Consider the following 57,307-nt stretch of genomic DNA (forward strand, 5'->3'; position numbering starts at 1 on the left):
TGATAGGTCAGGTGTGGAAGCGCAGTAATGCGTTAAGCTAACTGATACTAATTGCCCGTAAGGCTTGATCCTATAACAGGTGTGTCTTGTGGTTCAGATGAACCCCGCACACGGTTGAGTGATCACGTGTTGTGCCGGAAACAACACAACCCCAACCGCTTCACCCTCTGGTGGCATCACCAGAAACTACTTCTTCCCGATTGGCTGTACTGCTCCATGAGCAGTGCGGCAACAAGTCATGCCTGATGACCATAGCGTGTCGGTACCACCCCTTCCCATCCCGAACAGGACCGTGAAACGACTCCACGCCGATGATAGTGCGGATTACCCGTGTGAAAGTAGGTAATCGTCAGGCTCCCCAGCAGCAAGCACAAACCCCACCCCGCAAAGGTGGGGTTTGTGCGTTTACGGGAAACGCCATCAACGCGACTGTCCAACATCTGGGTTCCGGAAACCCGAGCGATATGCGTCGGCAAGCGCCGAGATTGAAGGATAGATGGGGTGAATTTATTTGTAAGCTTCAAGAGTATCGATCGACATTAGCTTTCTATTCGTAATAAAAATCCGCCTTACGCCACGCCAGCTTTCAACTCTGTTAATCCATTCGAACTGCCTCCGCTGTGCACCAAAACAGGTCGTTTTCCCAGTGAAAACGGCCAAATTTTGTGCAACTGCACATCTCACCCCATGCGCGCAACACCTAAGTCTGCAATAGAGTTCATCGACTACTGCACTAATCGCTTAACAGTTGTTTGCGGCGCTGCAAAAATCTTAATTTCGGGTTATCCTCGTTAACCCTTGACGTGTATGCGACATTGGGACGCGTTGACCTGGCCCCCGAATCAAGCGTTGCGCCTGTTTGGCGTAATAAGACCGTAATGTGTATTTCAATGCTTTCAGTTTGACGGCCTTGATCCGGACGTTTTCCTGCTTCAGCCCTTTAAAGAACAAATGCAATCCGCACCGCTTTTAAGCCTCTTGATCTGGGTCCCCATCGTGGCGGGCATCATCGTTCTGCGAGCGGGTTCCGGTTCTCCCGGCCGCGCCCGTTGGCTCGCACTCATCGGTGCACTTGCCGGCCTCCTGCCGGTGATCCCGCTGGTCGCTGGCTTCCAGAACGGCGTGCCGGCCATGCAGTTCGTCGAGAACGTCAAGTGGTTGCCGTCGTTCGACATTGCGTGGCACCTGGGCGTGGACGGGATCTCGTTGTGGCTGATCGTCCTGACCGCACTGACTACGCTCGTCATCGTCATCGCGGGTTGGGAGTCCATTACGGTGCGCAGCGCACAGTATTTCGGCTCGTTCCTGATGTTGTCGGGCTTCATGCAAGGCGTGTTCAGCTCGCTCGACGGCATGCTGTTCTTCGTCTTCTTCGAAGCGACGCTGATCCCGCTCTATCTGTTGATCGGAACATGGGGCAACAAGAATCGCACTTACGCGGCGGTCAAGTTCTTCTTCTTCTCGCTGGTCGGCTCGCTGATGATGCTGATCTCGATGCTCTACCTGTACGCGCAGACCCACAGCTTCGACCTCGAAATCTGGCGTTCGGCGCAACTGGGTTTCGTGCCGCAGATGCTGGTTTTCCTGGGCTTCCTCGCGGCCTTCTCCGTGAAGGTGCCGATGTGGCCGGTGCATACCTGGCTGCCGGACGTCCACCTCGACGGACCGACCGGCGCAGCCGTGATGCTCGGCATGCTGAAGATCGGCGGCTACGGCCTGCTGCGTTTTGCGCTGCCTATCACGCCGCAAGCGGCGCACTTCTTTGCCCCGGCGATGATCACGCTGTCGCTCGTGGCCGTCATCTACTCGAGTCTGCTCGCACTGGTGCAGACCGACATCCGCAAGCTGCTCGCCTACTCGTCCGTGTCGCACATGGGCCTCGTCACGCTGGGCCTGTTCATCTTCAATCCGCTGGGTCAGGAAGGCGCGATCATGCAGATGATCTCGTACGGCCTCGTCTCCGGCGCGCTGCTGTTGTGCACCGGCATGCTGCACGATCGCACCCAGACCGGTTCGATCGCCGCCTTCGGCGGCGTGGCCAACACGATGCCCAAGTTCGCGGTCTTCGTGATGCTGTTCTCGATGGCGAACGTCGGCCTGCCGGGTACCGCTGGCTTCGTCGGCGAGTTCATGGTCCTGATGGGCGCAGTCGGCTTCAACTTCTGGATCGGCGCACTCGCGGCACTGACGCTGATTCTGAGCGCGTGCTACACGCTGTGGATGTACAAGCGCGTCATCTTCGGCGCGATCGCCAATGCGCGCGTCGCCAAGCTGAGCGACGTGAGCAAGCGCGAGTTCCTGCTGCTGGGCGCGATGGCGGTGCTGGTCCTTGCGATCGGCATCTATCCGAAGCCCTTTACCGATGCGATCAATCCGTCGTCGACCAGCCTGCTCGCGCAGACCAATCGCACGGCACAACCGGTCGAGGCCGCCTCGGTCGAAAACGGCGAACGTTTGCAAGCCCGTGCTGCGGTAAACGCAACACACGCGCCGGGCTGATTGCACGGCTTGTCCAGCGGCGTCGTGTCTGCGAAAGCGGATACGACGCGCTCGTTTTTGTTGTACCCAAGGGCGCGTAGCCGCCTGGATGTGCGGTCGTTACTGGCCTGCGGTTCGTAGCGTTAGCAGTCGTATCATCTTTTGATATAAGGCAAGCACCGGTCGTGTGCGCAGCGCTGTGCGGCAACGTGTCGCACAATGTTGACACGCAAGAGATCGTTGCAAAAATAGTTCTTTATATCAGGATGACGAGGCTTTACCATGCGACCGCTTACTTATGGAGAGCGGTCGGATGATGTTCATTGAAGACGTAAAGAGCAGGCAATCGATATGAAAGAAAAGACTCTACGGGGGGCGATGAGTTCCGTCGCCATCGGGCTGGTAACGCTGCTCTCGGGTTGTAGCAACCTGGATCTGCTGAACCCTAAAGGCAGTGTGGGCGTTGCCGAACGCGACCTCATCGCTACGTCGACATGGGCCATGCTCATCGTCGTGATTCCGGTCATCGCGCTGACGCTGCTGTTCGCGTGGCGCTATCGCGCATCCAACAAGAGCGCCGAGTACCGTCCCAACTGGTCGCATTCCACGGGTATTGAGATCGCGGTGTGGACCATCCCCACGCTGATCATTCTGTTCCTGGGTGTGCTGACCTGGAAGAGCACGCATGAGCTCGATCCGTACCGTCCGCTCGAATCGGCCGTAAAGCCGATCAACGTCGAAGTGGTCGCACTCGACTGGAAGTGGCTGTTCATCTACCCGGATCTCGGCATCGCTTCGGTCAACCAGCTCGCGATTCCCGTCGGCACGCCGGTGAACTTCAATATCACGTCCGACTCGGTGATGAACTCGTTCTTCATCCCGCAGCTTGGCGGCCAGATCTACGCGATGGCAGGCATGCAGACGAAGCTGCACCTGATCGCTGACGAAGCCGGCGACTACGCAGGCGAATCGGCCAACTTCAGCGGCAAGGGCTTCTCGGACATGAAGTTCCGTGCAATCGCCGCCTCGCCCGCAGATTTCAACGCATGGGTCGCGAAAGTGCGCGCCTCGTCGGACAGCCTCGACATGAACCGCTACAACGTCGTGTCGCAGCCGGGCGAGAAAGCGCCGGTCACCTACTTCTCGTCGGTGGATCCGAAGCTCTTTCACAACATCATCGCCCGCTATAACAACGGCAACGTCATGGATCTGAAAGACGACAGCAACTGTAAGGCCAAGGGGTAACGCATGTTCGGTAAATTAACCCTCGACTCGATTCCGTACCACGAGCCGATTATTATGATGGCCGCTGCCATGATGGGCATCGCGGCAGTGGCGGTGCTCGGCACCGTGACGTATCTCGGCAAGTGGCGCTACCTGTGGAGCGAGTGGCTGACGTCGGTCGACCACAAGCGCCTCGGTGTCATGTACATCGTCGTGGCCATGATCATGCTGCTGCGCGGCTTCGCCGACGCCATCATGATGCGTACGCAACTGGCGCTGGCCTATCACGCGCCCGGCTATCTGCCGCCGCATCACTACGATCAGATCTTCTCCGCGCACGGCGTCATCATGATTTTCTTCATGGCGATGGTGTTCATGGTGGGCCTGATGAACCTGATCGTGCCGCTGCAGATCGGCGCGCGCGACGTGGCATACCCGTTCCTGAACTCGCTGTCGTTCTGGATGACGGCAGTCAGCGTGATCCTGATCAACGTCTCGCTCGTGATCGGTGAATTTGCGCAGACCGGCTGGCTGGCGTATCCGCCTCTGTCGGAGCTGAAATTCAGTCCAGGCGTGGGGGTCGACTATTACATCTGGAGCTTGCAGCTCTCGGGTATCGGCACCTTGCTTACGGGTATTAACTTCTTCGTCACGATCGTCAAGATGCGCGCGCCTGGCATGACGTTCATGAAGATGCCGGTGTTCACGTGGACGGCGCTGTGCACGAACGTGCTGATCATGGCTGCGTTCCCGATTCTGACGGTCACGTTGGCGCTGCTCGGCCTCGACCGTTACCTCGGCATGCACTTCTTCACGAATGAAGGCGGCGGCAACGCCATGCTGTACCTGAACCTGATCTGGGCGTGGGGCCATCCGGAGGTGTACATCCTGATCCTGCCGGCGTTCGGTATCTTCTCGGAAGTCATCGCGACGTATGCGAAGAAGCCGCTGTTCGGCTACAAGACCATGGTCTATGCGACCTGCGCGATCATGGTGCTGTCGTTCCTCGTGTGGCTGCACCACTTCTTTACCATGGGTTCGGGCGCGGACGTGAATGCCTTCTTCGGCATCGCGACCATGATCATTGCAATTCCGACCGGCGTGAAGATCTTCAACTGGCTGTTCACGATCTACAAGGGCCGTCTCGAGTTCTCGACGCCGGTGCTGTGGACGCTCGGCTTCATGGTCACCTTCACGATCGGCGGCATGACCGGCGTGATGATGGCGATCCCGGGTGCGGACTTCGTGCTGCACAACAGCCTGTTCCTGATCGCTCACTTCCACAATGTGATCATCGGCGGCGTGCTGTTCGGTTATCTGGCGGGTTTCAACTACTGGTTCCCGAAGGCGTTTGGTTTCAAGCTGCACGAAAAGCTCGGCAAGGCCGCGTTCTGGTTCTGGCAGGTCGGCTTCTGGGTGGCGTTCTCGCCGCTTTATGTGCTCGGTTTCATGGGCATGACGCGTCGTCTGAACCACTACGACAACCCGCAATGGCACCCGTGGCTGCTGCTGGCTGAAGTGGGCGCCATCCTGGTTGCGATCGGTATTGCATGCCAACTGCTGCAGCTCTTCGTGAGCATTCGCGACCGCAATCTGCCGGAAAACCGCGATGTTTCGGGCGATCCGTGGGATGGCCGTACGCTGGAATGGTCGACCACGTCGCCGCCGCCGGTCTACAACTTCGCGATCGTGCCGACGGTGCATGAGCTCGATGAATTCACCGGCATCAAGCAACGCGCGAAGACCGAAACGGCCAAGCCGGTGTACCGCGACATTCACATGCCGTCGAACACGAGCGCGGGCCTCATCATCGCCATGTTCAGCCTGGTGCTCGGCTTCGCAGCAATCTGGCACATCTGGTGGCTCGCGATCATCGGTATCGTCGGGGCGATCGGTACGGTTATCGTCCATAGCTTCAGCGACGACCACGGCTACTACATTCCTGCCGATACGGTTCGACAGATCGAAGAAGGACGCAGCGCAGGTAAGGCGCTTGAATTGGCAGAGGTGGATTAATGTCACAGACGACTACTTTAGGGCACGGACACGACGTCCATCACGACGCGGATCACGTACCGTCGCAATCGGTGTTCGGTTTCTGGCTGTACCTGATGACCGACTGCATCATCTTTGCCTCGCTGTTTGCGGTGTTCGCAGTGATGAGCCACCAGTTCGCCGGCGGCCCGACCGCCAAGGACCTGTTTGAGATTCCGGGTGTCGCGCTGGAAACGGCCGCGCTGCTGCTGAGCTCGATCACCTACGGCTTCGCCATGATCGGCGCGCACAAGGGCAAGAAGGGCATGGTGCTCGGCTGGCTCGCTGTGACGTTCCTGCTCGGCGCGTCGTTCCTCGTGCTCGAACTGCGCGAGTTCTCGCACCTGATCGCCGTAGGCGCAGGTCCGGACCGCAGCGCGTTCTGGTCGTCGTTCTTCACGCTGGTTGGTACGCACGGTTTGCACGTGACGTTCGGCCTGCTGTGGATGATCGTGCTGAGCGTGCAGGTGATCCGCAGTCCTGAACTGAGCGAGCGCGAACTGACGCGTCTGACGTGCCTGAGCCTCTTCTGGCACTTTCTGGACATCGTCTGGATCGGTGTCTTTACCTTTGTCTATCTTACGAGTGTGATCTAAATGGACCACGGCCATACTGCTCACTCGGGTGAAAGCCACGGCAGCTTCGGCAGCTACACGGCCGGCTTCATCCTGTCCGTCCTGCTGACTGCTGCAGCATTCGGCATCATCATGACCGGCTCGTTGACCGGCCAAAGCGCGATTCTGGCAATTGCCGGGCTGGCGTTCGTGCAGATCATCGTGCACCTCGTGTTCTTCCTGCATATGAACACGTCGTCGGCGCAACGCTGGAACGTCATGGCGTTCGGCTTTACCGTGCTGACCGCGGTCATTCTGATTGTCGGCTCGTTGTGGATCATGCATAACGTCGCCATGAACATGATGTCGCGCTAAGCCGCATCAAGTTTGGATGTGTAGGCAAACGGCTCCTCGACAACGAGGGGCCGTTTTTTATTGTGCGCCGGTTCGTCGCGCTACTTGCGGCGCGATGCCTTTGGCGCCGGCGCCGTCGTATCGCGAATCACCAGTTCCGCTAGCGGCACCTTATACGCATCGCGTTTGGGTTTGATGCCTTCGATACGGTCGATGGTCAGCGCGACCGCGATCGATGCGATCGCGGCGGTCGGAAAGCCGACCGTGGTGAGCGCAGGGCGGAACTGATGCGCGAGGTGGATATTGGTGAGGCCGATCACCGACAGATCCTGCGGCACGCGCTTGCCGATATCCGCAGCGGCCTGGATCGCACCGATGGCCATCAGGTCGTTGGTCGCGAATAGCGCCGTCAGCTTGGGTTGCTCGCTGAGCAGCGCGCGGGCCGCGTCGTAGCCCGCCTCGATCGAATCGCGGCACGCATGAACCTTCACGGCGTCTGCAGCGACACCTCGCGCCGCCAATGCCTCGACGAAGCCTCGAAGACGCACCGATTGCGGTCCACCGGACCCTTCCCCCAGCAGCGCGCCGATCCTCCGATGACCGAGTTCATACAGATGCGCAGCGGCGAGACCGCCCGCGTGCGTGTAGTCGACGGTGACGCATGGCAGCGCCCGCGTCGCCTGCGCGCGCTCCCACATGCACAGCACGAGCGCCGAGCCGCGCTGCGCGATGTCGGCGAGTTCGCCTGCGCTGACGTCGGTGTTCATCACGATCACACCGGCGGCCAGCGTGCCGGCGATCTTGTCGAGGTAAGCACGCGCAATCGCCGGGTTGTCGTCCGTGTTGCATACCAGCAGGAAATAGCCGCGCCGCCGCGCCGCGGTTTCAGCCTCCAGCACGAACTCCGGATAGAACGGGTTCGAGATATTCGACAGCATCAACGCGAGCGTGGAAGTGCGTCCTTCGGCCAGTGCCCGTGCCGTGAGGTTAGGGCGGTAGCCGAGTTCGCGCACCGCTGCCATGACGCGTTCCACGGTGGTCGGTTTAACCTTCTGAGGATTGCGTAACACGTTGGATACCGTGGCCGCAGTGACCTGGGCGCGTTGCGCGACTTCAGCGAGCGTCACCATGAATGGCGCACCGCAGCGAGGGTAAACGAGCGGCGAGCTGTGGCGTATGGCCGCTTGAGGAGCGTTTCGCCCATATGTTGAGACGTTGTCGTAAGGGTTGCGTGTCCGGAACAGCTCGGCTACTTTCACGTTCAGACACAGGAGGAACACATGTTAATTCAAAGAGCGATTTTTACGCCGAAAAATTTAAGCGCTTAAATTCTGCGAGCCGCGGCCCGGAAACAGCCACCATAAATTGAATATTGGAGACAACCATGAAATTCAAAGCTGGGAAGTTTTTGCTGGCGGGTATCGCGTGTCTTGCGATGACCGCTGCAAGCTATGCGGACGCCGCGACGCTGAGGGTTACGGTATCCGCACGCGGCAATCAGCGCGCGGTGTGGCAAAGCGCTTTCGATCAGTTCGAGAAGGCCAATCCCGACGTCGACCTGAAAGTGACCTACGTCGGTGAGGAGGCCTACAAGGTGCAGATGTCCGGCTGGCTCGCGACGGATCCGCCTGATGTGCTGAGCTGGCACAACGGCGAGCGCATGGCTTATTTCGCGAGGCGCGGCCTGCTGGATGATCTGAGCGCCGACTGGCAGAAGGACGGCTGGAACCAGACCTACGCCGCGGTCAAACCGCCTTCCACCTACGCCGGCAAGCAATACGCCGCGCCGCTCGGCTACGACTCGTACGGCTTCTTCTATCGCAAGGACCTGTTCGAGAAAGCAGGCATTGCCGGCGAACCCAAGACGTGGGACGAGTTCCTCGCCGACTGCAAGAAGCTGAAGGCGGCGGGCATTGCGCCGATCGCCGTGCCGGCCAAGGATTCGTGGACACTGGCAGCGTGGTTCGACTATCTCGACCTGCGCATCAACGGCTACGCGTTTCACGAGCAACTGATGGCGGGCGAGATCGCCTACACCGACCCGCGCGTGCGCAAGGTCTATGCGACGTGGAAGACGCTGATCGACGACAAGTACTTCGTCGACAACGCGCTCTCGTATGACGTCGATTCGGTGAGCCCGCTGCTCGTCAACGGCCAGGCCGCGATGATGCTGATGGGGACGTTCTTCGCGGCGGGCTTGCCGGAAGCCACGCGCGACAAGATGAGTTACTTCCGCTTCCCGGTGATCGACGCGGCCGTGCCGATGGCCGAAGACGGTCCGGTCAACATCCTGATGATCCCCGCAAAGGCCACCAACAGGAAGGACGCGCACCGCCTGCTCGCGTTCATGGCGCAACCGCAGATCAACGGCGAACTGGCGAAGGGCTGGGGTCAGTTGCCGTCGAACAACCAGGCGCCGGAGCCGCAGGATCCGATCTCGAAGATCGGCTTCCAGATCCTCTCGAGCACCCCTGGCGGTGTCGCGCAGTTCTACGACCGCGACATGACCAAGGAAATGGCCGACGAAGGCATGAAGGGCATGCAGCAGTTCTATAGCGACCCTGGCCAGATCGACCAGATCCTGAACCACCTCGAACAGTTCCGCCAGCGGATCTACAAGAAGTAGGCGAACGTGTCCACCACCCTGTCCGACAAAGCCGTGCCCGTCAGCCGCGAGCGCCGCAAGGCGCCCGCGCCGCTCAGCCGCCGGCGCAATCGCGCGGCCTTGCTGTTCCTGTTGCCGGGCGGCCTGCTGTTTGCGGTCTATGTGATCTACCCGGTGATCAGCAGCATCGTGCTGAGCTTCTATAACTGGGACGGCATGACGCCGCGCGTGTTCGCGGGACTCGACAACTACCGCGAACTGCTGCATTCCGACACGTTCTATACGGCGCTGAAAAACAACGTCATCTGGCTCGTGCTGTTTCTGCTCGCGCCACCCTGCGGTCTCGCGCTCGCGCTGTATCTGAACCAGAGCGTGCGCGGCATCCGGCTGGTGAAATCGCTGTTCTTCGCGCCGTTCGTGTTGCCGGGCGTGGTGGTGGGGCTGGTGTTCGGCTGGTTCTACGATCCGACCTTCGGCTTGCTGAAGCTGATCGTCGGACACGGCGTGCCGGTGCTGGGCGATCCGCGTTACGTGACCTACGGCATCATTTTCGCCGCGCTATGGCCGCAGATTCCGTTCTGCATGATTCTCTACCTGACCGGGCTCACGGGCATCAACAGCGAAGTGATCGAAGCGGCCCGCATGGAGGGCGCCGAGGGCTTGAAGCTGCTATGGCACGTGATCCTGCCGCAACTGCGGCCCGCCACGTTCATGGCCGTGGTGCTGACGGTGATCGGCGCGCTGCGCAGCTTCGATCTGATCTCGGTGATGAGCGGCGGCGGCCCCTTCGACAGCTCCACGGTGCTCGCCTATTTCATGTACGACCAGGCGATCAAGTACTACCGCGAAGGCTACTCAGCAGCGATCGCGGTGGTGCTGTTCATGATCATGCTGATCTTCATCGTGTGGCAATTGCGGCGTCTCGTGCGCAGCGAAACCTGAGGAACCGACATGTATCCGATGCCCGTTTCCCGCTGGCGCCCAGGCAGCCGCCTGCTCTACAAGCTCTCGTTGCCGTGCGCGTTGCTGCTGTGGCTGTTGCCGTTGCTCGCGGTGCTGGTGACGTCGATCCGCTCCAGCGACGAACTCTCGGCAGGCAATTACTGGGGCTGGCCCGAACACTTCGCGCTGGTCGAAAACTACGGCACGGCGCTCACGCAAACGCCGATGCTCCACTACTTCTGGAACAGCGTGCTGATCACGGTGCCGTCGGTGGCGGTGTCGATCTTTCTGGCCTCGATGGCGGGACACGCGCTGGCGAACTACCGTTTTCGCGGCAATTTGCTGCTGCTGGCTATCTTCGTGGCGGGCAACTTCGTGCCGGTGCAGATCCTGATGATTCCGGTCCGGCAACTGACACTGGCGCTCGGCCTGTACAACACGGTGTTAGGACTGGTGCTGTTTCACACGGCTTTTCAGACCGGCTTTTGCACGCTGTTTTTGCGTAACTTCATCCGCGCGTTGCCGTACGAACTGATCGAAGCCGCGCGCGTAGAGGGTGCGAGCGAGTGGGCGATCTACACGCGCATCGTGCTGCCGCTGGTACGGCCCGCACTTGCGGCACTCGGCATCCTCGTCTTCACGTTTGTGTGGAACGACTATTTCTGGGCGCTCTGTCTCACGCAAGGCGATGACGCAGCGCCTATCACTGTGGGCGTCGCGGCGCTCAAGGGCCAGTGGACGACCTCGTGGAATCTCGTGTCCGCAGGCTCGGTGCTGGCCGCGCTGCCGTCGGTCGCGATGTTCTTTGCCATGCAGAAGCACTTTGTGACCGGACTCACGTTCGGCGCCACCAAGGGATAGCCGCGCGGGCCGCGACCGTTGCGAGCGCAACGGTCACTACGATCACAACATCTAGCGGGAGCACCATGCATCTAGGAGTCTGCTATTACCCCGAGCAATGGCCGCAGCATCAATGGGAAAGCGATGCGCGCCGGATGGCGGAACTGGGCATCAGCCGCGTACGGATCGGCGAATTCGCGTGGAGCAGGATGGAGCCCGAAGCGGGGCGCTACGAATGGGCGTGGCTCGATCGCGCCATCGAGGTGCTCGCCACGCACGGTCTGAAGGTCATCCTCGGCACGCCGACGGCGACACCGCCCAGGTGGCTGGTCGACCTGCACCCCGAGATCTTGCCGGTCAACAAGGACGGCATCACGCTCAATTTCGGCTCGCGGCGGCACTACGATATCTCGAGCGAGATCTACCGCGAGCACTGCGCGCGCATCGTGACGCAGATGGTGCGGCGCTACGGCACGCATCCCGCGGTGATCGCATGGCAGACCGATAACGAACTGGCTTGCCATGACACCGCGCCGAGCTACACGGAGGCCGCCCGCCGGCGTTTCGGCGGATGGCTCGCGGCGCGCTACGGCGAAGTGGAGCGCTTGAACGCAGCGTGGGGCAACGTGTTCTGGAGCATGGAGTACCGCAGCTTCGCAGAGATCGGTCTGCCGAACCGCACGCCCACCGACGCGAATCCGAGCCACTGGCTCGACTTCCGGCGTTTCATGTCGAGCGAGGTGGCGAGCTTCCATGGCTTGCAGGGCGAACTGATTCGCGAGCATGCGCCGGGGCGCGACCTGCTGCACAACTTCATGGGCTTTTTCACGAGCTTCGATCACTACGAATTCGCCGAAAGCGGGCTGGATGTCGCCGCGTGGGACAGTTATCCGCTGCCGCGCACGGAGGTGCTGTGGTTCGACGACGCCGACAAGCACCGCTGGGCACGCACGGGGCATCCGGACATTCCGGCCTTCAATCACGATCTGTATCGCGGCGTCGGCAAGGGGCGCATGTGGGTGATGGAACAGCAGGTCGGGCCGGTCAACTGGGCGCCGTACAACCCGGTGCCGAAGGCGGGCATGGCGCGTCTCTGGACGTGGGAGGCGTTCGCGCACGGTGCCGAACTGGTGTCGTATTTCCGCTGGCGCCAGGCGCCTTTCGCGCAGGAGCAGATGCATTCGGGCATCAACGCGCCGGACGACAAGCTCACCGCCGGCGGCCACGAGATCGCCCAGGTGGCGCGTGAACTGGCAAGCTTCGATCCGACCTTCGATCCGACCTTCGACCCGGCCGCCACGGCCCAGGTCACGCAGGCCCGCGTGGCTATGCTGTTCGACTATCCCGCGGACTGGATCGTGCAGATCCAGCGCCACGGCGCCGATTTCGATTATCAACGCCTCGTCTTCGAGTGGTACTCGTGCCTGCGCGAGATGGGCGTGGACGTGGATCTGCTGCCGGCGACCGCCGATCTGAGCGGCTACCGGCTGGTGGTCGCGCCGTCGTTGCCGGTCGTGCCGGACGCGCTGGTTGCGCAGATCCAGGCTGGCCAGGCACATTGGCTATTCGGGCCGAGGACCGGCTCGAAGACCGCGGACTTCACGATCCCCGCCACGCTTCCTCCGGGCCCGCTGCAGGCCGTTCTGAACGTGCGGGTGTCGCAAAGCGAATCGCTGCGCCCGTCACTGCGGCCGGCGGCGACGTTCGACGGCGTACGAGGCGAGGGCCGAAGCTGGCGCGACCACGTTGAGCCGGGGCCCGGTGTCGACGTCACGGCGGTGTTCGACGACGGCGTGCCGGCTGTCGTGCAGGCCGGCCGGGTTCGCATGACGACGGCCTGTTTCGATCCGGCGTTGCAGCGTGCCGTGCTGGAACGCTGCGTACACGACGCCGGCATCGAGGTGCTGACGCTGCCGGAGGGCGGCCGCTTGCGCCGTCTCGGCAACCTGCGTTTCGCCTTTAATTACGGGGACACCGCATGGCGCGTGCCGGCCCCGGAGGGCGCGCGTTTCGTGCTGGGCGGCCGCGAAACCGGGCCGTCCGACGTGGCGGCATGGATCGAAATGCACTGACGTCGACAGCCAACGTGCTAACACGATCCAGCAAGCTTTGGCATACTGCGGGTTCCCCCGTGCGTCGTACCGGCTACTTTTTGGGGCTGTCGGTGCACGCGCATTGCCGTTAGCCAGCTGCGCGCACTGAGCGGATTCGCCGCGATGACGCATGCAGTCAGCATTACTTCGCGTCATCGATGAACTACTCCCGGCTCGTCAGTCTCACGCGCATCCCGTCCTTCATGTCGCTGGCGGGCGCGACCCTGATGCTGGGGGTTGCCATGTCGTTCACCGCGCCGTACCTGTCGCTGTTCGGCGTGGAGCGAGCCGGGATGACGCCGCTCAGGCTCGGCCTGTTCATGACGCTGATTGCGGCGAGCGGGGTGGCGGCGAGCGGCTGGGCCGGCAAATGGTCCGATCGCCACGGGCATCACCGCACACTGCTGCTGGCGGCGCTGGGCGCGGCGGCATTGGGTTTCCTGCTGTTGTGTTTCGTGCGCGACTACCGCGCGCTCCTCATCATTGGGATTGCCTTCCTCGGCGCGGGCGGCTCGGCGCTGTCGCTGGTGTTCTCGTTCGGCCGCGCCGCGTTGCCGGTGACGAGCGAGTCCGAGCGGACCTTTGCCACGGCGACGCTGCGCACGGTGCTTTCGGTGGCGTGGGTGTTCGGGCCTTCGGTGGGCGCGCTGGTGCTCGCCGGGATCGGCTTTTACGGCCTGTTTCTGTTCGCGGCGGCGTGCTTTGTCGCGTGCGGCGCCATCATCTGGCGCATGCCCGAGGCCGCGGATGGCGACGTGCCCGGCGTGCCGGACCATGTCCCCGGCGACCCGGCCTCGTCGCTCGAAGTCACCACCGTCGAACCCGAGACGCCGGTCGAGCCGGATTTCGTCCATCCGGTTGCGCCGGCGCGCGTCATCTGGCGCTCGGTGCTGGCGCTGACACTGATCGGCCTCGCCGCCAACGCGACGATGATCGTGCTGCCGCTTTACGTCGTCCACGGTCTGCACGGCACCCGCATCGACGTCTCGATCATGCTCGGCCTCGGCGCTTTCCTCGAAATTCCGATGATGCTGGCGCTGGGCGCGCGCGGTTCCTCGCTGAACAAGCTGCGCTGGCTCGCTGCGTGCGCCGGCGTGCATATGCTGTATTTCATCTGCGTGGCCGCGGTCGGTTCGGTGTCGTTCCTGATTCCGATGCAGGCGCTCAACGCGTTCGTGGTCGCGGTGACCTCGTGCCTCGGCATGACCTATGTGCAGGACCTGATGCCGCGCTCGCCCGGCCAGGCCACCGCGCTGTTCTTCAACTCGGCCCGGGTCGGCTCGATTCTGTCGGGCGTGCTGTCGGGCTTGCTGGTCGCCGGGGTCGGCTATCGAGGCACGTTCCTGTTCTGCGGTTTGCTTGCACTCGGGGCGCTGATCCTGTTCGCTGATCCGCCGTGGCGGAGCTGGGCGCGCTATGTTCAGGACCGCTGGCCGGGCCGCCGGGAGTGACGTCCCATGCCTGTACACAACTGGGTCGATCTACACCAGCACGAACGCACCGGGATAGAAACGTTGCGTGCGCATTTCGAAGGGCATGCCTACGATCCGCACTGGCATGACGCGTACCTCATCGGTTTCACCGAGCAAGGCGTGCAGCAGTTCGATTGCCGCCGCGCGCGCGTGCAAAGCACGCCGGGCCACGTGCTCATGCTGGAGCCGGGCGATATCCACGACGGCCACGCTCCGGCGGAAGGCGGCTTCACCTATTCGATGCTGTACCTGCAGCCCGATTGGCTCACACGCGAGCTGAGAGCATGGTCGGAGGCCGTGCCCGCGACGGGGCAGCCGCAATTCCCCGCAACCTTGAGCGACGACATGGGACTCGTCGCGTCGATCGCGACACTGTTTCGCGTGTTGCGTAACGAAGAGACTCGCCTCGTCCAGCAGGCGGCCACCGACAGCCTGCTTGAACACCTGAGCCGCCATCTCGGCTGGCGTGTGCGTCATGAGGGCGATCCCTGCATCCCACCGGTCGCACAACGTGCACGTGACTATCTGCACGCGCGTCTGTACGACGACATCGGCCTCGACGATCTGGCGGCGGCCTGCGGGGTGGACCGCTTTCGTCTCTCGCGTGCGTTCAAGGCCAGTTTCGGGCTTGCACCGCATGCCTATCTGATCCAGTTGCGGCTGACCAAAGCACGCCAGTGGCTTGCACGCGGCATGGCGCCGGCCGAGGTCGCACACGCGCTGTGCTTTGCCGATCAGAGTCACCTGGGGCGGTGGTTTCGTCGCGCCTACGGGCTGACCCCTGCGCACTACGGCAAACGCTGCACAAATCTTCCAGACTTGGCGTCAAGCCACGTTTAGTCTTGCTGAGAAGGTCTGACGGGATTCGTGCCGCGAAGTCAGCGTAGCACGGCTTCGGCAGGTCTCATTGTCCCGCGGGCATCGTTCAGGGGATGAGTCAACGTGATACGGCAAAGGAATGGAAGGAATGGAGTTCGATACGAAGGTTGCGCTGGTGGTGCGTGACGACCTGGCCTCGTGGCAGAAGCTGAACGTCACCGCTTTTCTTGCCACCGGCATGGCGGCGGCAGCGCCCGAAGCGATCGGGAAACCCTACGAGGACGCGAACGGACGGCAATACGCCGCCTTGCTTGGGCAGCCCATGATGATCTATGGCGGCGACGCGTCGGGGCTTCTGCGAGCGTTTCAGCAGGGCCAGCAACGCGAGCTGACCATTGCGGTCTACGTGAAGGCGATGTTCTCCACCGGCAACGACGACGACAATCGCGCCGCGTTCCATGCCGAATCCGTCGATCAACCCGAGCTGGTCGGCATTGCGCTGCGCGGGCCGAGGAAGATGGTCGACAAGGCGGTCAAGGGGCTATCGCTGCATCCTTGATGCGTACGATGGCGGGCTGCGGGTTCGCGCATGTTCGTTCGAGCGAACGGCGAGAGAGTCTTCGTCAGGCGCGCCTGGCGAGATCCGCGAAGCTGATCGCTTTCGCTTCGCACGCCTGCGTCAAGGCCGCATCGTAGCTGGTGAAGAAAACCACCCGGTCCTGGCCCAACTGTTTGAACAGATCGATCAGGACAGCGCGCGCGGCGGCATCGAGGCCACCACCCGGTTCGTCCGCAATCAGGACGGTAGGTGCCCCGATCGATGCCGCCGTCAGGAACATTTTCTTGCGCGTGCCGAACGACATCTGCTCGAAGCGTTTCTCGAGATGAGGCGCGAGGCCGAAGCGTTCGGCCAGCTCCAGCGTGCGATTCTCTAGCACCGCTTTTCTTTGCGTGGCTACGCGTTCGAGAAAATCTCGACCCGTCTCGAGCGGATACGTCAGGCAGTCTTCGGGCACGTAGGTGAGGGCGGACTTCGCCGCGAGCGGCGCGCTGCGCAGCGAATGGCCGCCGAGCCAGACCTCGCCCGCGTCCGCTTCGATCTCGCCGGCGAGGACGCCTAGCAGCGTCGACTTGCCGCTACCGCTTTCGTCGTTCAAGGCAACGCACCCGGCGCTGGCGCTGAAATGCAGTCCCTGAAAGACAGTGCGCTCGCCGTAGCGTTTGCACAGATTGTCGAATCTAAGCATGGGTCATCCAGTTTCTCAGACTGGCAAGCATAGCAGTTCAAGCGCCCTCGCTCGCGCGGCTTCTTTCGATGCAGCGATATCCATTGTCACGCAGACCGGCATGAGCTTCGTCCTGTCATGTCTCATCCATCCAACGCCGGCCCGGAATTTATCCAGGCGGCATTGATTCGCACGTAAAATGCCGCGCATACGACTCGTGGAAGCTGGTGAAACTCCAGCGCGGTCGCGCCACTGTGACCGGTTCAGCCTGAACCGGAAGTCAGACCTCGGCGTCGTATCCCTCTTCCGACTTTGGGGCGCGTAATCCCCAGGAGCTATCCGCATGGCCGACTTCGCCTGCAATCTGGACTCACCGCCAGATCCGTATTCCTTTGACTGTCCCGCTTCGCGGCCTGTGGCGAATATTCGTCGCGCCTGTCTGTCGACGCTTGCTTCGGCGCATGAACAGCCGCGCCGCTGAGGCGCGTTAAGCGCGCGATTGCGTCGCCTCCACCATGGCCTGACCGTACTGCGCTTCCCTTCATGAGGCATGCGTTTCGCCATGGCCTGGATCGGACACCGAATGACCGCGTCCGCGCGTGCTGCATGTCATCCAGTCTTCTAATAATCAGGATGTCCCTTATGAAGTTCCGTCGTTTCATCATCACGTCTGCGCTGACCGTCTCGACGTGCCAGATGGCCTATGCCGCGGACGATTCGTCGTTGCCGCAGGCGGACCAGCAGTCTCCGGCCACCACCACGCTGCCGAACATTCTAGTGACCGGCGACACCCAGCACTTGCCGCAATCGTTCGATCAACGCTACGCCTCGACGCAGGTGCTCACCCGCGCGGATCTGGATCGTCTGTCGCCGATCGACCCCAGCATCACGCAAGCGCTCGCCACGCTGCCCGGCGTGACGATTTCGCAAAACGGCGGCCCCGGTTCTTCTGCTGGCGTCAGTATCCGCGGTTCGTCGGCGAATCAGGTCGCGGTGTTTATCGATGGCGTCCGGGTCGGCTCCGCCACTACCGGCCAGGCCGAGTGGGCCGATCTGCCGACCGCCGCGTTCGATCGCGTCGAAGTCATCTCGGGCCCGGCGGCCGCATCGTTCGGCGCGGATGCGATGGGCGGTGTCGTGCAGTTGTTCACCAATCACGCTTCGAATCAACCGAACCAGACCACGGTTTCCGCAGGCGGCGGCTCGAACAAGACCTTCGATACGCAGATCCGCACGTCGGGCAGCATTCCGTCCACCGGACCCCTCGCCGCGTTGTCGGGGCTGACCTATTCGCTGGGCCTGCACGACTACAACACTGCGGGCATCGACGCGACCGAGCCCTGGGCCTATGGCCACGAAGATGGCCGTAACCCGTACCATGCGCAGAACATCGACGCACGCCTCGGCTACGCGCACGACAACTGGTCGATCTCCACGTTTGCGCTGTACCACAAGTCCGACCTCTCGTACGACAATGCGGGCGGCGACGACCGGCAACTCGATCATCAACTGACGACGGGTGTAGCGTTCCACCTGGACATCACGCCGTCCACGCAGTTCGACCAGTCCTTCGGCTACGCCAACGACCGGCAGTTCCTGTACTCGAACACGCCCGGTATCCCGACTGACGAAATCGACTCGACGCGCCTGAGCACGTCGACTTCGCTGACGCATCAGGAGCGCGGTCTCAAGCTGTTCAATCTGCCGCTGTCCGGCGAGACGAAACTCGCGTACGATTTTTCGCGCGAGCAAGCCTTCCTGCCCATCGACATTCCCTCGGGCGTGCCGACTCGCAACGACTCGGCCGTGTCGCTGCATCAATCGGCCACGCTGGGTGACTTGACGGTGTTCCTCGCTGGACGCCACGAGATTGTCGAAGGCCAGTCGGTCAATACCGGCAATGTCGCGGTGGCCTATGCGATCACGCCGGTTTATACGGCGCGGCTTTCGTATGGCAATGCATTCCGTCTGCCGACGTTCGACGATCTGTACTATCCGGGTTACGCGAATCCGAACCTGCTGCCCGAGCGCAGCGATACGGTCGAAGCCGCGCTGGATGCCGCCACCTCGTTCGGCACCTTCACGGCCGCGGTGTACGACACGCGCGTCCACAACCTCATTACGTACGACTCGGTGACCTTTCTGCCGGTGAACGTGGGCCGGGCGCACATTCAAGGTATCGATCTCTCGTACAAGGGCACGCTCGGCAACTCGACGCCCATCAGTCTTGCGATCGGCATTCTGAATCCGCAGGACGTCACGGACCAGACCTGGCTGAACCGCCGCCCGCGTCAAACCGTCAGCCTGAATCTCGATCACACGTGGGACGAGTTCCACCTGCACGCGCTTAGCACGGGGGTCACGCTGCTTTACGGCGGCTCGACGTTCGACGACCAGGCGAACTCGATCTATCTGCCGTCGTACACCACGGTCGGACTGCGTGCCGCGTACAAGGTCAATTCGCACCTCACGCTGTCTGCGAATCTGTCGAACCTGTTTAACCGCCAGTACGTGACGGCATACGGCTACAACTCGTTGGGCCGGACGGCGTTTGGTAAGGTTTCCTACACGTTCTAAGTGGGCTATTTTGTGTCCCGGAGAATCAGGCATGTCGCTATTGCAGGTGTCGGAAATCGACTGGTCGCCCGGCGCCGAGGGCGAGCGCGCAGCCAGGATTCTTCGGGCGGTCACGCTCGCTGCAAAACCGGGCGAGTTCGTCGGCCTGGTCGGACCGAACGGCAGCGGCAAGAGCAGCGTGTTGCGTTGCGCCTTCCGCTTCAACACGCCGCTCGCCGGGACGATCCAGCTTGATGGTAACGACATCTGGAAGAAGCCGGCGAAGTGGCTCGCCTTGCGCGCTGCGGTCGTCTTGCAGGAATTCCCCGAGGATTTCGGCCTGACCGTGCTCGACGTGGTCTATATGGGGCGTACGCCGCATAAGAGGCTGTTTGGCGGCGATACGCCGGAAGATGCCGCCATCGTCGATGCCGCGCTTGAAAAGGTGGGCATGTCTGCCATGAGAGAGCGGCACTTCGACACGCTCTCCGGCGGCGAAAAGCAGCGCGTGTTGTTGGCGCGGGCGCTCGCCCAGCAGCCCAGCTTGCTGATTCTCGACGAGCCGACCAATCACCTCGATCTGCAGCATCAGATCGAATTGCTTTCGCTGTTGCGCCGCATGGGCATGACGACGCTGGCGACGATTCACGACCTGAATCTGGCCGCAGCCTATTGCGACCGGTTGTACGTTATCCACCACGGCGAAATCGTCGCACATGGCAGGCCTCACGAAGTGATCACCGAATCCTTGCTCGCCGACGTATTCGGGGTGGCCGCGATTGTCGATGCGCATCCCGTGTCCGGCTATCCGCGCATTACCTTACTCACACATGGAGAAACAACCCGTGCCTAAGCGTTTTATGTCCCGCTGCCTGAGCGGCGCGATCGTGACCAGCCTGCTGGCCGCCGCCACGCTGTCCACCGCTTCGGCGACGACCTACCCCGTGACGATCCGCAGTTGCAACCGCGACGTCACGTTCGCAGGGCCACCGCAGCGTGCCATCAGTAACGACGTGAATCTGACCGGCATGATGATCGCGCTCGGCCTGAAAGACCGCATGGTCGGCTATACCGGCGTGAGCGGCTGGAACACGGGCACGGCGGAACTCAAGCAGGCGCTCGGCACGTTGCCGGAGCTTTCGAAAGAGTATCCGTCGGTCGAGACGCTGGTCGGCGCGAACGCCGACTTCTATTTCGCGGGCTGGAACTACGGCATGAAGGTGGGCGGCGATCTCACGCCTGCGACGCTGGCGCCGCTCGGTATCAAGGTCTACGAATTGACGGAGTCGTGCGCTCATGTGATGAAGCGCCCGCCTGCCTCGCTCGGCGACGTGTATCACGACCTGGCGAATCTCGGCAAGATCTTCGACGTCGAGAACCGCGCCGATACGCTCATCAAGGATATGCAGACGAAGATCCAGGCCCTCTCGTCGAAAGCGGCCGGCGACGGCAAGCCGGTCAGCGTGTTCGTCTACGATAGCGGCGAGGATCGTCCCTTTACGGCGGGCCGAGAAGCGATTCCCACCGCGTTGATTGCCGCTGCGGGCGGTCGTAACGTGATGGACGATCTCGACGATAGCTGGACACGGGTGAACTGGGAGACGGTGGTGGCGCGCAATCCGCAAGCGATTGTGATTGTCGATTACGGCAGCGTCACCGCGGCGCAAAAGGAAGCCTTCCTGCGCAACAACCCCGCGCTGAACCAGATGGATGCGGTGAAGAACAACCGTTTCATCGTCCTTCCGTATGACGACGCGACGCCCGGCGTCGCCAACGTGCGTGCCATCGCGACGATCGCGAAGGGACTGCATCCGGCTGCATTCCAGTAATCACGGCGGCCCATACCGATGTCTATCCGACGCAATGACAGCGTGAGCGGAGCAGCGCACGACGGGGCGGCGCCACGACGTGCGTGGATTGCTGCGGGCGAGCGGCGTTACGGCGTGAACGTGTTGGTGGTTTGCCTGCTGGCATTGCTCGCCGTATCCGCGGTCGTGTCGATCGGCATCGGGCCGGTGCGGATCGCGCCGTCGGTGACGTGGCGGATTCTGTGCAGCCATTTGCTGGGACTGGTCACGGGACGCGAGCGCGCTGGAACATGGTCCACCGGACAGGACAGCATCGTCTGGCTGATCCGCTTTCCGCGCATCATTCTCGGCGGACTGGTGGGGGCCGGGTTGGCGCTGGTGGGTGCGGTCCTGCAGGCCGTGACCCGCAATTCGCTGGCCGATCCTCATCTGCTCGGGGTGACCTCGGGCGCGACGCTCGGTGCCGTGACCGTCATCCTGTTTCTGGGCGAGACCATCGGCATCGCGACGCTGCCGATTGCCGCGTTTGTCGGCGCCTTGCTGGCGATGTTTGTCGTCATCGCGGTGGCCATGCGGCATGGCCGCCTCAATTCGGACCGCTTGCTGCTGTCGGGCGTCGCGGTGTCGTTCTTTGTGATGGCAATGGCGAACCTGATGCTCTTTATGGGCGACCACCGTGCTTCGTCATCCGTACTGTTCTGGATGCTCGGCGGTCTTGGCCTCGCGCGCTGGAATCTGCTCGTGATCCCTGCCGTGGTCCTCACAGGCGGATTCGTGATGCTGAGCGCAACGGCGCGTTCGTTGAACGCCGTGATGGCGGGCGACCAGACCGCGTCGACCCTGGGCATCAACGTCTCTGCGCTGCGTGTTCAGGTGTTCGTGGTGGCGTCCCTGATGACCGGCGTCATGGTCGCGACGAGCGGGTCGATCGGCTTTGTCGGCTTGATGATTCCGCATATCGCACGCCGCTTCGTCGGCACCGATCACCGGCGCCTGTTGCCGGTGACCGCGCTGTCCGGCGCGATCTTCCTGATCTGGGTGGATGTGGCGGCCCGCACGCTCATTGCGCCCGAAGACTTGCCGATCGGCGTGGCGACGGCTGCAATTGGCGGGATCTTTTTTATCTGGTTGATGAAGCGCCGCTAAGGCTAACGCCCGAATCGCGTACGCGGATTCGGGCGCACGGCCGTCGACGGCACTGCATCAGGAAAGCGGGCCTCGGGCCCTCTCCTTACCCCTTACGAAACAGCGGCGCGCCCCACGGTGCACCCGTCGTGCCGCCGTCGACCACGATTTCCGCCGCAGTGGTGCCCGAGGCGTCATCCGACGCGAGGAACAGCACGGCTTTGGCCACTTCTTCCGGCGTGGCGAAACGCGCGAGCGGAATGCCTGCTGCAAGCGCTTGCTCGGTCCCGTCGATGGTTGCGCCCGTTCTCGCGCCGCGCGTCCAGATCGGCGTGCGCGTGCCGCCCGGAATCACCGTGTTCACGCGGATGCCGCGCGCGACGAGTTCAGAGGCAAACACTTTTGCCATGCCGGTCACGCCTGCCTTGGTGGCGGAATAAGCTGCCGAGCCCGGCGAGCCGAGTTCGCGCATGACCGAGCCGTTCAGGACGACCGCACCGCCCGCGCTCATCAACGGCAGCGCCCCTTGGACGGTGAGGAAAACCGCGGTAAGGTTGGTGCGCAGAATCGCTTCGAACGCGGCCGCGGTCGTACCGCCGAGCGGCGTCGGACCGGAGATGCCGGCGTTGGCGAACACAATATCAAGCGACCCGTAGGTCTCTTGAATCTGCTTGAACATCGAATCGATCGCGGCCGGTTCGTCCAGATCCACAGCGATGCCGAGGGCGTTTTCACCCAGTTCGGCCACCGCGTTATCCAGCTTCGTGCGATCGCGCCCCGTCACGACGACGCGAGCGCCTTCTGCGATCAAAAGTTGTGCCGCAGCAAAGCCAATCCCGCTGTTGCCGCCCGTCACGAGCGCGGTTTTTCCAGTAAAACGCATCTTCCTTCTCCTGTGTAAAGCGCCGCGAGATCGCGTCCAAAGCCGCGCCGGCTCGCCTTGCCAGAACCTGTTACGCGGCGCTGGGCAGCCGCCGCATCCGAACCATCACGAGCATTGCCAACACTCGAAATCTGTATGTTGATCATCATGCACAATTTCAGTATTATGCTCATCATGCAGATTGTCAAGCGTCACGGAGAAGAAAATGGGCTATTCGCAGGCACAGAAGGCTGAGAGCCGGCAGCGGGTGCTGGAGAATGCGTCGCGGCAGATTCGCGAGCACGGCATCGAGGCGCTCGGCGTGGCCGACTGCATGCGCAGTGCGGGGCTCACCCATGGGGCGTTCTATGGTCACTTCGCGTCGCGCGATGCCTTGATCGTGGAGGCGCTCGAGTACGCGCTCACGCAAAGCCGGGCGCGCATGGCGGCGCGCGAAAGCAAACCCGGCAAGCGGAACGAGACACCGCTGCAATCGATTGCCGAGGCGTTCCTCGACGAGCGCCACGTCAAGAATCCCGGCAGCGGTTGTGCACTGTGTGCGCTGGCGGGCGAGGCGCGGCATGCGAACCCTGACATCCGGGCATTGTTGACGCGCTATCTGCACGAATTTACGGCACGCATTGCGCAGGCCACGTCGGGCGGCGAGGGCGCCGGCGCCGGCGATGGCGACGAGAAAGCGGCGCTTGGCATCGTCGCGACGATCGTCGGCGCTATTACGCTCGCTCGTGCCGTAGATGACGACGCGCTGGCCAAATCGATTCTGGCGTCGTCGCTCGCGCTGGTGATGACGCAGGACGGCGGGACGCGGTAAGAGAGGAGTGGGGCGACGGCATTTCGGGCGAGCGGGTATGCTGGTGCGGTTGAGCCGCGTCTCAATCTTCCGCAACCGTCGCTAACCGCAGCGCGTTTTCAAAAGGCCCCAGCATGTCGGACCATCCCATCGACAATCCCTTCCTCGAATCGCTCGGCGTGCGCCTGACGCAATGGCGCGAGGGCTATGCGGAGCTGCGCATGTCGATCGATCCCAGCAAGCTCAACCGCCAGGGCGTATTGCAGGGCGGCGCGATCGCCACCCTGCTCGATGCCGCAGCCGGATACGCCGGGTTATACGCCGAGCCGGGGCAAGCCGCACGGCACGCGTTCACGTTGTCGCTGACAACCAACTATCTCGACAAGGGACTCGGCGAATACGTGACCGCGAAGGGCTTTCTCGAACGTCAGGGGCGCTCGATCTTCTTCTCGCGCGGCGAGGCCTGGGTGGACGACCATATCCTGATCGCCAGCGCACAAGGTACGTTCAAATATTCGAAAGGCGCGAGCTAGAAGAGCTCGAACAGCTAGAACCGGTGACGCATCCCGAGCACCGCCAACGCCTGCTCGCGGCTCGTACCGTAGAAGCCTTCGTCACCCACTGAAGCCGTCGCCGGCACCAGATTGTCGAGGTTGTCGAGCGTCTGGCCGTTTGCTCTTTGGTAGACCGCGCTGAGGTAGACGTCGGTGCGCTTGGAGAGGTAGTAATCCGAGGCAAGAGAGAGCTGGTTGTAGCTTGCCGACGCGCCTTCGCCCGTCGCCTTCGTATAGCTGTAGCCGGCGGCGAGGCTCAGTGCGGAATTCAGCGCGTAATGAAGGAATCCGGAGCCGCTGTTAAACGTCAGGGTTGCGCCGGAATCGAATTGATGGAACTTCGAGTTGCTATACGCCGCACCGGCAATGAAAGGCCCGAACACATATTGACCGCCGATCCGGCCGATCTCATTCGACGTAATGTTTTCAAACTGAACGATCGGATTGTCGTAGGCCAGACCTTCAGCAGTGGTTGATGCCGTGGTGCTGGCGACGCCGTCGACCAGCGCCGTGGTGTTGTCCACCTTGCTGACGGTATAGCCGCCGGCGAGGGAGAGGCCGCCATTCGTGTATGACGCTCCGAGGCTGTAGAAGCTGCCTGCCGAAACCGAGCCGGCGATACCGTTCAGAGCGGCCATCGCCTCGAACTGAAAGCCGGCCAGTACCGGGCTCGCGTATTTGATAGAGTTGTTGATATGCAGGAGTGCGTCGTAATTATCGACGTTGCCGACGGTTGCGAAGAGCGAGCCGAAGTAGATATCTCCGGTGAGCGGTTCCAGTACGTCCGTGACGGGGTCGAATTGCCGTCCGAAGGTCAGCGTTCCGTAGTCCGTGCTGGATAGGCCCACATAAGCTTGCTCGCCGAATTCGACGCCTGACTCCGACAAGCTTCCCGTACTCGGATTGAAAGCGCTTTGCAGATTGAAGACAGCGCTCAGATTGCCGCCTAGCGCTTCCGTGCCTTTCAAGCCCCAACTGGTGGTCTGGATGTTGCTGTTGATAAATCCCACTCTGTTGGCGCTGTTGGATCCGCCGGCGTTGGTCACGAAACCCACGGCGGTATCGATGGCGCCGTAGAGCGTCACGCTGCTCTGCGCATGGCTTGAGGCCGGGGCGCAGCCTATGATCAGCACAAGGCCGGACAAGACTGCGGCATTCAGTTTCTTCATGAGCGTTCTCGCTTGCGTATCGGGCTTTCAGACATCGGGATCGGTTTTATTTGCTATCCCCGGCGACCTAAAAGTAACAGCAGCGATGTATGGCTGTTCATCGGTTTGCGACGCTGATTTGCTCAACTACGACCTCGGGAAGGTCTAAGCGTCAATGCGGATTTGGAATGCGGATTTCATTGCGCTTTTCGTAATTAGGGGTAATCGAGGATTGGAATAATGAGCGTGGCCGCCGCAGCCTCCGCCTTACGGCTGCGGCGGCCGGTTGTCCTAAGCGCCGAACGGCTTCCCCATCGGCCGTACGCGGATACCTTGCGTCAAGCGTGTCCACGGCAGATCTGCCGGGTCGGCGGTCATCGGACCCGGCGCCTTCGCCACCAGCACCGCATGCGCAATCGGCTCGAAGTCGGCCCGGAAGTGCACGGAGCTTTTGTTGACGAGTATCTTCATCGCTTCAGGCTCGATGCCGGCCACTCGATAGAGATTGCGATCGAGCATCTGCGCCTTCGTCGAACTTACGGCAACGCGCACCCCGCCGATCGCGAGGCAGGCAACCGGTCCAAGCTCGACCTGCATGCCGTGCATCATCGGTCCGTCGTAGCGGCAGCGGCCATCGGAAAGCGCTACGACCTTGAAGGTCCCGACGAAAGGCGTATCGCCCGGGGTTCCCGAGCGCCCGCCCAACGCCAGTTCGAGCGTCGCGCCGAGGCCCACCTCGTGAGCCTGTGCCGCGGCTTCCGGGTCCCAGATCAGGCCAAGCGCCGCATCCTGGGCGCCGTTATCGAGCAGCGCGCGTAGCATGCCGGTGGTGTTCGAGTCCGCGCCGGCTCCTGGGTTGTCCTGAGTATCGGCGATCACCACGGGTTTTTGCGCCGTCGCGCTCAGACGCATGGCTTCGGCCACGGCGGCGTCGGGCGAGAGAAACGGCACCGCCCACAGCGACTCGTCGCGCAGCATCCTGTCGTGGAGCGTGTCCACGGCGTGCCGCACCGCTGCGGCGTCCTCGCCGTAACCCCAGATCACGGGACCACATTCGGGGAAGTCGGCAGCGGGAAAACCGGGGGCGAACGACAGCGACACGACCGCGTCCTCTTCCTGCGTGCCGAGCTCGGCATACATCGAGCGCGCCGGCTCCAGCAGCGTGCACATGCCATTGATCGGGATCAGGAACGGCAGACGCCGTGCCGCTTTCACCAGTGGCTTATGCCCGGCAAGCAGGCGCGCCAGCAGCCGCTCGGCACGCGCGCCGGTGTCGGCCATGTCTACGTGCGGATAGGTACGGTAGGCGACGAGCGCGTCGGCGCTGGCAAGCATGCGCTCCGTCACGTTGGCGTGCAGATCCAGCGAGGCGACCACCGGCACGACCGCACCCACTTTGGTACGGATGCGCGCGAGCAGTTCGCCTTCGCCGTCGTCGACATGTTGCGCGACCATCGCGCCGTGCAAGTCGAGATAGATCGCATCGAAGCCGCCTGCGGCCGCCGCCGCGACGATCTCACCGGCGATCCGTTCGTAGGCGTCTTCCGTCACCTGTGCCGACGGACTGGCCGCGGTCCAGATCACCGGCATCAGCGTATGTCCGTGCTGCTCGCTCGCGCGGATAAAGCCGCCAATCGGCAGGTTGACGTCGCGCAGCGCCAGCACGGCTTCGCCGCGCATCATCGGCGGATGACCTTCACCGCGGACGAAGCTCGCATAGGTCGCCGGTGACGGCGCGAACGTATTGGTCTCGTGCTGGAAGCCAGCGATCAGGATCTTGAATGCCACTTCGTTGTCTCCATGAAGGCCGGCGCAGGCATTTGCGCCGGCGTGTGATTTGCGTAGACCTGGCGTGGGCGATGCCTGCAATGCCTCAAGCCTGGGCGGGTTGTGTGGACTGCGTGGGTGCCGCAGTCCGGCGGGCGGGCAAACGGTTCGCCAGCAGCAGAATCGCGCCGAGCGCCAACAGCCCGACCATCACGTACAAGCCGGCCTGCAGGCTGCCGGTGACGGTCTTGGCCCACCCGATGATCGTCGGGCTCAGAAAGCCTCCCAGCAGGCCGATCGTATTGATCAACGCAATGCCGCCCGCAGCCACGTCGCCTTTCAGATAGTCGGACGGGATCGCCCAGAAGACCGTATAGGAGATCCACATCATCGCCGTGGCGACGGTCATGAAAATCAGCGACAGCACGAGTTGCCCGCTCGCCCACGTCGCGACAGCCAGTGCGAGCGCGCCGATCAAAGCCGGCACGGCGCTATGCCAGCGCCGCTCGCGAAAGCGATCCGAACTGCGCCCGCCGATGTACATGCCGATCACCGCCGCGATGTATGGGATCGTCGAGTAGAAGCCGATCTGCAGCGTGTCTTTCACGCCATCGGCCTTGAGGATGGTCGGCAACCAGAAGTTGACTGTGTAGATGCCGCAGATCACGCAGAAGTACGCGATCGCCATCAGGTACACGCGCGGATCGCGCGCCACCTGGCCGAACGAGTGATGCGCGGCGCCGGGCGTGGCGAGGCCGGCGTCGATCGTGCGCCGCTCGTCGGCCGACAGCCACGTCGCCGTGGCCGGACGGTCGGCGAGGAAGAACCATGCGACGACCCCCAGCAGGATGCAGGGCAAGCCTTCCACGAGAAACATCCACTGCCAGCCGGCGAGACCGAAGGCGCCCGCAAAGGCTGTCATGGTCCAGGTCGACAGCGGACCGCCCACCACGCCGCTAAGCGGTCCGGCGATCATCACCGTGGCGATGGCGCGCGCCATGCGCGCTTCGCCGTACCAGTAGGTCAGGTAAAAGATCATCCCGGGTGCGAAGCCGGCCTCGAATACCCCAAGCAGAAACCGCAGCCCGTAGAACATCGTCACGTTATGGATGAACAGCATGGAGGCCGACGTCAGCCCCCACAGCACGAGGATGCGGCTGATCGTTTTGCGGGCGCCGAGTTTTGGCAGCAAGAGATTGCTCGGGAGTTCGAACAACACGTAGCCGAGAAAGAAAATGCCCGCGCCGACGCCGTACACCGCGTCGGAGAAGCCGAGATCGCTTTGCATCTGCAGTTTCGCAAAGCCGATGTTGAGGCGGTCGAGGCAAGCGAACAGGTAGCAGATCAGCAGAAAGGGCAGCAGACGCCAGTTCAGTCTGTTGTAGAGCGCCGTGCTCTGATCGGCACTCGGATTCGACGGGATAGCGGACACGGACGATCTCCAGATGAGGGTTGGCAGACGGGCAGTGCGTGACCGAACGATAGTCGGCAGCCAATAACGGGCAAGCAAGAGCAACTAAAGTGAAGTAATGTTGCCCGTTGGGCAACACGCTCCAGCGGCCAGACAAAGGACCCAGACGATGCGAGAGATCAACCAGCGCCGGCTGCGCTATTTCCATGAAGTGCTGTCCCACGGCTCGATCCGCGGGGCGGCGGACAAGCTGAATACGGCAGCCTCGGTCATTACGCGGCAGATCCGGCTGCTGGAGGAGGAGATCGGCGCGCCGCTATTCGAGCGGCGTGCCCGTGGTGTGGCGCCGACTGAGGCGGCGCTGCATCTGGTCGAATTCTGGCGCGGCTGCCAGGCGCAACAGGAACAGTTCGAGCAGCGGTTGCAAGCGCTGCAGGGATTGCAGCAGGGCCATGTGAGGCTGGCGATTAGCGAAGGCTATATCGACGGTCTGATGGACGAGGTGCTGACCGATTTTTGCACGCAGTATCCGCGACTCGATATCAGCGTCGATGCGTTACCCGTCAACGACGTGGTCGGCGAAGTGGTGGAAGGACGCGCGCACATTGGGCTGGCTTATAACCCGCCGTCGCATCCGCACATCGAGTATCGCGCGACCTCGTCGCAGCCCGTCGTATTGCTGGTGCGTGCCGGCCATCCGCTGACGGCGCGCAGCGGACCGCTTGCTGTCGGCGACATGCTGCCGTATCCGCTCGCGCTGATGCCGGCGGCCTTCGGGCTCGGCCAGGTCGTGCAGATGCTCGCGTTTGCCGAAAACATCCAGATCCGGCCCACGGTCCTCACCAACTCGGTGGCCTTACTCCGGCGCTTCGTGAAGAAAGGGGACGGCGCGACGCTGATAGGGCGGTTTGCGGCCATGCATGAGATCGCGTCCGGTGAGCTGGTCGCGCTGGAGATCGATCATCCGCTGTTCGCCTCGGCGAAGGCGCGTGTTTTGGTTCGGGCAGGGCGGCCATTGGCCGCCGCTGCGGATGAGCTGCTTCGCTGGATGGTGGGGCGGATGTCCATGTTTAACACTCCAGGCGGATCGCAGTAGCCGTAGCCTTAGCCGCCACAGCCATGCTGATTGCGACCGCTCCGGCCGCTCGTTTCAACCGTGCGGATCCGCCGCAGCCGCCGTCTTGCGGCTCGCAAGCCACGCCTTCGTACGCGAGGCAATGTAATCGGCGTACTCGGCATTGGTCGTCAAGGCCGGCATCTGATGATACGCGCCACCCTTTGCATCGGGCACCGGCAAGCGCGACACCAGTTCCGCGTGGACCTGTTGCAGATGCGACGGCTGCTGGACTGCCGCAGCGCTGCTGCCGGTCGATTTCGGCACGCTCACGGAGGCCAGCGGATCGTCGCTACGCGGCGTCGTGAGAGTCAGCACATCGCCCACGTCGGGCGCGGCGGCGTCGCGGGCCGTGAGGGCGGGCAGACCCCAACGCGTTTCGACCGTCTTCAGGATGGAGGTGTGATCGAGCGGCATGGTGCCTTCCGCAACGCGGAACACCGTGCCTGGCGCGATCAGCGGCGAAATCAGCACGGTCGGCACACGCAGGCCGAAACGCGTGAAGTCGAAGCCGTATTCGCCCGCCGAGTTGTCCGGCGGCACGGCGCCCGACGGCGGGGCAACATGGTCGTAGCAGCCGCCATGCTCGTCGTACGTGACGATCAGCAGGGTCTTGTTCCACTGCGCTTCGTTGCTGCGCAAGGCGTAGTAGACATCGTGGATCAACTGCTCGCCCAGCGCGACGTCGTAGTTGGGATGCTGGCTGTTGCCGGCGGCGTCCCAACTCGGTTCGAGAAACGCATAGGCCGGCAGCGTGCCGTTTTGTGCCGCGCTCTGGAAGTCGGTGAAGAGACCGAAGTGATCGTCGGACGCGTTCGTCGTGTCCGGGAAGTTCATCCGCGTGAGCGGCGGCTGATTGTATCCGTAGATGACCCAGCTCTGATTGTGCTGCGACAGCAAGCCGAAGATGCTCGGCGAGGTATAGGTCTTGGTGTTGTCGTCCATGTGCCCCTGGCTCGTCGCCGCGCACACGAACGCGCGATTCGGCAAGGTCTCGGTCGGCACCGAACTGAACCACTGGTCGCAGACGGCGTAGCCGCGCGCGAGTCCAGAAAGCACCGGTAGCATGGCCGGTGTGTACATACCCATGATGTCCGAGGCAACGGTGCCCGGCAGCACCGACCAACTGGGTTTCTTCGATTCCCAGCCGAGCGTGTACACATAGTCGCTCACGAAGCCCTGGTTGGTGGCGACCGGCGGCGTGGGCGCCTTCACCGTGCCGAACAACTGCGAATTCGTTGCGCTATAGCCTTCGCCCGGATCGGCGCCGGGTTGGAAATATGCGTTGCTGTCGCTTGCCTGGATCGCGTACACCTTCACGGCTTCGCCATTCGCAGCGGGGTTGGATTCGTTGCCGGTCAGTCCGTCGAAAGCCTGACCTGCAGGCGACTTATTCTGTTGGTCCGTGTAGAGGAAACCCAGCATGTGGTCGAACGATCGGTTCTCCAACATCAGGACGACAACATGCTCAATCGCGGCAAGCTGGTTAGCCATAGACACTCCCTCGTTGATCTCGTTTCGAAGCCCGATATGCATTGCACCGCGCCGAGCGCTCGCTCAGGCACGGTCCAACGCGCCTTTACGCATGCATGCGTTCCGAGGCTTCGACCGCGACACGGGCTGCAGGTTCGGCGCACCGTTCCTTACGTTTTGCGAGGCCAAAACGCCTCACGAGTTCGTGACCTTTTGATGTCACGCGGTAATGCGCATGGCCGGATTCCGCGGCTACGACTTCGACCAGGTGCGCATGCTCAAGCGGCAGGACGTCGAGGTCGGGCAGCGCAAGGCGTTCCGGCGAGTGGTACAGCACGAATAGAGTGGCAATCTCGTGGTGACTGAGAAGGGTGGTCATGGGGGGCACCAGGTGCGGGTAAAGCTGCGGACAAAGCGGGGCAGCACGCAGGATTGCGAGGGCCGAATGAAACGGTGCTTTTGATGGTTTCGACTTTACCCAGGTATCGTGACAATATCCTTATCGCGGCATCTTTTCACAAGGCGCACCCCACCATGAGTTTCCGTCCCGTTGTAGCTGAAAGCTCAGAGACAGCCGCGCCGTCCCCAACGTCGGCCCAAGCGCGGGCTGGACTCATCGCCCCTTCGACGAGCGTGGTGGATGCGTTTGCGCTGCTTGCCACGTCGATTGCCGGAGAGGCCGTGGAGCGGGTGCGTAAGCTCGATGGCGGCGGCGCCCCCGAGGATCTGCACAAGCTGCGCGTGGCGCTGCGCCGGTTGCGCACGCTCTGGTGGGCGTACCAACCGCTGCTCGACAAAAAAGATGCGAAGCTGCAACGCCGCGAATTCAAGGCGCTCGCCGACGCCGCCGGCCGGACGAGGGACTGGGATGTCCTGCACGACCTGATCGCCGCGGCCAATCCGTCGAATCAGCACGACGCATTGGCCTTGCTGATCAAAGCGATCGACGAACACCGTGCCGAGGCGCTGTCGTTCAGCCTGAAGGCCATCGGCAATGCGGGCGTCGAACGGATACTCGAGCAGGCCTTGACGAGCGCGCATCAGCAACTCGATTTGCAAGGTGCCGGTCGGCCCATTGCAAGCTTCGCCGAAGAGCGTGTGCAAGCGGCCGAGCAGGCTCTGAAAAAGCGTGTCAGGCGAGCGGTATCGGCGCAGGCCTCGGACTATGCGGCGCTTCACGAGGTGCGGATCGCGGGGAAAAAACTGCGCTACCTGCTGCAGTTCTTTGCGCCGGTTCTGGGTGGCGGTCATCAGGCTGTCATCGAACGTCTCACGGTGGTGCAAGACGAACTCGGAACCTTGAATGATCTGGTGACGAGCGAAGCGTTGCTTCGCGAATATGCATTTCAACTGGGTGAGGCGAAGCGGGTGAAGCAGGCAATCGCGCATCTGCAAAGCGAAACTGCGCACCATATGCACCACGTTCACGAGGTATTGCGAACGGCCGGCTGAGAGTTGAACCCGGCGCCCATAGCCATCGCACGGCCGCCACCTCTACGCGAATTCCGATCGGCGCAGCCCCGCGCCATGTTGCCAGTCGTTAGCGGCCCGTTCCCCTTCGGCGCGTGCCTGTGCCTGCGAGGCAAACATGTCCTCGCTGTATGCCACCACTTTCTTGCCCGTGCCGTGCTGCCGTTCGGTTGTGAGAGCCCAATGCCAGCCACCATCCTGTTCAAACACGTGAAGCGTCAAATCAGATGAGCGCGGATATGTCATCTATGCCTCCGCAGTTAGGGGGCCCGATGGGCAATAAGGCCCCAGGCTCCGCTGAACTCAGCATAGGCGTATAAATGCTGCGTCGCAACATTAATTTTTAGTGACATCCGCCTAATGGGGTGGGACACCGCTCGTCATTGGGCGAGCGAAAGTCCATAGATTTATTTCGGATAACGAATTGAAATCGATCTATGGACTCCCTGCTGCGTGTTCAACCATGTCAATTAGCGGAACTGGACGACCGTTTTGCCGCGCCCATGTCCGGTCTTGTTGCGCTCGATTGCCTCAGCCGCTTCGGTCGGGGCGACGATCTCGGAGACTTCAGCTTTCAAATCACCTCGTGCCACGTCCAGGGCGATTGTCGCGAGCTGTCCGGCGTCGGCACGCATCTGAAACCACACGCCGCGTTTGCCCGCCGGCGTTTGCGTCGCAATCTCCGGCGCGGCCGTGCTGACGACCTTGCCGTCCGCCGCGACGATTTGCCAGGACTTCGCCAGTGCTTCGCCGCCCACCAGATCGAGCACGAGGTCCACATGCTTCGCGACGTCCCAGAAGGACTCGGTGCGGTAGTCGATGACTTCGTCCGCGCCCAGTTCGCGCAGATAGCCGGCATGGATACCTCGCGCGGTGCCGATGACCCGCGCGCCGGCGCGCCGCGCGAACTGAACGGCGAAACTGCCCACGCCGCCTGCCGCTCCGTGAATCAGCACGGTCTGCCCGCGCTTCAGCTCACCCGCTTCGAACAAGGCTTGCCACGCGGTCAGCGCGGCGACCGGAGTCGCTGCGGCAACCGTATCGCTCAAACCGGCGGGAATCCCCGTGAGTTTGTCGGCCGCAAGTGCGACGTGATCGGCATAGGCGCCGATGCCGCCCAATGCACCCATCACGCGGTCGCCGACGGCAAAGCCCGTGACGCCGGCGCCTGTTGCGACCACTTCGCCTGCGAGCTCGATGCCCAAGGTGGCCGGAAGCGGCAACCGGAAAACGTCCTGCAGGATTCCGTCGCGAATCTTCCAGTCCAGTCCGTTGACGCCGGCCGCGTGCACACGGACCAGCACTTCGCCGGATGCGGCGTGCGGGGCGTCCATCTGATCGATCGAGACGGCATGGGCGCCCCCATAAGCGTGAATACGAAGGGCGCGGTTCATTGTGCATTCTCCAGAGTGGGATAGTCGATGTAGCCTTCCGGGCCGGCCGAGTAGAACGTGTCGCGCTCAGGCGTGTTGAACGCCGCGTTCGCGAGGAATCGCTGCGACAGATCCGGGTTGGCGAGGTACAGACTGCCGAATACGGTTGCATCCGCGCCGCCGTCCGCGACGAGTACCTGGGCGCTCGCCTGGTCGAGACCGCCGCCGGCCAGCAACGGGCCGTCGAACAAGGGCCGCAAGAGGGCGCGGTAGTTGAACGCGCTTCTGGTGCGGGCGACGTGCAGATAAGCCAGCTTGAGCCGCGAGATGCGCTGCACCAGGTATTGATAGGTCTCTTGCGGTGTGGCGTCGCTCGCGCTGTTGAAGCCCATCTCCGGCGCGATCTTGATGCCGACGCGATCGCTGCCCGCTTCTTCCGTCATGGCCGTCAACACGTCGAGCACGAAGCGCGCGCGGTTTTCAAGCGAGCCGCCGTAGCGGTCGGTCCGCTGATTGGTCCCGGAAGACAGGAACTGTTCCGGCAGATAACCGGAGGCGGCATGCAGTTCGACGCCGTCAAAGCCGGCTTCCAGAGCGTGTCGTGTGGCGAGCCGGTATTCCTCGACGATGCCGGGAATCTCCTGCGTTTCCAGCGCGCGCGGCACGACGAAGTCCTGCGGGCCGGCGGCTGTGAAAACCTTGCCTTCCGCGGCAATCGCCGAAGGCGCGACGGGCGTCGCATGATCCGGCAGCATGCTCGGATGCGAGATGCGTCCGGTATGCATCAACTGCAGGAAGATGAGGCCGCCCTTTGCATGCACGGCAGCGGTAATGCGCTTCCATGCTTCGATCTGCGCCGCGGAATGGATACCGGGGGTACGCACGTAGCCCTTGCCCGTCGGCGAGGGGAAGGTGCCTTCGGTCACGATCAGGCCAGCCTCGGCGCGCTGGGCGTAGTACTGCTCGGCGAGGGAGGAGGGCACGCCGGTGGCGTCGTCGGCTCGCGAACGGGTCATCGGCGCCATGACGAGGCGATTGCGCAGGGTATAGCGTCCGAGGCGGGTGCTTGTGTAGAGGGCGTTCATGTCGGTTCCTTTGGTGAGGGTGTAACGACAGGATGGACTGATCCATCTGAGAGATAAAGACCTATAATTGAATACAGTGATCCATCAGTGGAGCAATCGACATGGAACTGTTGAGCTACATGCGCCTGTTTGTCGAAGTGGCGCGGACCCGGAGCTTTCGTCGGGCGGCCGAGGCGCTGGACATGCCGAATTCGACGCTGTCGCGGCATATTGCGGAGCTGGAGAAGACCATCGGGCTGCGGCTGCTGCACCGGTCTACCCGCAAGGTCGAACTGACCGAGGCGGGGGATGTGTATTTCAAGCGCTGCCAGAGCATTGTCGAGGAGGCGCGGATTGCTCATGAATCGCTGCTGGACGTGGTCGAACGTCCGAGCGGCACGTTGCGCGTATCGATGCCGGCCGATCTCGCCACCGGCTACCTCGCGCCGATTCTGGCCGATTTCGCCACGACCTATCCGCTGATTGCTTTCGAATTCGACCTGACGCCGCGGCGCATCGATCTGCAGGCGGATCCCTTCGATCTCGCGCTGCGCATCGGTCCGCCGCCTACCGCGCCTTCCATGCTGGTGGCGCGGCAGATTGCGTTGCTGCCGCGCTATCTGTATGCGGCGCCCAGCTATCTGAAGAAGGCGCCGCCGCTGACCGTTCCCGATGATCTACGCCATCACGTCATGTGTATTGCACAGGGGACGCTCAGGCAGGGCGATGTGGTGCGAACGCTTTACCGCGGCGACGAATCCGTCGAGGTGACGACGCCCACGCGCTTTGCGATGAACAGCGTCGGGCTGACCCGTTCGCTGGCGGCGCACGGGGTCGGCATCGCGGCGATGGATACTGAGCTCGCACGAGACGATGTGGACTTGGGTCGGCTGGTTCGCGTTCTGCCGGAATGGAGCCTGTCGCCCGTTCAGGTGCACGCGATTACGGAGACCCGCTTGTTGCCGGCGAGGACGCGGTTGTTTATCGAGTTTTTGAAGGCGCACCTCGGTAACGCCTGATGGCGGTTCATGGCGAGGCTTGCATGGTGCTCAGGCTTTCCACTCCGTTCCCGCATCCAACGGATAAACTGGCCGCTCCACATGCTCGAACCTGAAAAGACCATAGTCCGAACTCGTCACGCCGCGGCTATCGCATTCCACCAGTGCCGCGGCGATCGGCACAAACACCGGCCGGCAATACATGCGTGACTTGAGCAGCAGAAAGCGGGCGCGTCTCGGATCGACGCCCACGCTTTCGAACACCCCTAAGTCCCACGGCTCATGCGTGCGCTCCGTCACGACGAGCGTGGCGGCTCCGATATCGAGCACGGCGGCGCGGCCCATGAAGGCGCGTTGTCCGGTATAGGTAGGACCGCTAATGGTGTACTCGCCGTCGGTCAGTGCGCGAATCACGCCGGTCACCGTGAGTGGCCGGTGCGGTTTGACGGCTTCGCTGGCCAGCTTGTTCCCGACCGCGAGCGTGACAGTCGCCCCCGCTCCCGCAGCGTGCATGGCAGCCACCGCCTCAGGATCGCACAGCGGCCCGCTCACGACGCCTTCGAGTCCTTGCTTCAGCACCTCTTCAAGCAGATCCATCGTGTCGCATGTGCCGCCCGACATGCAGTTGTCGCCGTGATCGAGCAACAGCACCGGCTTGTCGGCACCATGAGCGAGCTTGGCCGCCTGCGCCACGGAGTCCGCCAATGGCGCGCTGCGATAGAAGAAGTCGTCGCGCTCGTCCCAGATCTGCTGCGCGATGCGTTGCGCGACCGCATCCGCTGCGGCGCGATCGCCGTCGCCCACCACCACGACGCTGATGCAGGGCGCGGCGATATCCGCGAGCGAGAAACCCGACAGCACCGACACCGCCAGCATCCCCTCCGCTTCAGCCGCGCGGGCCGCATCGACCGCGCGTTTCATCGCGCCTTCGGCGGTCGCACTACGCAGCGTATGCGTGAGTAGCGGCGGTTGCCGCCAGGCGATCACGGGCCGGGCTCGCCGGTGAATCAGGTCGAACAGCAGACGCGCGGCGTGCGCGCCGGTTTCGTACATGTCGACATGCGGATAGGTCTTGAAGCTGACGATCACGTCGGCATGGTCGATCATCTTCTGCGTGACGTTGCCGTGCAGATCGAGTGCCACGGCGATGGGCGCATTGGGCAACACGGCACGCACGCGGGCCAGCAAATCGCCTTCGCCGTCGTTCGAATTTTCCGCGACCATCGCGCCGTGCAGATCGAGCAGCACGGCATCGCAACCGGCCGCGGCGTTGACGATCGCATTGCAGATCGCGTCGTAGGCCGCCGCGGCGACGGGGCCGCTCGGGTTGGCCGACGCCGAAACCGGCGTCACGATCTGCGCATGCTCGCGTTCGGCGGCATCGATAAACGCGGCCATTGCAGTCTGCATGCCCTTGTTCTCGCGCCATGCGGCTTCGCCGTAGCTTGGGCCGTGACGGCCGAAGGCTTCGAGCGGCGTCGCGACGGGCGAGAAAGTGTTGGTTTCGTGATTCATCCGCGCGATCAGGAGCTTCATACGCATGCTCCTTCTACGCCTTGCGCGTCACGCAACGTGAGTAATGACGATGGAAACACGGCGCCGCAGCCCGGCGCATCCACGTTCGAATCATGAGCTTGCATCAGCGATTCCTTGCGATAAACAGCGCGGCGTTCAGACGACACCCACGCCCAGATAGCGGTCCTTGATCGATTCATCGGCGATGAACGCGGCGTTGTCGCCCTCGTAGACAATCACGCCCTGCTCGATGATGTAGTGCCGGTCCGCAAGTTGCGAACATACTTCGAGGTTCTGCTCGACCAGCAGGATCGCGACACCCGCTTGCCCGATCAGTTTGAGTTGCGCGACGATCTCTTCGACGATCACCGGTGCGAGGCCTTCCACCGGCTCATCGAGCATCAGCAGACGCGGATGGTTCATCAGCGCACGGCCAATGGCGAGCATCTGTTGCTCGCCGCCGGACAATTGCGCGCCGCCATTCGTGCGCCGCTCTTTCAGGCGCGGAAAGATGCGGTAGATATCGCCGAGTTGCCACGGCGAATCTTTGCGCGCGCCCAGACGCAGATTTTCCTCGACCGACAGCAGCCGGAAAATGCCGCGATGCTCTGGCACGAAGCACACGCCGCGCGCGGCGATACGATGCGGTGCGAGCTTGTGAATCGGTTCGCCCTTGAAGGTCACTGTGCCGCGCTGAGGTGTCACCACTCCGGCGATGCTCTTGAGTGTGGTGGACTTGCCCGCGCCGTTGCGGCCAAGCAGCGTGACGGTCTCGCCTTCGTCGATGCGCAGCGTCACCCCTTGCAGGATATGACTCTTGCCGTAGAAGCCGTGAATCTGCTGGACGTCCAGGATCATGCGCGGCCTCCCGTGATCATGTTGCCGAGGTAAGCGGTTCTGACGCGCTCGTCGCCGCGAATCTCGTCGGGACGGCCTTCGACTAGCACGCGGCCTTGCTGCATGACGGTGATCGTGTCCGAGATATCCATTACGATGCCCATGTTGTGCTCGATCAGCACGACCGTGTAGTCGTCGCGCAGGCCGCGAATCAACTGCTTCATGTCGTCGAGATCGTCGATACCCATGCCGGAGGTCGGCTCGTCGAGAAAGATGGCTTTGGGGCGCGCGGCGAGTGCCATGCCGACCTCGAGCCGGCGCTGCTGGCCGTGCGACAGCGCGGCCGCGGCAGTGCCCGCGAAGCGCTGCAACGCGAGCCGCTCCAGCACGCTATCGACGACGTCGGCGTGTTCGAGTGCACCGCGTGGTGGTGTCCATGCGTTGAGTGCACGTCGTGCATCGACGCCCTGCGCGGCGAGCCGCAGATTTTCGCGCACGCTCAGATTGGCGAACAGGCTCGTCACCTGGAACGAGCGCGCAACGCCGCGGCGCACGCGCTTGTAATCGGGTTCGTGCGTCACGTCGTGACCGTCGAACATGATCTTGCCCGCCGTAATCGGCAAGGTGCCGGTGAGGACATGAAACAGCGTGGTCTTTCCCGCGCCATTGGGTCCGATCACCGAATGTACGGTGCGCGGCAAGATGCGCAGATCGACCTCGGAAAGCGCCGTGAATTTGCCGTAGCGCTTCACGATGCCGCTGGCCTGCAGGATGGCGTCGCTCATGCTTGCTCCTCTGCTGAATCAGCCGGCGTGTCGCGCCGCATGGCTTGCCAGATGCGCTCGCCGAGACCCCATAGTCCACGTTGCATGAAGAGGCTTACGGCGATCAGCACCAGCCCGAGCAGCAGGAGCCAGCGCGGCCATAGGGTAGACAGCCAGTCGGCGAACAGCACGTAGAAAGCCGCCCCCAACACAGATGCAAACAGATTGCCGGTGCCGCCGATCACGGTCATCACCAGAATCATTTCGCTCGTGTGGTAGTCGATGTTCGACAAGGGCGCGATGCCGGTCATCAGCGCATGCAGTGCGCCGGCGAGACCCGTGACCGCACCCGAGATCACGAACGCCATCAACTTGAAGCGCCTCACGTCGTAACCGACTGCGGCTGCGCGCGCCTCGTTGTCGCGAATCGCCAGTAGCGTGCGGCCGAAAACAGAATGCGACACCCGCATCAGCACCCAGAACGCAAGCAGAAACAGCACCGCGACGAAGCCGTAATATTGCCATGGCGAGGTCAGCGGCACGAGTGTCTTGCCGAACAGCGACAGTGCCGGGCGGGGGATGCCGAGCAGGCCATCGTCGCCGCCGGTGAGATTGGGTGTCGTATAGGCGAGAAAGTAGAACATCTGCCCGAACGCGAGCGTCAACATCACGAAGTATGTGCCGCGTTGACGAATCGAGAACCATCCTACGAGCATCGCTGCCGCCGCGCCGACAATCATCGCGGCCGCCAGCGCCACCATTACGGGTGTGCCGTCGAGCTTCGTCAATACGATCCCCGCGGTATAGCTGCCGAGGCCGAAGAAAATCCCCTGGCCGAACGAAAGCAGACCCGTGAAGCCCAGCAGCAGATTGCAACCGAGCGCGGCCAGCGCATACACCAGTACCTCAGTGGCAAGCGAGCCGGAGCGCAACGTGAGCGGCAGGATGCAGACCACCAGCAGTGCGAGCAGGATGAAACGGTAGTGATGCAGCGCCTGTTTGAACGTGCGCCTCGCGTTCGGGGCCGAGGTGTTGTCGTGCACGAGCGTCTTCGCCGGTTCGATCATGTCGCTCTCCCGAGCAGTCCGTTCGGGCGCAGCAGAAGCACAGCGGCCATCGCAACATAGATCATGAGGCTGGCGCCCTCCGGCCACAGCGTGCTCATCACGCTTTGCACGATGCCGACCAGCAGTCCACCGACCAGCGCCCCCAGAAAATTACCCAGACCGCCCACGACCACCACCACGAAGGCGACGCTCAATGCTTCGATACCCATGAACGGATCGACACCGCGAATCGGCGCCGCGAGCACGCCCGCCAGCGCGGCGGTGGCCGCGCCCAGCGCAAACACCAGGCTGAACACGCGCAATACGTTGATGCCGAGCAGCGACACCATCTCAGTCGATTCGCTGCCCGCCCGTACCGCGCTGCCAAGGCGCGTGCCTTCGAGCACCCACCACAACAAGCCGGCCAGCACGGCGGTAAAGCCGATCACGAACAGGCGGTACTTCGGATAAACGAAGCTCCCCCAGATCACCACGCCGTTCAGCGAATCGGGCACCGGCACGTTGTTGCCGAGCGGCCCCCAGATCAGGATCACACATTCCTGCAGGACCAGCGCGAAACCCACGGTCACGAGAATGTGAAACTCGTGCTGCTGTTCGTAGACGTGTCGCAGGATCAGCTTCTCGACCACCCACGCCAGTGCGCCGACCACAATTGGCACGACGACGAGCGCGGTCCAGAAACTCATCGACCACTGCATCGCCTGATAGCAGAAGTACGCGCCGAGCAGGTAGAACGCCCCGTGCGCGAAGTTGACGAAGCGCAGCAGGCCGAAGACGATCGACAGGCCTACCGCCAGCAGGAAATACAACATTCCCACTCCGATGCCGTTGACGATCTGCAGGAGATAAACGTTCATGGCGTCCGTCGCTGAAAGTTCCGGGGCGGGCGGTGCGTGCTCTCAAACACGAAGCACGCGCCCCCGCGTTGCATCGCCGGCACATGCCGGGCGTACACCGTCAGGCGGCACACAGCCGGGCGGCACGGCGGCATGACGCGGGGCCGCTCAGGCCAGCTTGCAGCCGGTTTTGTCGAGCGGCAGGAACGACTGGCCGGAACTGACGATGTCGGCGAAGTCGTCGGCATTCTTCATCTTGTTCTTCGCCTTGCCCTTGAGCAAATAGTAATTCTTGATGACCTGATGGTCGCCTTTGCGGACTTCTTCCGGTCCCGTCAGGCCAGCGTATTTCATGCCTTCGAGCGCGGCGACGACTTTTTTCGGATCGGCCGAGCCGGCCTTGACGATGCCGTCGAGCAGGATCTTCGTGCAGATATACGAGCCCGCCAGGCTGTAGTTGGGGTTCTCCTTGAACGCCGCGTTCGAGCGTGCGACCAGATCGTGATTGAGCGGGGAGTCGATGCCGTGCCAGTACTGCGCGCCGAAGTACACGCCGTCGCAGAGGTCGGCGCCGAGCGCCTGGAATTGCTCGAGACCCGAGGCCCACGCAATCAGGATCGTGCAGTTGTTCTTCATGCCGAAGCTGATGGCCTGGCGCAGCGTATCCGAGGACTGCGAACCGAAGTTGAGGATGAGCAAGACGTCGGGCTTGGCGGCCACGGCGTTGGTCAGATAGCCGCTGAACTCTTTCTCCGCGAGCGAGTGGTAGCTGTTGCCCACATGCTCGATACCCTTTTCCTGGAACACCGCTTTCGCCGCCGACAGCAAGCCGTCGCCGAACACGTATTGCGGCGTGATGGTGTACCAGCGCTTGGCCTTGGGCAGCATCTGGATCAGCGGACGCACCGTCTGATCGATGGCGCCGAAGGTCGGCACCGACCAGCGGAAGGTGGCGCTATTGCAGTCCTTGCCGGTGATTTCATCGGCCCCCGCGGTGGTGATGAAGATGCCGCCGTCCTTTTCGACCTCGTTGCCCATCGCCAACGCTTCGGAGGACAAAATACCACCCGCGAAATAGCGCACGTTCTTCTGTTGAGCGACTTCCTGCACGCGGCGCACGGCGGTGGCGGGCTTGCCTTCCGTATCGAGCACGGTGTACGAGAGCGGCTGGCCGAGCACCTTGCCGTACTGCTCGATGGCGAGCTTCATGCCGAGATCGGCGTACTTGCCGTTGGCCGCAAAGGCGCCGGACATCGGCACGGGGCAAGCGAACTGCAGCGGCGCGCCCTGGGCAAACGCGTTGCGCGCGACCAGCGAGCCGAGCGTTCCTGGGACGGCCGACAGAGCGGCCAGCTTCAACATATTTCGGCGATTCAAAATGACGCTCCTTGGGAGAAAGAGACACGCATGCAACCGACTGCGAAACCGGGCTGGCCGCCCGCGGTCTTTTTTGACCACGCTGACGGGAATCTATTTATCATGATAAATAGAATGATCCCGATGCTAGGTACAATAAATTCGGGTGTCAATAAGGCAAAATTCCTGTCTCGCAGCGAGCCAGGGTTTTCCTAAATGGGAGCATCGAAGATGGTCATGGACCGAGCCAAGGCCGGTGTCGCGGTCGAAATCAAGCAGCAGAAGCGTCCCGATCTGGTTGCCGAGGAGATCAAGCGGCTCATCACCGAGAAGGACCTGAAGCCGGGCGACCGTCTGCCGCGCGAGGTCGAATTGCAGGCGCTGTACTCCGTGAGCAAGAGCACGATTCGCGAAGCGCTGAAGTCGCTGGAGGTGCAAGGCCTCATCAAGGTGACGACGGGGCCCAACGGTGGCGGCATGGTGGTGGAGGTGCCGCTGGATCGCACGCTGCAGTTGCTGCAGAACTATCTGTTCTTCAAGGACGTGACGATCGACGACATCTACACCGTGCGCAAACTGCTCGAACCGGAACTCGCGGCGGGTGCGGTGCCGCATCTCACCGAGCAGGATTTCGTCGCGCTCGAGGCGAGCATTGCCTGTTGCGATCGGCCGGCGTCGGGGCATGGTGTGGGCGGTATCCTGAAGCAGCGCCAGGAGGACGTGAATTTCCACGACATCCTTGCAGCTGCGAATCCGAATCCATTTCTGCGCTTCAGTTGCGAGCTGATCAACGAAATGATCCGTCAGTTGATCGAGTTTCGTAACGATACTCCGGAGTCCGAACATCAACGGTTTGGCGAGGCCAATGTGAAGATTCACAAGGCCATTACCAGGGCGGCGCGTGCCCGCGATGTCGAGAAGGTGCGCGAACTGATGGTCACTCATATGACCGAGGCGCCGCGCTACGTCAAACGTATGAAGGGTAAGCTGCGCGGCAGGCTGATTCTCGACTCGGAAATCCGCAAAAAGCTGCGAACGCGAAGCGCTGCGCCGGTAGTGGATGCTGAGGAGGATTGACGGCGTGGGCGGGGAGTCGTGTGAGTAGTGACTTTTGCGACCTGTGGGGCACGAATCGTGCTGGTAGACGGTGGCAGGATGGCCGCGCTGCGTCCGGCGGCCTTCCATCTGCTTTCCCATCAGGAAGGAGCCGTATCCATGAAACGCCCAATACAGCCGCTTTTATGCATTGCGATGGCCCTGGCGGCGATGGCCGCCTTCTCGCCCGTCATCGCAGTTGCCGATGATGCGCCGTCCCCGTGCGCGGCCCTGAAACGAATCGTCGCCGCTGCGCCGGATGGTTTTACCGGTCTGAGTCCGGCGGAAGTGAATGGCGTTGCCCAGCCATACGGCGACGACGCGCAGTGCAACGCGAGCCACGATAGTTACCAGTGCCTGTGGACGCCGCATCACGACGCTGGGTCGAGCGCGGACGCGCTGCAGTCGGTCGCAGCGGATGTCGCCTCCTGTTTGCCCGAGGCAACCCACGATCTGAATACGCCCGCTCGTCAGCATTTCTATGTGGGTCCGCGCGATAAACGTACGCAGATCACCGCGACCACCGCAGGTCCGAACAAGCTCAAGCTGACGGTGTCGGGCAAGTGACGGGCTGAGTCCGCTAGACTGTATGGGTCAAGTTCCGGAGAACCGCTCGATGACCCAGCCTTTTACCGTCGTGATTCCCATCTATCCGCGCGTGACCCACCTGGACTTCACCGGTCCACATCAGGTGCTGGCGTTCACGCCGGGCGTCAACGTGATCGTGGCGTCGGCCGGCGGCAAGCCGGTCAATGCGGACGGCCTGACGTTTAGCGACCTCGCGCGTCTTGAAGACATCGAACGTTGTGACGTGGTGTGCGTACCCGGTGGCGGCGGTGTCACCGATGCCATGCAGGACGACGTCTTTATGCATCACGTGCGGCGCCTGGCGCTCGGGGCGCGCTATGTCACCTCCGTGTGTACAGGGTCGCTGGTGCTCGGCGCGGCGGGGTTGCTGGAGGGCAAGCGTGCCGCTTGCCATTGGGCGTGGCGGGACATGCTGTCGCTGTTCGGCGCGATCCCTGACGATGCGCGCGTGGTGCGGGACGGCAACGTGATCACAGGAGGCGGCGTGACGGCGGGGATCGACTTTGCACTGACGCTGGCTGCCGAGCTGACCGATGAGCTCACGGCCCAGTCCGTGCAGCTTGGGTTGGAGTACGCGCCGCAGCCGCCGTTTCAAGCCGGGCGTCCGGAGACGGCGCCGGCTGCGGTGCTTGAGCGGGTGAAGGCGCGCAACGCGCAGAACCATGCGGCGCGTCGGCCGGCTGCGGAGAAGGTGGCGGCGGAGTATCGGCGGGTGGGGCCGCGGTAGGGGGTGGGTGTGGTGCGGTTGATGCAGCACGCTAGAACTCCTTTGCATCAATGGGTTGGTGCGCTTGCTCTTGGGTTATCCACAGGCTTATGAACGTTATCTGTGGATAAGCTTCGCGGCTCACGTGCTGTATGAGGCTGACAGGATGCGGCGTCTGCAATCAGGCGCGGGTCCTGGTTTCTCCTTGGTTCGGTTTTGTCGGGTACTTTTGTTATTGGGCGGCTTCGGTCGCCCATTTTTTTATCTGTATTCCTTAACGTTCACGCTGCTTGGTCTTACGATAACCGCGGTGTTGCCGTAGCACGGCTAGACCCTACTCTCTTGGGGCGGCGTTCGCCGCCCTCTCTTTTGCAAGTCACTTGATGAACCAGGGTGAATCTGGATTTTAGAGATGCCAGACGGTACTACCATGCGGGACGTGACGCGTCATCTCGCTACACATCTATCTTTGGAGGGCCTTTTCGGCGCTCCTTTTTTTTGACAGTCGGCGCCTTGGATTTTTCGTAACGTTTCGCAAAAAGACAAACATGGATAGGGCGGAATCTGATCGTTTGAGGATGTATCTGACAGGACGGCAATCTGCGCACCTGAAACTGATGCCACGCAAGCCGCAGACTGACCGGGAGACCGGCAAGTCTCCCATGCCTGTGGTGTCGGTCGTATCGTGGGAGGTGCACGAAGAAGTCTGCGAGCCGTACCGTATCAAGGCTGTGATTGCAACATCGGGACCTGTCAGCAGGAAGAAGGTGCTCGGACAGATCGCGGAGTTCTCCATCCAGCCGGAAGACGGGCGTGGACGGCGGCAGTTCAACGGCTTTGTGTCGCGCTTCGATCTGGTATCGGAATCGCGTGACGGTTGCACCTACTGCGTGGTGATCCGCCAGCGACTCGCTGTCCTCGACGGCCCGAGCAACTGCGTGACGTACCAGCAGAAGGCGTCGTGGGAAATCATCAAGTCGATTCTTGAGCGCCATGAAATCCGCTTCTGGATGCAGGTGGAATTTCGCCTCAGGCGTGAACATCCGAAACACGACTTCCGGTTCCAGTTCAACATGGGGGATTGGGATTACATCAGGCTTGAAATGGAACAGGCTGGCCTGTTCTGTTTTACGACGACCGGCAAGCATGGCGAAGTGCTGGTGATTGCCGATGACATCGACGGCTACGAGCGTCCTCCCATGGTGGTGCCTGACCGTCCCACTGCGGGGTTGTCGACGTTCGAGGAGGCGATCTTCTCCTTTAGGATCCGCACCCGGACCGTGCCGGAGTCCTTTGCCGTTGCCGATTACAACCCGGAAAGTGCGTGGGAAGTTCTGCGCAACGAAAGCCGCGTTGTACCGGACGACGGGACGATGGTTGGTATGCCTTACGTGTGGGGCACACATCACGGAGATACGGCAGGTGCGAAGCGTGAAGCGCTGTTGCGGCACGAGTCGGCGCTTGTCCGGCAGGTCAGTTACAAGGTCAAGTCAACCGTGCTCGCGATCCGGCCCGGCTGTATCGTGCGGTCGGACAGACTACTTGAAGATGCACCCCGTGGCATGTTTGTCACGAAGGTTGTGCATAGCGGTGCGCGTTCCGACAGCTACATGAACCGCTTCACCGCCATTCCTGCCGACCGTCCCTACCGGATGCGTATGGACGATGGCCGGTGGCCAAAAATACACGGGACATTGGGCGCGACGATCTGCTCTCCTGACAAATACAAATTCGCCTACCTGACCGACAAGGGCGAGTATATCGCGCGCTTTCACTGCGACTTCGGCACCTGGCCCAAAGGCGCGGAGAGTGTGCCGCTGCGGCTGGCGAAGCCTTTTGCCGGCAAGAACCATACGGGCCTGCACATGCCCGCAGTGGATGGGGATGAAGCCCTGGTCGGCTTCCGTGAGGGCAACCCAAACAAGCCAATCCTGGTGGGATTCGTCCACAACAGCCAGCGTCCTGATCTCGTCAACTCGTCGCGGCGGCGCATGTCGCGTAACGAGATCCGCACGCAGTCAGGCAACAAGCTGTGGATGGATGACTGGGACAACCAGGAAGGCATTGAACTCAGCACGGAGCATTCGGGCCGTTCGCAGCTCAACCTCGGCTTCATACCGGACCGTGAACTGAAGGAGCGTGGCGCGGGCGCAGAACTGCGGACGGCGGGACACCTGGTCGGGCGCGGCGGAGCAGGCGTGATGCTGTCGGCCTATAACCAGGCCGGTGGTAACGGCAAGGTGCTGGACACGTCGGAGACGCAGGCGCAACTGAAGAACCATCAGGCGCTGTCTGTATCTCTGGCGAAATCCGCTAGCGCCTCAAAGGCGGCGCCGGCCGATACCGTTGCACAGCGGGCGATCAGCGATGCCTTGGACGAGTTTAGACAGCCGGGTGCGCTCGTCACCGCGCCTGGGCCGGCTGGCGTCGTATCAGGCGACGGAGTGCATCTTGCCGCCGACGGTTCGATTATCGGTACCGCAAAGAAGGGTGTGCATTTCAGCACGCTCAAGCGATTCACCGTGGCTGCGCGTGATCTGGTATCCGTCTTCTCGCAGAAAGGCATGAGCCTGATCGCGGCAGCGGGCGCGGTTGTCGTGCAGGCCCAGCGCGGATCGATGCAGTTTGCGTCACAGAACGACATGACCGTTGAGACGGTGGATGGCGTGCTGCAGATGAAGTCTTCGAAGGAGATCGTGCTGAATGTCGGTGGCTCGTATGTGCGCATGACGCCGGATGGGATCGAATTCGGTTCGCGGGGTCGCGCCGTGTTCAAGACAAGTGGCTTGAAGAAGGTGGGTCCCGCACAGATGGACCTGGGTGGCGCGGCGTTCGCGCCGGTCTTTGTGCCGTTCACGACTGGATGTGAAGTGTGGAGGACTAACCCGGACTTCGTATCGCCGCCAGCACCGGTGCCCGAGGTCAATGAGTCGCTTTGGGAATCGCTGGGTAATACGGTAGGTGTTGTACCTGCGCCTGCTCCGCCGCTTGCTGGGAGCAAGATAAGCGGTTTCTCACCATTTGATGGAAAGTCGTCAAATGTGGATTCAAACGTGCCTAAGGCCAAGGTCACGTTAAACAGTCCCGACGATCAGACGCAAAGTTACGTTGCACCCGATCCAATCAAGCTCGCAAATGCGGCTCCCTGCGACTGGAAGATCTCGGACGTAAAGGCCGATGTTAGTGAGCATATCGAAGCCAAGTCGTATTGGGGCATGCTGGGCAACCGGAGTCCGTGGAAGGATGGTCGCGGAAACCAGATCAGAGGTGGTGGTTCAAGGGATTCGAACTTCGAATTTGCGTACAGCGAGCAGGACAAGGCGATCACCTGCACTGTCAGGGTGATGCTAATCCCGATGGATTTGTTTCCGGTCGATGCCACTGGAAATCGTGATCTTACGGTTGTGCCGCAAACTGTCCCATATGAGACGACCACTCACTGGAAAATGATGCCCGGTTCCACGGTCAATGGTGTGAAGATGGACTATCGCGATGCAGTCGGGGATCAATATGATGTCGGCGCGCTAAAGAGTCGTATTGAGGCTGTGCTGAACCACGGTGGCTACAAGTTGATCCTGGACGGTTGCTCCAAGGGCGCTGCATGCGGATGCCGGGTAAAGGTTAATTTCAGGGTTGATCTCCGCGTATCGGTCAAGGGTGTGTCCATTGCTGGATTTAATCCGCATGTTTCGAATCACCTTTTTCCGACCGTTCTTCGGGCAGATACGTCATCCTGGGGGGAGAGGCATAAATATGAGTACAACAATAAGATTTTCGACTATCCGCAGGCGAATGTCGAGGCACATGAATGCGGGCATTATTTTAATTTCCCCGATGAGTACTACGACCAGGGTGGCTGGCTTCACGAGTCTTATATAAAGGACGAGCAGATCGATTTTTCGCTGGTCGATGCGAAAGCAGGAACCATGGCATGGCAAGCGCATTCGCCGACAAATCTGATGGGTGACGGTGCCAATGCACCGTTGCAATCGGGCAGTGTTACTGCAAGTATCAAGCCTTATTACCTGGAATATGTGCGACGTCAATTTTCGCTTTCTACAAGCAGGTTGTGGAGGGTTGGCCATGATTCGTAATTTTTGGCGTATCGCATTGGGCATCCTGGCAATCTCCCCGTTGGTTCTGGTGGGGTGTGCAAACGGAGGGAGTGTGAATAGGGAGAAGCACGCTATGCAATTTAGCTACACGACAAATGGCGCGGCGGATGGCAGCGTTAATACCTATGGAAACAATGAAATATCTGTCTTGGGTGAGATGTTGCGGGTCCAGATTGGTGATTCAATTAACAACCGGAATGCAAGCGGAATCGGGATATATGAGTTGAAACTGTCAAACCAGAATTTGGAAGAGGCCAGGAAGCTTGCGGAGCTGCTGTGCTCACCGAAAGATCCGAAAAGCGATGTACCGATCCCCGATCTTTACGTCGCAAAATGTGGTGGAGAGATCAGGAGCAGTTACGTGAAGGATTTTAGTCGTCCTGTTGCTATCAAGATTGCTGATCTGGTGGATTCGCTAAGAAATGCAGGCGTTCAGGATGGACGGAAGCTCGTGAAGCTCGACATTTCACTCTTTTCCATTGAGCGCGCCACGGATGGATTTCTGGTGTCCGTCAGGTTTATCAATAGCGGAGACCACCCGATCAGGTTTAAGACGCCGGATAAGTGGGATACCAAAGTTGGCAGGCGTATGGATATGTTGGGTGTTAGCGGCTCGCGTGCAGGTTCCCGTGAACCTGAATTTGGTCTTGGGCTGGCCGGCCAGCCTCTTGTCGATCCAAAGCAATTTCCTGATGATCAGGTCAATCTTGCGCCGCACAGCTCCGTGGTTTTGAAAGTGAAGGCCGGTTCCATCGATAAATTCTCTGCTGGTGACTACAGTTTGGATGTCGGTGTATTTATGAACATGGAGGTCACTGGAATCCAGTCCAGCCTTGTGCGCGTCGATTTTCAGTCGGACTCCAAGAATCCAACTCACGTTACCTTCGACCGCGACTATCCTTCGACGCCGCAGGAGCGCGAGCGGTGGGAAGCGTACCAGAGGACCCGCCTGTCATATTTTCCGGTCAACCCCGGCGAGACTTTCGCCGAGGACGGCCTATATCGCGCGGTACGCACCGGTGGAGATTCCCGCAGCCTGCAGCTCGTACCCTTCAAGGCCGGGGACGTTGCCACGAGAGACAACGTGAAAATGCTGATGGCGTCCGCCAGCGGCACCGAGTTCGACGGTCCAGTGCAATGGATATGGGAGGGCAGCGCACCGACGCCAGTCAGGCAGTGGTCGTTCGACATGACTGAAGGCACGGAACACTTCTGCAAGCCACGCACCGTTTGCCCGCGCAGTGGCTGCTGGCTTGCACGTGTCTATTCACGCAGTTTGTCCACCGGCGAGTCGTACCGCTACGACCTCGCGGGCATCGTCACCCGGCGACGTGGCGAAAGCATGCCTGCCGCAGCCGAAGGGACCGAGTGGGAATGGCTGGGAGTCTGACGTGAGCGAACGCGCCTGCATTCTCCGCCTGGACCGCACTACGGCAAACGGCACCGTACTCGACGGCATCGACGGCGTTGGCCCCGTTGAACGCGGCATGAGCTACCTCGGGGCGCGCGTGCAGTGTCCCGCGTGTGGCTCGATCGGACTCATCGCCGCGAGTGGCCCGCGTTCAGAAGATGACGCGATGGACGGCAAGCTGCCTGCGCTTGAGGACGACTTCTGCCGTTGTCGCTGCAGTCCGCCTCCGACGCTGATTGCCTCGCAGCGCGTCTGGACCTACGGAAGCTGACACGGAGGAAGGATGAAGTTTCGCTGGGATCAGGTGATACCGGACGAGAAGGAGGCGAGCGAGCCGCCACCTATCTGGATTTATCTCGTGCTGTTCATTGCAGTGGAGTGCGTTGCGCTAGCGCTTACCGTGGCTACGTGGCCCACGGGCAAGCCAATCGCGCCAAAGGAATTTTTACGAGGAGTCCTGCTGATCGGGCCGGTCTTCTGGGGGGCGGTATGCGCGTTCGTCTACTACGGTGCCCACGGAATGTACGCGTTCGACGCAGCCGTTTTCAACCAGGAGGGCTGGCGACTGCGCAGGTCGTGGCAGTACGAAAGCCGCTCTGGCGTCGCCGTGCTGGACAGTGTGGTGCTCGCACCAGAACCTGATCTGGCGGAACGCATGCTGAGCCTGGACGGTACGCCGCCACAGAATCCCGGCAAGGTCATGGCGCTCGACATGAATGAGACGGGCGCCGAATCCAGGTTGTATGCCGTGCTGAAAGAGTTGCTGATGCCGCTCGCACCCAAACTGGCCGCAGCCATGCACAGCAATTCGTTTCAACTGATGATGCAGGGCGACCGGGACGAATCGTCCGACATCATTCACGCCGTATGGAAGAAACTGGAGCTGCCGGGCGCACCGGATATCGTGTGCATGCGGCCTACGACGGAACCGAAGTTCGCGGAAAGGTGGTTCCCGGCTGACTGTGGGCCGTACCACCGCCTCGTGCTGGCGTGGCATCTGAATGATGCTGGCCCGGAGGTGGCAGAGGACTATTCGGAATTCGCCGTGGCACTACTGCTCGGGTCGTCCCAACTCATGTACGACAAACGTGACAAGCTCCGGGCGCAGGCGTGGCTGCTACGAGGGATCGCAACGGAGGCCGATCAGGTCGAAGACGCGCTAACGCTGCTGCTTCAGGCCGGGCAGGTGGAGACGAAACGCATCCGCCATTTCTGGCATAGCCGTCTGAAAGGCCTCGCGCGGCACGCAACCTTGGGTGCGATCAGGGACAGCGGTCTGGAAGTCTCCGGGCATGCACTTGAGCCGGCCATCGGGCCGCAGGCTCCAATGTCGCGGTGGCTGCTGTATGCGCTCGCGGCACGGATGGCGTATTTCGGACAGGGCGCGCAGCTCGTGGCGCAACCAGGGGAGAAGGGCGTCATGCTTAGTCTCGCTGTGAGGGAGCCGCAGCCGGTGAATGCACCATGGAAGGACAGCTATGGGTACTGGATCATCCCGACTGCCGAGTTTGTCTTTATCTCGCTGTCGATGATTGGCCTGTTGCTGCTCGACAGCGGCAGCGGGTCAAGCGGTCCCGATACCACGATCGCCGTTGCGTGGCCGCTTCTGATCGCCGCATTTTTTGTGGAGAGATACCTCCGGTCCAGGCGTCTTGTTGAAGACTTCTGGAGCCTGTATCGCAGGGAGGCATGATGGCGCGCTCCCGGCAACTGAGGCGGATGCGCATTCTGCTGGTCCCGCCTTTCGTCAAGTTCGCGTGGGCAGGCATGCTCATACTGGCCATCTACATCAACGTGGTGGGATGGTTTGCTGCGGAGGACCTGGGTGATCCGGCATGGGCGCAATACCCGCTGATCCTGCTGGGTTTCACGGTGGGGTTCATCGCGGACGACCTGTGGTGTCGCTGGCAGTATGGCGTTGCCCATGCGCTGCACTTCGAGGACGTGATTGACGGGGTATGTCCCGACACGGAACACGAAATCTGCGAAGCAGCAGTGTGGCGTTGGTATGTGAAACAGGGCAGGCCGTGGCGGATCAGGGCGAACCGCGAGCGCCCGCAGGTGCGCTTCGCTGATGCGTGGCAGCGCATGGAAGCGTACCAGCGGGCGATGGAGCGTGCCGTAAGGAATCACAGGGTGTGATTTGCCCACACCCTTGTGAACGATTCCCGTGAAGAACTTCGCCTAGTGCCCCCTCACTCCGGCAACACCGCCACCGAAGCCTCACTCGTCAGCAACAGGAACGTCAACGTCTCCTGCAGATACAGCTTAACCACCTGATCCGTATGGCTAAGATAGCCAATGGACAGATCCTGTCCAATATGCAGATCGAAGTCCCCACCGCGCGTGGACAGCACACTCCCGCCGTCAATCGCCGGCGCCCAGATAATCTCGCCGTTCACCAGCCGCTTGATATGCTCGAGCACCGGGTAACCCTGATCGCTCGCTTCGCTAACCGCGGTATAAGCATCAGCCCCCAGCAAAACCGAATAAGGACCATCGACCCCCGCAAGCCGCAACTGCTCGAGCGCCTTCGCGATCACAGCCGGATAGCCGCTCACGTCAGCCGGTAAGCTCAGCTTAGGATTCGACGACCCTTCGCGGATCCCAACAATATTCGCCGCCTTATAGCCATCGAAAATCGCGCGGTCCTCGGCATACGCCAGTTGTTGCGCGGCATCTTTCGCCGGCTGCCAGTCCGAGTCTTCCGCGCCATGCTCCACGTCGTCAATCGCTTCGCGCGTCAATTCAAACGGCACGCGCAGTTCCACCAGCGCTTTCACTTCGCGTTGACGCGCGCTGATGCCGGCCTGCGGCGGCGCGATGGTGGATTGATGACCCGTGCCCACGGCGGACAGACTCGCGCCCCCAGGGCCTTGCAGATCGACCACGCGGCGACCCGCCACCGAGCGCTTGAAGGTTCGTGCGACTTCTTCCTCGATCTGCGACCAGGCGGCCGAGGATATGGGGGCGAGTTCGCGATGCAGGTTATTCATGTTGAGGTGCTCCTTTGAGAGAGCCGATGTTCAGCGAACCATCGCTGAGAGCCTCGGCAGACGGCAGGGATTCGGACGTATCGGTTGCGCTCGCAACCGTCGAGGGACTGCGCTCGGCCAGCGCCTCAAGCAGGGGCGCCGAAGGCACGAAGAACAGGCCGCCCGTGACAGCGCGGCTAAAGTCGAGCAGGCGGTCGTAGTTGCCGGGCGGACGGCCGACGAACATGTTCTCCAGCATCTGCTCGATCGGCGCAGGCGAGCGTGCATAGCCGATGAAGTAGGTGCCGAACTCGCCGAAGCCCGGCCGTCCAAACGGCATGTTGTCGCGCAGGATCTTGACCTCTTCGCCGTTCTCGTCGAGCGTCGTGAGCGAACTGTGCGACGAGCTCGGCTTCACCGCGGCGTCCAGTTCGATATCGGCGAGCTTGGTGCGGCCAATAATGCGCTCCTGCGTTTCCACCGAGAGCGCATTCCAGCCCGTCATATCGTGCAGATACTTCTGCGTCAGCACGTAGCTGCCGCCGGCAAACCCGGGATCTTCCGCACCGACCACCGTGAACGTGACAGCCTCGTGACCGGTCGGATTCTCAGTACCGTCCACGAAGCCGATCATGGCGCGTTGATCGAAATTACGGAAGCCGTGCACTTCGTCGATCGTGGTCACGGCGGTGGCAAGCCGGCCCATCAGCTGCGTGGCCAGTTCAAAGCACAGGTCCATCTGATTGGCGCGGATGTGCAGCAGGATGTCGCCGGGTGTCGCCACCGCGAGCCGCTCGCCGGAGCCGAATTCGCGGAACGGGTGCAGACCGGCCGGGCGCGGGGCGCCGAACAGCGCGTCCCAGGCCTCTGAGCCGAACCCGCATACACAGGAGAGGCCGCCCGCCGGCACGCGCTTGCCGACCGAGCGCACCAGCGCGGCGATATCGGCGCACCACGCGCGCACGGTTTCGCGACTGGCGGGGTCGGGGTTGACGGTTGCAACAATGAAGATGGCACTGGGGGTTACCTGCACGGACACGGCTTGCGGTTCGTGGGTGACAGCAGCAGGGATCGGAGTATCGGACATCGCTTCGGCCTTTCAGGGCTGACAGGTCAGGGAGGGGTGGCACAGGGCGCGCTCGGCAACAGCATAGCTCACCCAAGGCGCCGCAGAACGCCAAGGGTAGCAGGGAGCGGGATTTAATGCGTGGCGGATCCAGGCGCTGAAGCCGATCGGGTCTTCGGGAGAACGTCGATAGCGCTATGCGGTGCGTGCTGTGAGGGATACGCGGCGGGGTGCCAGTCGCAAATCTGGTCGCCTCCCGCGCGTTGAGCTTGGTCTGGTCCTACGCGCTTCGGGTTCTTAACGCCCAGTTCAAACGCTTTTGCATGCTGGCGTTCGGATGAGCGAGGCGGTCGGCGAGCTGGGCCACGGCGCCGTCCAGTTGCGCCAGGGTTTGCGCATGCTGATGGCCTTGATGAGCCGTCACACTCGCTGTATTGCCCGCTGTCTGGATCGGGTCGTCCGTGACAGACGACACAGCGGCTCCGTCGTAACGGGCAATCATGGCGTCGAGCCGCGCGAGAATCGACGCGGCGTGCGCGGCGCCGGCATCCTGCGACGCAGTATCGTCATCGTGTCTCGCCGGATAGTCTGTATCGTCCGGTCGGCTCAGCACGCGTGCCCAATGCAGACAGCTCAACAGGGAACCGGTCGCGAGTTCGACGCCAGGATTCCACACGAACACTCGTTGCGTTTGCAACGGTCGCAATGCGACGCGCAGGTCATGCCAGCTTCGGTCCAGCGTGCGCATCGCCGTACTCGCGTTGGCGGCGTCCGGTTGGGCGCCGGTTTCCGTGGCGAGCCGTACCACTTGCCAAAGCGCCGCGAGCACGGCGGCGATCCGCGCTTCGACGTGGCGCGTGGCCGCGAGCGGCATCATCAGGATCGCGACCGCAAACGAAACGATGCAGCCCACCATCACTTCCTCGATGCGCAACTGCACGAGCGGTCCCATTGCAAAGCCCAGTTGTCCGTAGACGAGCCCGACCAGCACCGTGATAAAGAACACCCCCGGCGCATACGCATTCAGGATGTAATAGGCCCAGCCGAACACGCACACCACCATGGCCGCGATCATCAGCAGCGGGGCGTCGTGCAGGGTGGTTGCCAGCAGCATGCTGGCGAGCGCGCCGGCCAGCGTTCCGGCAAGCCGTTGCGCGCCACGATAGACGGTGTCGGCGCGCGAGCGGGTGCCGAGAAACACGACGAAGGTCGTGATGACCGCCCAGAACCAGCGCTCCGGCGAGAGCGAGTGGCCGATCGCCATGGCGAGCAAGGCCGCCGTGGTGGCACGCGCCGCCGGTAGCCAGGCGAGCCTCGCGCGGATCTCGGCGAACCATGCGGCGGCGCTGTTCATGCTGCGTGTTGCGGGCTGCGTCCGCGAGATGCGCCTCGGTCCGGCAGCTTGCCTGAGCCGTTCGATGGCACGGCGTAGCGGTTCAGTACTCGCCGCTTCCGAGGGGGCCGAGCCGAACGTCATCTGCCCGGCTGCCACTTCCAGTTCGACGAGCCGTTCGCGTAGCGTGGCCGCGTCAGGCGGATTCAGCAGCGCGAGTTGCTCTTCGAGCGCGAGCGCTGCCGCGTTCAGTTCGGAGACCTCGGCGACTTCAGAGACTTCGGCGACGCGAGCGGCCGTGGCCATGCCCTGCGCTGGCGATAGCGCTTGCACTTGCGCAGCGCGAACCGCGGCGGCCAGCACGCGCTCCGCTCGCAGCGTGACGGTGTGGATCGCCAACTGCAGAGTCCGCGCCGCCCGCATGGGGACGATCACGCGTCCGACGAGCGCCACCATCGCAGGACCGACCATCGACAAGGCAACGGATTGCGCCGCTTCGACGGCAGTCGGGTGCAGATACAGCCCGAGATAAAACATGACGACGCCGATCATGGCGCAGCCGAGCGCGCGCGGACCGCAAGCCTGGCACAGCATGCCGCTGAACATGACGAGCAGAAAGCCGGCGTCGCCCGCAAGCGGATAGCGGCTCAAGGCAGCGGCCACGGCAAAGTTCGCGCAGCCGCACAGATAGAGGTAGAACAGGGTGACGAACCACGCGCTGCGGCGTGCGTCGCGCACGAACAGTGGCGCGATCATGCTGAACAGGACGCCGAGGGCGGCGAGGGTGATTGGCTGGTGATGACCGGCCGTCCATGCGACGCAGGCGATGCCGCTCAACAGGCTGGCAAGGGCGACGCGCAAGGCGATGTGGAGGCGTACGAGTCCCGGGTCCGCAACCAGCAGGCGGCCGGCGACGCGTGAGAACGCGACAGCAATCATGATCGATGATATCCAGGCTAATAGTCCAGACCGGCTTTTGGCCGACTGCGACAGGGCGGGCATCAAGCCCGCCTGCTTCAGATCGCCGAGCTGGACTGTTAGCCGGGATCACCAGCTAACAGCCCGTTCGACGACGAACGACAACCCCGCGCATGACCGCATCGGCCGCAGCGAAAAGCTCCTGCGGAGCGGCGGCATGTTCGGGTTTTCCCGGATCATATCTGGTCAAAATTCGCTGTGTCCAGCAAAGCAAGTCAAATTAGCCGTATTTTCCGTAGGGATATTGAAAGTAACGGCAGCCCGGGACCGGACGCATGACTACATGCAGGACGGCGTGACGGGCCCCGAAATGCGTCAGAAGACCCCAACCCACGCACGTCTCCCGAAGGGCGCGTCGCAGTCGCGAGCGTGAATCGCAAAAGCGAAAGTTCGTCGCTCCGCAAGAGTATTTAATATGCCTTCCTAATCAAATAAACCACTCCGGTTTTACATCGGAACGATTTCCAGTTTCTTTGCATGTTGCGTTGCG

General features: G+C 62.1%; 51 protein-coding genes, 2 rRNA genes and 1 riboswitch. Of the genes, 32 read left to right on the forward strand and 21 right to left on the reverse strand.

What is annotated here, in order from left to right; all coding sequences use genetic code 11:
- From P3T42_RS07595 to cyoD, 7 genes are all read left to right on the forward strand, one after another.
- Positions 1-72, forward strand: a 23S ribosomal RNA gene (locus P3T42_RS07595); the annotation flags it as partial.
- A gap of 169 nt (positions 73-241) precedes the next feature.
- Positions 242-355 (forward strand): 5S ribosomal RNA (gene rrf, locus P3T42_RS07600).
- A 596-nt stretch (positions 356-951) separates the two neighbouring features.
- Positions 952-2,499, forward strand: a complete 1,548-nt coding sequence (locus tag P3T42_RS07605; RefSeq protein ID WP_074294270.1) for a complex I subunit 4 family protein — start codon at positions 952-954, stop codon at positions 2,497-2,499.
- 330 nt (positions 2,500-2,829) lie between these two features.
- On the forward strand, positions 2,830-3,723 hold the full coding sequence (gene cyoA / locus P3T42_RS07610) for a ubiquinol oxidase subunit II (RefSeq protein ID WP_074294271.1): 894 nt from the start codon (positions 2,830-2,832) through the stop codon (positions 3,721-3,723).
- 3 nt (positions 3,724-3,726) lie between these two features.
- Positions 3,727-5,718: a cytochrome o ubiquinol oxidase subunit I gene (cyoB, locus tag P3T42_RS07615; RefSeq protein ID WP_074294272.1), complete on the forward strand. Its 1,992-nt coding sequence runs from the start codon at positions 3,727-3,729 to the stop codon at positions 5,716-5,718.
- Positions 5,718-6,332 (forward strand): cytochrome o ubiquinol oxidase subunit III, encoded by a 615-nt coding sequence (cyoC, locus tag P3T42_RS07620; protein WP_074294273.1) that lies wholly within the window; start codon positions 5,718-5,720, stop codon positions 6,330-6,332. The genes cyoB and cyoC overlap by 1 nt, the downstream gene beginning before the upstream one ends.
- Complete coding sequence (gene cyoD, locus P3T42_RS07625) at positions 6,333-6,665, forward strand: cytochrome o ubiquinol oxidase subunit IV (protein WP_074294274.1); 333 nt, start codon at positions 6,333-6,335, stop codon at positions 6,663-6,665. It abuts the gene before it with no gap.
- An 80-nt stretch (positions 6,666-6,745) separates the two neighbouring features.
- Here cyoD and P3T42_RS07630 read toward each other — a convergent pair whose 3' ends face one another.
- Positions 6,746-7,774: a LacI family DNA-binding transcriptional regulator gene (locus tag P3T42_RS07630; protein ID WP_429305629.1), complete on the reverse strand. Its 1,029-nt coding sequence runs from the start codon at positions 7,772-7,774 to the stop codon at positions 6,746-6,748.
- Between the two features lie 254 nt (positions 7,775-8,028).
- On the opposite strand from P3T42_RS07630, the gene P3T42_RS07635 reads away from it, so the two are divergent.
- The 7 genes from P3T42_RS07635 to P3T42_RS07665 all read left to right on the forward strand — a co-directional run bounded on the left by P3T42_RS07635 (position 8,029) and on the right by P3T42_RS07665 (position 15,974).
- Positions 8,029-9,270 (forward strand): ABC transporter substrate-binding protein, encoded by a 1,242-nt coding sequence (locus P3T42_RS07635; protein ID WP_074294276.1) that lies wholly within the window; start codon positions 8,029-8,031, stop codon positions 9,268-9,270.
- Positions 9,271-9,276: 6 nt separating this feature from the next.
- Positions 9,277-10,191, forward strand: coding sequence for a carbohydrate ABC transporter permease (locus P3T42_RS07640; RefSeq protein ID WP_074294277.1), 915 nt, complete (start codon positions 9,277-9,279; stop codon positions 10,189-10,191).
- Between the two features lie 9 nt (positions 10,192-10,200).
- Positions 10,201-11,052: a carbohydrate ABC transporter permease gene (locus P3T42_RS07645; RefSeq protein ID WP_429305630.1), complete on the forward strand. Its 852-nt coding sequence runs from the start codon at positions 10,201-10,203 to the stop codon at positions 11,050-11,052.
- Between the two features lie 65 nt (positions 11,053-11,117).
- Entirely contained in the window at positions 11,118-13,103 is a 1,986-nt protein-coding gene (locus tag P3T42_RS07650) for a beta-galactosidase (RefSeq protein ID WP_429305631.1), read from the forward strand.
- Between the two features lie 179 nt (positions 13,104-13,282).
- Positions 13,283-14,575, forward strand: a complete 1,293-nt coding sequence (locus tag P3T42_RS07655; RefSeq protein WP_429305632.1) for a sugar efflux transporter — start codon at positions 13,283-13,285, stop codon at positions 14,573-14,575.
- 6 nt (positions 14,576-14,581) lie between these two features.
- Positions 14,582-15,436 (forward strand): AraC family transcriptional regulator, encoded by an 855-nt coding sequence (locus P3T42_RS07660; protein WP_429305633.1) that lies wholly within the window; start codon positions 14,582-14,584, stop codon positions 15,434-15,436.
- 127 nt (positions 15,437-15,563) lie between these two features.
- The gene (locus P3T42_RS07665; RefSeq protein ID WP_074294282.1) at positions 15,564-15,974 is read left to right on the forward strand and encodes a DUF2000 domain-containing protein; all 411 of its coding nucleotides are present in this window, start codon (positions 15,564-15,566) and stop codon (positions 15,972-15,974) included.
- Positions 15,975-16,038: 64 nt separating this feature from the next.
- On the opposite strand, the gene P3T42_RS07670 is transcribed toward P3T42_RS07665, so the two are convergent.
- A complete protein-coding gene (locus P3T42_RS07670; protein WP_429305634.1) occupies positions 16,039-16,662 on the reverse strand; it encodes an ABC transporter ATP-binding protein in 624 nt (207 codons plus the stop codon).
- 170 nt (positions 16,663-16,832) lie between these two features.
- Positions 16,833-16,981, forward strand: a riboswitch (adenosylcobalamin (AdoCbl) riboswitch).
- A 302-nt stretch (positions 16,982-17,283) separates the two neighbouring features.
- Here P3T42_RS07670 and P3T42_RS07675 point away from each other — a divergent pair.
- Genes P3T42_RS07675 through P3T42_RS07690 form a run of 4 tightly spaced genes read left to right on the forward strand, consistent with a single transcriptional unit; the run spans position 17,284 to position 22,151 of the window.
- Positions 17,284-19,218 carry a TonB-dependent receptor domain-containing protein gene (locus P3T42_RS07675; RefSeq protein ID WP_074294284.1) on the forward strand — a complete coding sequence of 645 codons (1,935 nt, stop codon included), beginning with the start codon at positions 17,284-17,286 and terminating at the stop codon, positions 19,216-19,218.
- Positions 19,219-19,249: 31 nt separating this feature from the next.
- Positions 19,250-20,050, forward strand: coding sequence for an ABC transporter ATP-binding protein (locus P3T42_RS07680; RefSeq protein WP_429305635.1), 801 nt, complete (start codon positions 19,250-19,252; stop codon positions 20,048-20,050).
- Entirely contained in the window at positions 20,028-21,026 is a 999-nt protein-coding gene (locus tag P3T42_RS07685) for an ABC transporter substrate-binding protein (RefSeq protein WP_429305636.1), read from the forward strand. Before P3T42_RS07680 ends, P3T42_RS07685 begins: the two co-directional genes overlap by 23 nt.
- An 18-nt stretch (positions 21,027-21,044) precedes the next feature.
- Positions 21,045-22,151: a FecCD family ABC transporter permease gene (locus P3T42_RS07690; protein WP_429305637.1), complete on the forward strand. Its 1,107-nt coding sequence runs from the start codon at positions 21,045-21,047 to the stop codon at positions 22,149-22,151.
- A gap of 85 nt (positions 22,152-22,236) precedes the next feature.
- Here P3T42_RS07690 and P3T42_RS07695 read toward each other — a convergent pair whose 3' ends face one another.
- The gene (locus tag P3T42_RS07695; protein ID WP_429305638.1) at positions 22,237-23,013 is read right to left on the reverse strand and encodes an SDR family NAD(P)-dependent oxidoreductase; all 777 of its coding nucleotides are present in this window, start codon (positions 23,011-23,013) and stop codon (positions 22,237-22,239) included.
- A complete protein-coding gene (locus tag P3T42_RS07700; protein WP_171991590.1) occupies positions 22,983-23,162 on the reverse strand; it encodes a hypothetical protein in 180 nt (59 codons plus the stop codon). The genes P3T42_RS07695 and P3T42_RS07700 overlap by 31 nt, the downstream gene beginning before the upstream one ends.
- Positions 23,163-23,218: 56 nt before the next feature.
- Here P3T42_RS07700 and P3T42_RS07705 point away from each other — a divergent pair, with 56 nt between their 5' ends.
- Both P3T42_RS07705 and P3T42_RS07710 read left to right on the forward strand, forming a co-directional pair.
- On the forward strand, positions 23,219-23,824 hold the full coding sequence (locus P3T42_RS07705; protein WP_429305639.1) for a TetR/AcrR family transcriptional regulator: 606 nt from the start codon (positions 23,219-23,221) through the stop codon (positions 23,822-23,824).
- Positions 23,825-23,937: 113 nt separating this feature from the next.
- On the forward strand, positions 23,938-24,336 hold the full coding sequence (locus P3T42_RS07710; protein WP_074294289.1) for a PaaI family thioesterase: 399 nt from the start codon (positions 23,938-23,940) through the stop codon (positions 24,334-24,336).
- Positions 24,337-24,350: 14 nt separating this feature from the next.
- Here P3T42_RS07710 and P3T42_RS07715 read toward each other — a convergent pair whose 3' ends face one another.
- From P3T42_RS07715 to P3T42_RS07725, 3 genes are all read right to left on the reverse strand, one after another.
- On the reverse strand, positions 24,351-25,526 hold the full coding sequence (locus P3T42_RS07715) for a porin (protein ID WP_429305640.1): 1,176 nt from the start codon (positions 25,524-25,526) through the stop codon (positions 24,351-24,353).
- A 270-nt stretch (positions 25,527-25,796) separates the two neighbouring features.
- The gene (locus P3T42_RS07720; RefSeq protein WP_429305641.1) at positions 25,797-27,293 is read right to left on the reverse strand and encodes a M81 family metallopeptidase; all 1,497 of its coding nucleotides are present in this window, start codon (positions 27,291-27,293) and stop codon (positions 25,797-25,799) included.
- An 85-nt stretch (positions 27,294-27,378) separates the two neighbouring features.
- Positions 27,379-28,704: an MFS transporter gene (locus P3T42_RS07725; RefSeq protein WP_429305642.1), complete on the reverse strand. Its 1,326-nt coding sequence runs from the start codon at positions 28,702-28,704 to the stop codon at positions 27,379-27,381.
- A 148-nt stretch (positions 28,705-28,852) separates the two neighbouring features.
- On the opposite strand from P3T42_RS07725, the gene P3T42_RS07730 reads away from it, so the two are divergent.
- Positions 28,853-29,779, forward strand: coding sequence for a LysR family transcriptional regulator (locus P3T42_RS07730; protein WP_074294293.1), 927 nt, complete (start codon positions 28,853-28,855; stop codon positions 29,777-29,779).
- A 54-nt stretch (positions 29,780-29,833) separates the two neighbouring features.
- On the opposite strand, the gene P3T42_RS07735 is transcribed toward P3T42_RS07730, so the two are convergent.
- Both P3T42_RS07735 and P3T42_RS07740 read right to left on the reverse strand, forming a co-directional pair.
- On the reverse strand, positions 29,834-31,291 hold the full coding sequence (locus P3T42_RS07735) for an alkaline phosphatase family protein (RefSeq protein ID WP_429305643.1): 1,458 nt from the start codon (positions 31,289-31,291) through the stop codon (positions 29,834-29,836).
- An 85-nt stretch (positions 31,292-31,376) separates the two neighbouring features.
- A complete protein-coding gene (locus tag P3T42_RS07740; RefSeq protein ID WP_074294295.1) occupies positions 31,377-31,649 on the reverse strand; it encodes a hypothetical protein in 273 nt (90 codons plus the stop codon).
- Between the two features lie 155 nt (positions 31,650-31,804).
- On the opposite strand from P3T42_RS07740, the gene P3T42_RS07745 reads away from it, so the two are divergent.
- Positions 31,805-32,722 (forward strand): CHAD domain-containing protein, encoded by a 918-nt coding sequence (locus P3T42_RS07745; RefSeq protein ID WP_429305644.1) that lies wholly within the window; start codon positions 31,805-31,807, stop codon positions 32,720-32,722.
- A 42-nt stretch (positions 32,723-32,764) separates the two neighbouring features.
- On the opposite strand, the gene P3T42_RS07750 is transcribed toward P3T42_RS07745, so the two are convergent.
- From P3T42_RS07750 to P3T42_RS07760, 3 genes are all read right to left on the reverse strand, one after another.
- Positions 32,765-32,986 (reverse strand): hypothetical protein, encoded by a 222-nt coding sequence (locus P3T42_RS07750; protein WP_074294297.1) that lies wholly within the window; start codon positions 32,984-32,986, stop codon positions 32,765-32,767.
- A 224-nt stretch (positions 32,987-33,210) separates the two neighbouring features.
- Positions 33,211-34,134, reverse strand: coding sequence for an NADP-dependent oxidoreductase (locus tag P3T42_RS07755; RefSeq protein ID WP_429305645.1), 924 nt, complete (start codon positions 34,132-34,134; stop codon positions 33,211-33,213).
- On the reverse strand, positions 34,131-35,198 hold the full coding sequence (locus tag P3T42_RS07760; protein WP_429305646.1) for an alkene reductase: 1,068 nt from the start codon (positions 35,196-35,198) through the stop codon (positions 34,131-34,133). The genes P3T42_RS07755 and P3T42_RS07760 overlap by 4 nt, the downstream gene beginning before the upstream one ends.
- Positions 35,199-35,299: 101 nt before the next feature.
- On the opposite strand from P3T42_RS07760, the gene P3T42_RS07765 reads away from it, so the two are divergent.
- Positions 35,300-36,196 (forward strand): LysR family transcriptional regulator, encoded by an 897-nt coding sequence (locus P3T42_RS07765; protein ID WP_429305647.1) that lies wholly within the window; start codon positions 35,300-35,302, stop codon positions 36,194-36,196.
- Positions 36,197-36,226: 30 nt separating this feature from the next.
- On the opposite strand, the gene P3T42_RS07770 is transcribed toward P3T42_RS07765, so the two are convergent.
- From P3T42_RS07770 to P3T42_RS07795, 6 genes are all read right to left on the reverse strand, one after another.
- On the reverse strand, positions 36,227-37,711 hold the full coding sequence (locus P3T42_RS07770; RefSeq protein ID WP_429305648.1) for a M81 family metallopeptidase: 1,485 nt from the start codon (positions 37,709-37,711) through the stop codon (positions 36,227-36,229).
- Between the two features lie 135 nt (positions 37,712-37,846).
- Complete coding sequence (locus tag P3T42_RS07775; protein ID WP_429305649.1) at positions 37,847-38,548, reverse strand: ABC transporter ATP-binding protein; 702 nt, start codon at positions 38,546-38,548, stop codon at positions 37,847-37,849.
- A complete protein-coding gene (locus tag P3T42_RS07780; protein WP_074294303.1) occupies positions 38,545-39,312 on the reverse strand; it encodes an ABC transporter ATP-binding protein in 768 nt (255 codons plus the stop codon). Before P3T42_RS07780 ends, P3T42_RS07775 begins: the two co-directional genes overlap by 4 nt.
- Positions 39,309-40,358, reverse strand: coding sequence for a branched-chain amino acid ABC transporter permease (locus P3T42_RS07785; protein ID WP_074294304.1), 1,050 nt, complete (start codon positions 40,356-40,358; stop codon positions 39,309-39,311). The genes P3T42_RS07780 and P3T42_RS07785 overlap by 4 nt, the downstream gene beginning before the upstream one ends.
- Positions 40,355-41,215, reverse strand: coding sequence for a branched-chain amino acid ABC transporter permease (locus P3T42_RS07790; protein ID WP_429305650.1), 861 nt, complete (start codon positions 41,213-41,215; stop codon positions 40,355-40,357). Before P3T42_RS07790 ends, P3T42_RS07785 begins: the two co-directional genes overlap by 4 nt.
- Before the next feature lie 147 nt (positions 41,216-41,362).
- On the reverse strand, positions 41,363-42,571 hold the full coding sequence (locus P3T42_RS07795) for an ABC transporter substrate-binding protein (protein WP_074294306.1): 1,209 nt from the start codon (positions 42,569-42,571) through the stop codon (positions 41,363-41,365).
- A 210-nt stretch (positions 42,572-42,781) separates the two neighbouring features.
- Between P3T42_RS07795 and P3T42_RS07800 the strand changes: the two genes are divergently transcribed.
- From P3T42_RS07800 to P3T42_RS07835, 8 genes are all read left to right on the forward strand, one after another.
- The gene (locus tag P3T42_RS07800) at positions 42,782-43,627 is read left to right on the forward strand and encodes a FadR/GntR family transcriptional regulator (RefSeq protein ID WP_074294307.1); all 846 of its coding nucleotides are present in this window, start codon (positions 42,782-42,784) and stop codon (positions 43,625-43,627) included.
- A gap of 138 nt (positions 43,628-43,765) precedes the next feature.
- Positions 43,766-44,212 (forward strand): hypothetical protein, encoded by a 447-nt coding sequence (locus P3T42_RS07805; protein ID WP_074297052.1) that lies wholly within the window; start codon positions 43,766-43,768, stop codon positions 44,210-44,212.
- 49 nt (positions 44,213-44,261) lie between these two features.
- Positions 44,262-44,960 carry a DJ-1/PfpI family protein gene (locus P3T42_RS07810; RefSeq protein WP_074294308.1) on the forward strand — a complete coding sequence of 233 codons (699 nt, stop codon included), beginning with the start codon at positions 44,262-44,264 and terminating at the stop codon, positions 44,958-44,960.
- A 527-nt stretch (positions 44,961-45,487) separates the two neighbouring features.
- Positions 45,488-49,033 (forward strand): type VI secretion system Vgr family protein, encoded by a 3,546-nt coding sequence (locus P3T42_RS07815; RefSeq protein ID WP_429305651.1) that lies wholly within the window; start codon positions 45,488-45,490, stop codon positions 49,031-49,033.
- A gap of 94 nt (positions 49,034-49,127) precedes the next feature.
- Positions 49,128-50,444 (forward strand): hypothetical protein, encoded by a 1,317-nt coding sequence (locus P3T42_RS07820; RefSeq protein WP_429305652.1) that lies wholly within the window; start codon positions 49,128-49,130, stop codon positions 50,442-50,444.
- 1 nt (position 50,445) lies between these two features.
- Entirely contained in the window at positions 50,446-50,736 is a 291-nt protein-coding gene (locus P3T42_RS07825) for a PAAR domain-containing protein (protein ID WP_429305653.1), read from the forward strand.
- Between the two features lie 12 nt (positions 50,737-50,748).
- Positions 50,749-52,158, forward strand: coding sequence for a hypothetical protein (locus tag P3T42_RS07830; protein WP_429305654.1), 1,410 nt, complete (start codon positions 50,749-50,751; stop codon positions 52,156-52,158).
- Between the two features lie 26 nt (positions 52,159-52,184).
- Complete coding sequence (locus P3T42_RS07835) at positions 52,185-52,607, forward strand: hypothetical protein (RefSeq protein WP_429305655.1); 423 nt, start codon at positions 52,185-52,187, stop codon at positions 52,605-52,607.
- A gap of 53 nt (positions 52,608-52,660) precedes the next feature.
- Here P3T42_RS07835 and P3T42_RS07840 read toward each other — a convergent pair whose 3' ends face one another.
- From P3T42_RS07840 to P3T42_RS07850, 3 genes are all read right to left on the reverse strand, one after another.
- Positions 52,661-53,461, reverse strand: coding sequence for a family 1 encapsulin nanocompartment shell protein (locus P3T42_RS07840; protein ID WP_074294313.1), 801 nt, complete (start codon positions 53,459-53,461; stop codon positions 52,661-52,663).
- Positions 53,454-54,527: a Dyp-type peroxidase gene (locus P3T42_RS07845; protein WP_143788250.1), complete on the reverse strand. Its 1,074-nt coding sequence runs from the start codon at positions 54,525-54,527 to the stop codon at positions 53,454-53,456. The genes P3T42_RS07840 and P3T42_RS07845 overlap by 8 nt, the downstream gene beginning before the upstream one ends.
- A 259-nt stretch (positions 54,528-54,786) precedes the next feature.
- Positions 54,787-56,778 (reverse strand): FUSC family protein, encoded by a 1,992-nt coding sequence (locus tag P3T42_RS07850; RefSeq protein WP_429305656.1) that lies wholly within the window; start codon positions 56,776-56,778, stop codon positions 54,787-54,789.
- On the opposite strand from P3T42_RS07850, the gene P3T42_RS07855 reads away from it, so the two are divergent.
- Complete coding sequence (locus P3T42_RS07855) at positions 56,777-57,190, forward strand: hypothetical protein (RefSeq protein ID WP_074294315.1); 414 nt, start codon at positions 56,777-56,779, stop codon at positions 57,188-57,190. The genes P3T42_RS07850 and P3T42_RS07855 overlap by 2 nt on opposite strands.
- Positions 57,191-57,307: the final 117 nt, after the last annotated feature.

The sequence above is a fragment of the Paraburkholderia sp. GAS38 genome (assembly GCF_050434965.1).
Lineage (GTDB): Bacteria > Pseudomonadota > Gammaproteobacteria > Burkholderiales > Burkholderiaceae > Paraburkholderia > Paraburkholderia phenazinium_A.

Bases quoted from the DNA above. Each gene is read 5' to 3' on its own strand.
- P3T42_RS07605 (WP_074294270.1), top strand. From the start codon at position 952: ATGCAATCCGCACCGCTTTTAAGCCTCTTGATCTGGGTCCCCATCGTG.
- cyoA (WP_074294271.1), top strand. From the start codon at position 2,830: ATGAAAGAAAAGACTCTACGGGGGGCGATGAGTTCCGTCGCCATCGGG.
- cyoB (WP_074294272.1), top strand. From the start codon at position 3,727: ATGTTCGGTAAATTAACCCTCGACTCGATTCCGTACCACGAGCCGATT.
- cyoC (WP_074294273.1), top strand. From the start codon at position 5,718: ATGTCACAGACGACTACTTTAGGGCACGGACACGACGTCCATCACGAC.
- cyoD (WP_074294274.1), top strand. From the start codon at position 6,333: ATGGACCACGGCCATACTGCTCACTCGGGTGAAAGCCACGGCAGCTTC.
- P3T42_RS07630 (WP_429305629.1), bottom strand. From the start codon at position 7,774: ATGGTGACGCTCGCTGAAGTCGCGCAACGCGCCCAGGTCACTGCGGCC.
- P3T42_RS07635 (WP_074294276.1), top strand. From the start codon at position 8,029: ATGAAATTCAAAGCTGGGAAGTTTTTGCTGGCGGGTATCGCGTGTCTT.
- P3T42_RS07645 (WP_429305630.1), top strand. From the start codon at position 10,201: ATGTATCCGATGCCCGTTTCCCGCTGGCGCCCAGGCAGCCGCCTGCTC.
- P3T42_RS07650 (WP_429305631.1), top strand. From the start codon at position 11,118: ATGCATCTAGGAGTCTGCTATTACCCCGAGCAATGGCCGCAGCATCAA.
- P3T42_RS07655 (WP_429305632.1), top strand. From the start codon at position 13,283: ATGAACTACTCCCGGCTCGTCAGTCTCACGCGCATCCCGTCCTTCATG.
- P3T42_RS07660 (WP_429305633.1), top strand. From the start codon at position 14,582: ATGCCTGTACACAACTGGGTCGATCTACACCAGCACGAACGCACCGGG.
- P3T42_RS07665 (WP_074294282.1), top strand. From the start codon at position 15,564: ATGGAGTTCGATACGAAGGTTGCGCTGGTGGTGCGTGACGACCTGGCC.
- P3T42_RS07670 (WP_429305634.1), bottom strand. From the start codon at position 16,662: ATGCTTAGATTCGACAATCTGTGCAAACGCTACGGCGAGCGCACTGTC.
- P3T42_RS07675 (WP_074294284.1), top strand. From the start codon at position 17,284: ATGAAGTTCCGTCGTTTCATCATCACGTCTGCGCTGACCGTCTCGACG.
- P3T42_RS07680 (WP_429305635.1), top strand. From the start codon at position 19,250: ATGTCGCTATTGCAGGTGTCGGAAATCGACTGGTCGCCCGGCGCCGAG.
- P3T42_RS07685 (WP_429305636.1), top strand. From the start codon at position 20,028: ATGGAGAAACAACCCGTGCCTAAGCGTTTTATGTCCCGCTGCCTGAGC.
- P3T42_RS07690 (WP_429305637.1), top strand. From the start codon at position 21,045: ATGTCTATCCGACGCAATGACAGCGTGAGCGGAGCAGCGCACGACGGG.
- P3T42_RS07695 (WP_429305638.1), bottom strand. From the start codon at position 23,013: ATGCGTTTTACTGGAAAAACCGCGCTCGTGACGGGCGGCAACAGCGGG.
- P3T42_RS07700 (WP_171991590.1), bottom strand. From the start codon at position 23,162: ATGATGATCAACATACAGATTTCGAGTGTTGGCAATGCTCGTGATGGT.
- P3T42_RS07705 (WP_429305639.1), top strand. From the start codon at position 23,219: ATGGGCTATTCGCAGGCACAGAAGGCTGAGAGCCGGCAGCGGGTGCTG.
- P3T42_RS07710 (WP_074294289.1), top strand. From the start codon at position 23,938: ATGTCGGACCATCCCATCGACAATCCCTTCCTCGAATCGCTCGGCGTG.
- P3T42_RS07715 (WP_429305640.1), bottom strand. From the start codon at position 25,526: ATGAAGAAACTGAATGCCGCAGTCTTGTCCGGCCTTGTGCTGATCATA.
- P3T42_RS07730 (WP_074294293.1), top strand. From the start codon at position 28,853: ATGCGAGAGATCAACCAGCGCCGGCTGCGCTATTTCCATGAAGTGCTG.
- P3T42_RS07735 (WP_429305643.1), bottom strand. From the start codon at position 31,291: ATGGCTAACCAGCTTGCCGCGATTGAGCATGTTGTCGTCCTGATGTTG.
- P3T42_RS07740 (WP_074294295.1), bottom strand. From the start codon at position 31,649: ATGACCACCCTTCTCAGTCACCACGAGATTGCCACTCTATTCGTGCTG.
- P3T42_RS07745 (WP_429305644.1), top strand. From the start codon at position 31,805: ATGAGTTTCCGTCCCGTTGTAGCTGAAAGCTCAGAGACAGCCGCGCCG.
- P3T42_RS07750 (WP_074294297.1), bottom strand. From the start codon at position 32,986: ATGACATATCCGCGCTCATCTGATTTGACGCTTCACGTGTTTGAACAG.
- P3T42_RS07755 (WP_429305645.1), bottom strand. From the start codon at position 34,134: ATGAACCGCGCCCTTCGTATTCACGCTTATGGGGGCGCCCATGCCGTC.
- P3T42_RS07760 (WP_429305646.1), bottom strand. From the start codon at position 35,198: ATGAACGCCCTCTACACAAGCACCCGCCTCGGACGCTATACCCTGCGC.
- P3T42_RS07765 (WP_429305647.1), top strand. From the start codon at position 35,300: ATGGAACTGTTGAGCTACATGCGCCTGTTTGTCGAAGTGGCGCGGACC.
- P3T42_RS07770 (WP_429305648.1), bottom strand. From the start codon at position 37,711: ATGAAGCTCCTGATCGCGCGGATGAATCACGAAACCAACACTTTCTCG.
- P3T42_RS07775 (WP_429305649.1), bottom strand. From the start codon at position 38,548: ATGATCCTGGACGTCCAGCAGATTCACGGCTTCTACGGCAAGAGTCAT.
- P3T42_RS07780 (WP_074294303.1), bottom strand. From the start codon at position 39,312: ATGAGCGACGCCATCCTGCAGGCCAGCGGCATCGTGAAGCGCTACGGC.
- P3T42_RS07785 (WP_074294304.1), bottom strand. From the start codon at position 40,358: ATGATCGAACCGGCGAAGACGCTCGTGCACGACAACACCTCGGCCCCG.
- P3T42_RS07790 (WP_429305650.1), bottom strand. From the start codon at position 41,215: ATGAACGTTTATCTCCTGCAGATCGTCAACGGCATCGGAGTGGGAATG.
- P3T42_RS07800 (WP_074294307.1), top strand. From the start codon at position 42,782: ATGGTCATGGACCGAGCCAAGGCCGGTGTCGCGGTCGAAATCAAGCAG.
- P3T42_RS07805 (WP_074297052.1), top strand. From the start codon at position 43,766: ATGAAACGCCCAATACAGCCGCTTTTATGCATTGCGATGGCCCTGGCG.
- P3T42_RS07810 (WP_074294308.1), top strand. From the start codon at position 44,262: ATGACCCAGCCTTTTACCGTCGTGATTCCCATCTATCCGCGCGTGACC.
- P3T42_RS07815 (WP_429305651.1), top strand. From the start codon at position 45,488: ATGGATAGGGCGGAATCTGATCGTTTGAGGATGTATCTGACAGGACGG.
- P3T42_RS07820 (WP_429305652.1), top strand. From the start codon at position 49,128: ATGCAATTTAGCTACACGACAAATGGCGCGGCGGATGGCAGCGTTAAT.
- P3T42_RS07830 (WP_429305654.1), top strand. From the start codon at position 50,749: ATGAAGTTTCGCTGGGATCAGGTGATACCGGACGAGAAGGAGGCGAGC.
- P3T42_RS07835 (WP_429305655.1), top strand. From the start codon at position 52,185: ATGCGCATTCTGCTGGTCCCGCCTTTCGTCAAGTTCGCGTGGGCAGGC.
- P3T42_RS07840 (WP_074294313.1), bottom strand. From the start codon at position 53,461: ATGAATAACCTGCATCGCGAACTCGCCCCCATATCCTCGGCCGCCTGG.
- P3T42_RS07845 (WP_143788250.1), bottom strand. From the start codon at position 54,527: ATGTCCGATACTCCGATCCCTGCTGCTGTCACCCACGAACCGCAAGCC.
- P3T42_RS07855 (WP_074294315.1), top strand. From the start codon at position 56,777: ATGATCGATGATATCCAGGCTAATAGTCCAGACCGGCTTTTGGCCGAC.
- P3T42_RS07850 (WP_429305656.1), bottom strand. From the start codon at position 56,778: ATGATTGCTGTCGCGTTCTCACGCGTCGCCGGCCGCCTGCTGGTTGCG.